The organism is Amphritea atlantica (assembly GCA_024397875.1).
Lineage (GTDB): Bacteria > Pseudomonadota > Gammaproteobacteria > Pseudomonadales > Balneatricaceae > Amphritea > Amphritea atlantica_B.
The window spans coordinates 227296-284966 of sequence record CP073345.1 but is presented as its reverse complement, the minus strand read 5'-3'; the positions used below and the strand labels follow the sequence as shown (position 1 = coordinate 284966).

Below are 57671 nucleotides of genomic sequence, written 5' to 3'. Positions count from 1 at the left end.
GAGCCCCAGGCCTCTTCAATCGCTTTAAACAGATCAGCCATCTGCTGCTCCTGAGTCACATCAAGCGGCATGATAATTGACGCTTCCAGCTCTTCGGCCAAAGGACGGACAAAGCGTTCAGCCTTATCATTCAGATAGGTGATTGCCAACTCGGCACCCTGTTCATGCAGTTTTTTTGCAACGCCGTAAGCGATGCTCTTGTCGTTGGCAATTCCGACTATAAGAACTTTTTTTCCGGCCATCAATAAGTTTGACATATTGGCTCACCCTGAATAATTAAATCAATAAGTTAAGTTACGCGAAACTGATTTCAGTATTATGAAAGGTTGCTGTTGTAGGCATCAGTGGATATCGCTTTAAGGTTTTGTGCTTTGCACAATTGCTGGATCCATTATATCGACTAAAGTCGAAACTTGCTGGCGCAAAGACAGTTAAAGTGGGTGAGCGGTTGTGGCGGATGTGTGACAAACAGGTGTGGCAAGCCTGAACCGGGGGATCTTTCGGGCAGGCGGAGATAGCGGACGGATGTTTTGTACCCTGGTTAGACCAGCGACGCTGGTGGGTATTGCTGACGACCGCGCTTAATCGCCCCGGGCTGTGCCCTCTCTGCGGGGGTCAACAGCGCTTTCCCAGGAGCCATCGGTCTGGCGGAAAAAACCATGCAGTCCGCTGTTCAGGTCTCTGATCTTAATTTCGTGCCCCAGTGCTTGCAGTGGTTCAGCAAATTGCTCAGCAGAGGTTCCGGCCTCCAGTTCCGTCACACCGTTGCGGTTAACCACATGGGGGGAATTAAACGCCTGTTGCAGGGAGGTATCTGAACTTAGCTTAAGGTATAGGTTTTTCGCCACATAGCTGATAATTCTACTGCCTCCGGGAGAGCCCAGTGCCGCAATTAAGTGGTTGTCCTGATCAAACACCATCATCGGCGACATCGAGCTGCGCGGACGCTTACCGGGTTGAACCCGGTTGGCAACCGGTTTGCCATCGGCCTCTGCAACAAAGGAGAAGTCGGTCAACTGGTTGTTCAGCAGGAATCCCCCGGCCATCAGCGTGGAGCCGAAAGCCATCTCAATACTGCTGGTCATGGAGACGGCGTTGCCCCAGCGATCGACGATGACAAAGTGACTGGTGCTGGGTAGTTCCGGCGAGCGGTCATCCGCCCGGCTGATTTTGGCCGGTAGTTCTCCGGGGTGGGCTTTGTCCATATCCTTCAGGGGCGAGATCAGCTTACTGCGCTGTTGCAGGTATTCATCATCCAGTAATTCATCCACCGGTACCTGAATAAAATCACTGTCGGCCAGGTAGCGGGCCCGGTCGGCATACGCCAGCCGGCTGGCCTGACTCAGCAGGTGGTAGAAATCAACAGTGTCCGCAGTCAGCGGCTGTTGCTCCGCAAGCTCCATTAAGCGCAGTATCTGCAGGGTTGTGACTCCGCCGGAGGTGGGCGGCGGGAAACCACACACCCGATACTGCCTGAAAGGACGACAGATCGCCTGGCGTTCCACTGCACGGTAATCTTTCAGGTCGCTTTGCTCAAGCTTACCCGGGTTGTCTGATGCCTGTTTTACCGCGGCGACAATCTCTTCTGATAGCGGACCTTCATAAAGTGCGGATGCACCCCGTTCAGCGATCTGACGCAGGGAGCCGGCCAGCCGTGGATTGGTCAGCTGATAACCCACTGGCAACGGCTCGCCCGCGGGCGTAAAGAAATACTCCCGGGCCTGTGGATAACGTCCCAGGCCGGGATTCATCTTGCTTGCCAGCAGCTGATGCAACCGGGGAGACACAGTAAACCCGGATTCTGATTGCTCAATGGCATCACTGAATAATGAAGCCCAGGGCTGCTTTCCATATTTTTTCTGGCTGAGTTCCAGCATTGCCAGTACGCCGGGAGTACCGACTGAACGGCCTCCCACCATTGCGTCCCACCAGTCCATTGGAGACCCTTCCCCGGTCATAAACAGGTTTTCATCTGCGCTGGCCGGGGCGGTTTCCCGACCATCAAATGCGCTGAGCTGCTGCTTGCTGTTATCCCAGTAGAGCATAAATGCGCCGCCGCCGATCCCCGAGGATTGAGGCTCAACCAGTGTCAGCATCGCCTGCACGGCAACCGCGGCATCTGCTGCGCTTCCTCCCTGCTGCAGCACTTTATAGCCTGCCTGAGTGGCGAGAGGGTGGGCGGTTACAACCAGTTGATGGCGGGCCGATATCTGTTTTTGAGTGAGTATTCCGGTGGCTGACTCTGGCGCTAAATCTTCGTTGACGGCAAAGGCAATCGTTGGCAACAGGGCGATGATAGTCAGAATGACAGAGAGAAAACGTGTCCGCATATGAATTCCCGGGGTGTAATCATGTATTACAGGATAGAGCTGTAGCCATAATTAAAGCAGAAATCATAAGTAAAACGAGCCTTTTTTACTAATTTGCATCATGTAAGTTCGTCGGCGCTCTTATATCAAGAGAGTTTTTATGGTTTTATCGATATAAGAAAATAATGGCTAAGAAGGGTTGGCTATAAGCGGTGTCTGCTAACGGATACGCTGAAGGCTGGCAGAGAGTATCCGTTCTGTGTACAAATCAGTTAAAGGAGTCGGTGTTCGGGCCGATAACTTGCCAACGGACGGTGAATTGGAGAAAAGACCTTGTCTATAGCAGTGAAATCAATCTTCAGTGCGGAGAAAGATGCCAGAACGATCAGAATCGTATTACTGAATGATCATGAAGGTAAGGCTTTGGTTCTGTTACCCGCCAGTATGCTATTAAATCTGGTTAGCATCTGGAAGCATTCCGGACGGCATCTGCAACCGGTCAGAGGCCGGGATGCGATTAAGTTTTTTAGTCAGACGGCGTTGAAAGCGGTAGCGGGTCAGGAAAAGCTGTTTCAGCTGCCGGTTTTTATTGATCAGTCGCTGACAGATTGCGAGCGTTTTAATGTGGTTGAGTCCTATACCGGACTGGCATTTGAAGCTCAGAAAGAGTGGTTTAAGGACAATCTTTCACAGTGTGTTCTGGGTATGACCCCGCAGATGATTGACAAATCTCAGTCCGGGGGGGCAGATGAACAGGTGATTACCCGGGCCGTAGAACGCTTTACCACCCTGCGTATTCAGCAACGACTGGAGGATACGCTCGGATTGCCGCCGTTTCCGCCATCAATGAAACGTCTGGTTGAATTGCGTTCAGATCCATCTGCAGGTATCGATGATCTGATTCCTGTAGTGCGCGGGGATGCCAGCCTGGCGGCTCAGGTGATGAGCTGGGCGGCATCGCCCTATTATGCGGCACCTGGTGAGATCCATTCAGTTGAAGATGCAGTGATTCGCGTGCTGGGCTTTGATCTGGTGGTGAATCTGGCGCTGGGGGTGGCAATGGGTAAGACGCTGAATGTCCCCGATGATACGCCACGTGATGGTGTGCCTTACTGGCAGCAGGCTGTATACACTGCGGCTGCGGCGGAGTTGGTATGTAAGAAGATGCCAGCGGAGATCAGGCCGAAGCCGGGACTGGTCTATCTGGCCGGGTTGCTGCAAAATTTTGGTTATCTGATTTTAGCCTATCTGTTTCCGCCACATTTCTCACTGCTGTCACGTTATATTGAGGCAAACCCTCATATGGCGCTGGAGTTTATTGAAAAGCACGTGGTGAATGTAACCCGGGAGCAGATTGGTAGCTGGCTGCTGGAAAGCTGGGGGCTGCCTGAGGTGGTTATTGACGCGGTTCGCTATCATAATGACCTCAGCTATGATGGGCAGGCCAGTGATGAAGCTAAGCTGATCTATTGCGTGAACCGGGCGTTGCGCAGTCATGGACTGGCGGATGGCCCGATTGAGGCGGTTGCTGACAGTATTCTCAGTGAGCTGAGACTGACTCAGGCAGATATTGATGGCGCAGTTACGACTATTTCAGAGAGTCGTGGTGAGCTGGATTCGTTAGTGCATACTATCATGCACGCGCATTGATAGCAGGGCGTGCAAGGACGACAGCTATTAAAGGCTCTTGTTTCAGGAGCCTTTTGGTCAGCTTGCTGATTCGCTCTCCAGTTGTTCCAGTTCTTCCAGCTTTTCCATCCACTCAGTCTCAATCGCTTCTGCTTTCTGTTGCAGCTCACCCTGTTGTAGCAGCAGACCTTTAAGCTGTGTCCTGTTGTTTTCTTCATACAGACTGACATCCGTCAGCAGGGTTTCCAGCTGTTGCAGTTCCGCCGTAATTTTGTCCAATCCGGCTTCCAGCGTCTCAATCGCTTTGCGTAGTGGTCGCAGGGCGCTGCGGCGTTCAGCTTCAAGGCGTTTCTGCTCTTTTTTCTCGGCGGCACTGAGGGAGCGGTTTTCTCTGGGCTCTTCGATAACCTGATTCTGATTACGGCGTTGCGCTGCCAGCCATTGCTGGTAGTCATCCATATCGCCGTCAAAGGGGGTCACCTGACCGTTCGCGACTAAGAGAAACTGATCCACTGTATTACGCAGCAGATGTCGGTCATGGGAGACCAGAATCAGAGCACCATCGAAGTTTTGCAGCGCCAGTGTCAGCGCGTGCCTGACCTCGAGATCCAGATGGTTGGTGGGCTCATCGAGCAGTAGCAGGTTGGGGCGTTGCCAGGCGATCAGCGCCAGCGCTACCCGGGCTTTTTCACCGCCGGAGAAGCGTTTGACCGGTTCCAGTGCCCGATCACCATTGAAGTCGAAACTACCCAGGTAGTTGCGAATCTCCTGATCACTGGCCTTTGGCGAGATTCGCTGTATATGCAGGGCCGGAGAGGCTTCCAGGTCCAGCGCCTCGAGCTGATGCTGGGCAAAATAGCCGATCTTCAGGTGCTCACCCGCTTTATAAAGTCCGTTTATCAGCGGCAGATCCCGGGTCAGGGTTTTAATCAGAGTCGATTTACCCGCGCCATTGGGGCCCAGCAGGCCGATACGGTCACCGGGTGACAGAGTCAGGTTTACATTTTCCAGAACCGCTTGTGTGTAACCCAGCTGGCACTTGTCCAGACTCATCAGCGGGAAGGATATCTTGTCCGAAGACTGAAATGTGAAGCTGAATGGACTGTCCACATGGGCCGGCGCAATCAGCTCCATCCGTTCCAGCTCCTTAACCCGGCTTTGTGCCTGTTTGGCTTTGGTCGCCTTGGCTTTAAAGCGGCGAACAAAACTCTCTATCTCGGCAATCCTGACCTGCTGTTTCTCAAACTGCGATTGCTGCTGAGCGAGGCGTTCTGCACGACGTTTTTCAAAATCGCTGTAGCCCCCTTTATACAGTTCGGTTTTCTGCTGGTGCATATGCACAATATGAGTGCTGACTGCATCGAGAAAATCCCGGTCATGGGATATCAGTAGCAGGGTGCCCTGATAGTTGCGTAACCACTGTTCCAGCCAGATCGTTGCGTCCAGGTCGAGGTGGTTGGTCGGCTCATCCAGCAGCAGAATATCGGAATGACTCATCAGCGCCTGGGCCAGGTTAAGCCGGATACGCCAGCCCCCTGAGAAAGTGTTTACCGGGCGCTCCGCATCGCTGGTTGAGAAGCTCAGTCCGTTGAGTAACTGATGTCCGCGTGCCTCAGCGCTATAACCATTAATCGCGTCAAGCTGGGCATGTAGTTCACCGATCCGGTGATGATTGCCGGAGTGTTCTGCGTCGGTCAGCGCCTGTTGAATTGATCGCAGGCGCAGGTCGCCATCGAGCACATAATCAATGGCGCGCTGATCACTGTCAGCGACCTCCTGGGCCATATGGGCAATGGTCAGATTGCCGGGCAGTTGCAGGTCGCCCTCATCGGGTTGCAACTGACCAAGAATCAATTTAAAGAGTGACGACTTACCCACGCCGTTGGCACCGACAATGCCGACTTTCTGATTGGCGTGAATAGTTAGCTGCGCTCTGTCTAGCAGGCGCAGGTGTCCACGTTGTAAGCTAAGCTGGTTTAACTGAATCATGGCGGCGGATTTTATCACAGATGTCAGAAAATAATGTGTTTTGGAACTATGCAGTGGCGATCTATTCTACCCCTGCAACGGCCGAGCTTTGTCTGCGGTTGCAAAACCGCTATCAATTGAGTGTGAATTCTCTGTTGTTTGCGTTATGGCTGGCAGAACAGGGGCGGGTATTGCCGGCAACTCTGGATGACTCTCATGTCAGGGAATGGCGGGAAAATGTGCTTGAACCTTTGCGCTTGTTGCGATATCAACTGCGTCAGTCAAAGCAGTCACGGACAGAAGATGATTGTTATCAACAGTTGAAAAAAGCAGAACTGGCCGCAGAGAGAGTAGAGTCTGGGTTACTCTATGAGCTGAGAGAGCAGTGTCCGGATGTCAGCGGGGCTGGCGGTGAGGCTGAGGGGCTGAGTGACCTCAACATACAGGGTTATCTTAACCTCTGCGCGGCTGCCGGGTGTGAACCCGGTATGGCAGGGGATCTGCAGGCTCTTTTAAGGCAATTAGTTGATAAAGCAATCGGGTGCAGTGGTAATTAGCTGAACTTTTCAGTTTAATGGTTTACTAACAGCAGATAACTGACCTCTTGGGATTAAAGGAAATACAATGAAGAAGACGCTGGTGGCCGTGGCCGTAGCAAGTATTGTTTTGGTGGGATGTGGCCCTGACAAAGATGATAAAGCCGTAGCAGAGGTGGAAAAACCGTATACCCTGGAGACGGATGAGCAGAAGCTGGGTTACAGTCTCGGCCTGATGCTGGGTGAGCGACTGAAGGCGGATGTTGAAGAGCTCGACGTTGATGCCTTGCGGCGCGCAGTAGAAACCGTTTATTCGGGTGGTGAGCCGCTGCTGAAACCGGAAGAGGTTGAAGCAACCATGATGGCCTTCCAGACTAAAAAGATGGAAGAGAAGCAAGCTGAGTTCACTAAGCTTGCCGATGAAAATTTAAAGAAAGGTGAAGCGTTCCTCGTTGAAAATGGCAAAAAAGAGGGTGTTGTTACCACCGAATCAGGACTTCAGTATGAGGAACTGACCGCCGGTGAGGGTGCCAGTCCTAAGCCTGAAGATACCGTTAAAGTACATTATCGTGGCTCGCTGATTAGCGGTACCGATTTCGATAGCTCTTACAGCCGTGGAGAGCCGGTTTCTTTCCCTCTGAACGGTGTGATTCCGGGCTGGACTGAGGGACTTCAGTTGATGAAGGTGGGCGGTAAAGCTCGCCTTGTTCTTCCAGCTGCACTGGCATATGGACCTGGTGGAATGGGCGACGCGATCGGACCAAATGAAACGCTGGTGTTTGAGGTTGAGCTGCTGGATATTAACCCATCTGAGTAAAGCACTGTATGTGAGCATCGCATTTTAAACCACCCAATGGGTGGTTTTTTTTGGTGCGCGATAACAGGACTGAGCGAAAATGTTAGTGATTATGAGTGTTATTGACAGTTCTTTTGTAATTTTATTACAACATTATTTAAAAGCTGGTTGAAATAGTGAGTCAATTCGCTGCTTTCTGTACAGCCGTGAATCAGTTGCTACACTAAATAGAATGAAAGTTAACTATATGGATTAAAAGAATAAAGAAGTGGAATGTTCTTTGCACAATTTAAAGTGTAGGACAGTGCTGTAGAACAAAGCCTGCTTTTGTTATTCATAAATTTGTTACAAAGAGGAAGCATCCAATGAAGAGAACCCTGATTTCTGCTGCCGTCCTGATGGTTGCAATGACAGGTACAGCAATGGCTGGTACTTTGGAAACCGTGAAGGAACGTGGCGCACTTCAGTGTGGTGTAACGAGTGGTGTGCCCGGTTTCTCAGTGCCTGATGATAAAGGTAACTGGAAAGGCCTGGACGTCGATGTGTGCCGGTCTGTGGCTGCCGCAGTGCTGGGCGATGCGACAAAAGTTAAATTTATTCCACTGAATGCGAAAGAACGTTTTACGGCGCTGGTGTCTGGGGAAGTTGATGTACTGTCCCGTGTGACCACCTGGACACAAACCCGTGATACACAGCTGGGTATCAACTTTGCCGGTGTTAACTACTACGATGGTCAGGGCTTTCTGGTGAAGAAAGAACTGGGCCTGACGAGTGTTAAGGATCTGGATGGTGCGACCGTCTGTGTTCAGTCCGGTACGACTACGGAGCTGAATATGGCGGATTACTTCCGGACCCACGGGATCTCCTATACTCCGGTTGTATTCGACACCAATGATCAGGCGGCTCAGGCATTTGATTCCGGCCGTTGTGACTCATTTACAACCGACCTGTCGCAGGCGGCAGGCCTGCGTACCCGGATGCAGGATCCATCTGCAGTGGGCGCACTGCCAGAGGTTATCTCCAAAGAGCCACTGGGACCCGTTGTCCGTCAGGGCGATGATACCTGGTTTAATATCGTCAAATGGTCTTTCAATGCGATGCTCAACGCCGAGGAGCTGGGGCTGACGTCGGCTAACGTCGATAAGATGAAGGCGGAAAGTACCGATCCTAACGTTAAGCGTCTGCTGGGTCTGGACGGGCCTAAAGGTAAAGGCCTGGATCTGGCGGATGACTGGGCTTACCAGATCGTTAAGCAGGTGGGTAACTATGGTGAATCTTACGAGCGTAACGTCGGTAAAGACTCGCCACTGGGGCTGGATCGCGGCTTGAACGCTTTGTGGAGCGAGGGTGGTCTGCAGTACGCTCCACCTATGCGTTAAAATACTGATCAACGGCTGGCCGCAAGGCTGGCCGTTTTTATTTCTGCCCCGGGGCTTTTGCTTTCGGGGCAGAAGCTTCTGTGTACTGACTTCTGGAGTTAACAATGTCCTCAGACATGTCGAATTCAGGTCACAAGCCTGATGGTGGTTCAGCTCCCCAAAACGCGCCACCGCTGAACAAACCGAAATTTTGGAACGATCCGAAAAAACGGTCGTTACTGTTCCAGGTGCTGCTGCTGGCCGCACTGGGCTTCGTTTTCTACACCATTATACAGAATACCCTGACCAACCTTGAACAACGGGGCATGACTACCGGTTTCGACTTCCTATCGAGGGAAGCGGGCTTTGGTATTGCCATGAGCCTGATCGATTACACCGAGGCGTCCAGCTATGGCATGACATTTCTTGTCGGCCTGCTGAATACTATCCTGATTGCGGTGATGGGTATTTTCGCCGCCACCATTCTGGGCTTTATTCTGGGTGTGGCGCGGTTATCCGATAACTGGCTGATCGCTAAATTTTCTGCACTGTATATCGAAGTGTTTCGTAATATCCCGCTGCTGCTACAGATCTTTTTCTGGTATTACGCGGTGCTGCGTACCCTGCCAACCCCGCGGCAGAGTCTCGAGTTTTTCGGTTCTTTTCTTAACAACCGGGGTCTTATTATGCCTGCCCCGGTGCCTGAAGACGGCTTCGGGCTGGTGACTATTGGTTTCTTTGCTGCGATCGTTGCCAGTTGGTTGATTGCGCGCTGGTCCCGCAAACGCCAGGAGCTGACCGGACAACAATTTCCGGTCATCCTCACCAGCATCGGCTTGATTATCGGCGTCCCGCTGCTGCTGTTCCTGTTTAGTGGTCTGCCGCTGGGACTGGATCATCCCGAGTTGAAAGGATTTAACTTCAAAGGTGGTATTACCGTTATACCAGAACTGATCGCGCTCTGGCTGGCGCTGAGTATCTATACCGCGTCGTTTATTGCCGAAACCGTGCGTGCCGGTATTCTGGCGGTGTCCCATGGACAGACGGAAGCGGCCACCGCGCTGGGTATGTCAAAAGCCAAAACGCTACGGCTGATTGTTGTCCCCCAGGCGATGCGGGTCGTCATACCGCCACTGACCAGTCAGTATCTTAACCTGACCAAGAACTCCTCGCTGGCGACGGCTATCGGTTATCCGGATCTGGTGAACGTCTTTGCCGGCACCACACTTAATCAGACGGGACAGGCGATCGAGGTCATCGCGATGACCATGGCGGTCTACCTGACGCTGAGTCTGCTCACCTCATTCTTTATGAACTGGTATAACGCCAGAATTCAGTTAACGGAACGCTAGGAGGGGATGCTATGAAATATGAAATTCAACCCACGCTGCCCCCACCATCCAGTATGATCGGGGTCGTTGGCTGGCTGCGTAAAAACCTGTTTGACGGGCCGTATAACTCGGTGGCCACGATTGTGGTCGGCTATTTTCTGATTAGCTTTCTGGTGCCGACGATTCAATGGATCTTTATTGATTCAGATTGGATAGGCACCAGTCGTGACGCCTGCACCAGCGGTGGCGCCTGCTGGGTGTTTATCGCCAACCGGCTGGACCAGTTTCTCTATGGTTTCTATCCGGAGGCGGAACACTGGCGGCCGCAGTTAGCCTTTATCATCCTGATTGGCTCCATTATCTGGCTGGTATTACCACAGACACCGAAGAAGGGTCTGGTCGCCACACTATTGCTGGTGGTCTACCCCATCATTGCTTACTTCCTGCTGTATGGTGACCTGTTTGGCCTGCCTCAGGTCGAGACCCACCTGTGGGGGGGCTTAACGCTGACACTGGTGTTGGCGGTAGTCGGTATTGTGGCGTCGCTGCCATTGGGTATTGTGCTGGCGCTGGGGCGGCAGTCCGATATGCCCATTGTAAAATCGGTCTGTGTGACCTTTATCGAGATCTGGCGGGGCGTACCGCTGATTACGGTGCTGTTCATGGCGTCAGTCATGTTACCGCTGTTCTTTCCCGAAGGGATGAGCTTCGACAAGCTGCTCAGAGCGTTGATCGGTATTACCCTGTTCCAGTCGGCCTATATGGCTGAGGTCATCCGGGGCGGGTTACAGGCGATTCCTAAGGGACAATATGAAGCGGCCGATGCGCTGGGGCTGGGGTACTGGCAGAAGATGATTCTGATCATTATGCCGCAGGCACTGAAGCTGATGATTCCGGGTATCGTAAACACCTTTATCGCCCTGTTTAAGGATACCAGCCTGGTGCTGATTATCGGTTTGTTTGATGTCCTGGCGATTGGTCAGGCCGCCAACCAGGATCCTGACTGGATCGGCTATTCCACTGAGAGTTATTTGTTTATTGCCCTGTTGTTCTGGGTGTTCTGTTTCAGTATGTCGCGCTATTCGCAGCATCTGGAGAAGAAACTACATACCGGCCACGGCAACCGATAACAGAGAGATTTTGATATGAGTCATACACACGCTACTGATAGATTGATGGTGGAGCTGCGCGACCTGAATAAATGGTATGGCGAGTTTCATGTGCTGAAGAATATTAATCTGGAGGTCAAGCAGGGCGAAAAGATCGTTATCTGTGGCCCCTCCGGTTCCGGTAAATCAACCATGATCCGGTGTATTAACCGGCTTGAGGAACACCAGAAGGGGGATATCATCGTTAATGATATCCCCCTGAATGAAGATATTAAGAATATCGAAGCGATCCGTAAGGAAGTGGGCATGGTGTTCCAGCACTTCAACCTGTTCCCGCACCTGACGGTATTGGAAAACTGTGTGCTGGCGCCGATCTGGGTAAAAAAATTGCCCCGCAAAGAAGCCGAAGCGCAGGCGATGGAGCTGCTGGAGCGGGTTAAAATCCCGGATCAGGCACTGAAGTATCCGGGTCAGCTATCCGGTGGACAACAGCAACGGGTGGCGATTGCCCGCTCGCTGTGTATGAACCCGGATGTGATGCTGTTCGATGAGCCGACCTCCGCACTCGACCCCGAGATGATCAAAGAAGTGCTCGATGTTATGATCGAGCTGGCTCATGAAGGGATGACCATGCTCTGCGTAACCCACGAGATGGGTTTTGCCAAGACCGTGGCCGACCGGGTTATTTTTATGGATGGCGGACAGATAGTTGAAGAAAACGAACCCCATGAGTTCTTTAACAACCCGCAGCATGAACGGACCCAGCTGTTCCTGAGTCAGATTCTTCAGCATTAAGGGCCGTCGCCAGACGCGGCTTCACCGCTTGCCAGACGTCGCTTCGCGACTTGCTAGTGGTTAGCAAAAGCATAAAACCGCCTGTTTGGGCGGTTTTTTTAGCTCCGTTTCCTGAACGGTTAACAGCGGCCTTTTTTCGCCTGGCCTGGCGGGCAGTGATATCCTCTGTGTTCGATGGTATGAGTTTCGATCACCCGCGTGTATTCCCTTTCCCTTGACCGTTGGTGGCCGGAACGATTATCTCGATTATCGGTGTTGATCGCCGTACCAACGGCTCCGCCGATAGCGCCGCCAACAACCGCGCCATCCCGACCACTGAGTTCATTGCCAATGGCAGCGCCGACAGCGCCACCCAGTCCGCCTCCAATGGCTGCATCTAGTGTGGAGTTGGCGCTTACTTCGGCTGAACATATTGCAATAGCTAAAAGAAGATACTTAATATTCATGGTATTTATACTCTGGCTATGAGTGCTAAACGGTAGGGTATTAAACGATGAACTCAGGTCTGGCATTAAGAGGTGACTTAAAGCCGATCTGATAGATTGTAGTAAACGATGTAAAGAAAGCTGGCCGCAGCTAGTCTCAGAAGAGATTTTGCCGGGCCAGCGATGCTTTCAGAATGTTCTGAAAAGCTTAAGCGCGGGGCTTAATTAGCCGTGAGAAATTTCACCGTATTCTGCTTCATCCAGCTGACCATCTTTATTGATGTCAGCGACCAAGAAAACCTGCTCCAGCCCTTCAATGCTTTTAGCTTCTTCCAGACTGATAAAACCGTCGGCGTTGACATCGATGGCCTGAAAGTCGGTTTTTTCTGCAGCAAACGTTGTGGCTGAAACGGCAGTAAGGGTAATTGCGCACAGGGTTTTGATATTCATAGTTAAAGCTCCTGGATTATTCCATTAAGGTTACTAATTGATCCGTCACAAAAGAATTGTTCGGAATAATCCCTATAAAGCACCCTTCGTGCCAATCGTTATTTATTCATTTAAATCAAGTGGTTACATTTATTCTTGTGAAGGCTGTTTGGGATTACTGTCTCCATAGAAGGTCGTAAAAAACATGTTCTCATATAAGTTGTTGATTTGTATTGTGTTTATCTGTCTTCAGGTGGAGACCGGGGACGCGCGCAACTCGCTTCGTGAAAGCGGTTAGATCGTTGCAGCGCAACTTGTTAGTCGCTAGATGGTAATGTCACTTTCTCTGCTGAGAAAGGGCAAAAAATAAAGTGCCATTTAAATTTTATGATGACTGCTTGGTGTCAGAAGCGGATATGCTCACAGCTCAATATAGAACGCTATATGTGAACTTGTTCGAGTGATGCTCTATTCCGACTTGAGGCTGGGTCAGTCTCAGCTAAGCTGAGAGTACAGCGGATATATGCATGAACCACTTCCTCTGGCTGTAGCAATAGCAATGATAAAGCTTAAAACCACTCTGGTTCAGTGAGGATCTTGAAATGACACTCGCAGCGGCAAGCGTGCCTTTTTCGAAGCAAGAAGAGGGGGTTCTTTACCTCACTGAGGGAGGAACAGAGACAGAGGTAATGTATAGGTACGGGCATGAATTGCGGGAATTTGCCATGTTTGAGCTCATGCATAACCCGGCTGCTGTTAACGACCTTCGAGATATGTATCGTCGTTATCTTGATGTAGCGGCTAAGCATGGATTTGCGGCTTTAATGGCTGGTTTTGACTACCGTTTAAGTCCGGATTGGGGAAAGAAGCTAGGCTACAGTGATGAGGCGTTGCGCGAGATGCAACACCTCTGCATTGATTTCCTTCGTGAGGTATCTAGACCTTATATTGGCCAACTTCCTCGTATCGTAATATGTGGCTGTGTAGGGCCTAGAGGTGATGCGTACTCGCTAAACAAAGAGGTTACAGCTGAAAGTGCCGAGCAATATCATTCTTGGCAGATGGAGGTTTTGGCGGAGTGCGATGTTGACTTGGTATGGGCTGCAACGATCAATAATATCCCTGAGGCCGTTGGCCTGGCGAAAGCCGCAGCGAGAGCGAAGCTTCCCATCAACATCTGCTGGACTCTGACGAGTGATCATCGACTGAGATCAGGCCCAACGGTTAAGGACGCGGTAGAGACAACCGATAAAGTAGCAGGAATCGCGCGGCCTGATTCATATGGAATTAACTGCTCCCACCCTGTTGAATTCGAGCCTGCGCTGGGTGATGGTGCTTGGGTTAATCGTCTTCGCATGTTTCGACCAAATGCTGCCAAAATGGATAAGGTGGCGTTGTGCAAAATTGGTCATATCGAAGAGGGGGACCCAGATGAATTGGGTGAAATGATGGGAGCATTAGCTCGACGCTTTTCGGGCGTCGATATGTGGGGTGGGTGCTGCGGAACCTGGGATAAGCATTTCGATAAAATTGCGTCCGCTGTGAGAATGGCACGATCAAGTTAATGACTGCTGTGGCTGAATATTCTGCACAGTTGTTTTCAAATGCCGTATTCGTCTACGGTGCTTTAAAACTCTTTTTCTAGCAAGCGAAGCGTCTAGCAAATCGCGTTTTTTGCGACGTTCTAGCCACTTATTTCAACTCATTAATGATGCCGTTCGAACCGATCGCATAATAGATCCCGTTACCGAAACCTACCGAGTATACAGCAGTGCTGGTAGGGCCGTATGGGTCGCGTTTGTGGAGTGCCCAGCTACGCAATATTTCGCCGCTGTTGGTGTCCCACAACTGCACCGAACCGGAGGCGGTACCGGTCAATAGCTGACTGTTATCCGGTGAGAAGCGGGCCGAGAGGAAACTGAGGCGTTTGCCAAACAGATCCCGGTTGTCAGACAGCGTGTGTAGTACAGAGCCATCCTGAGTGTTCCAGATCACCGCGCGGTCAAGGGAACCTGAGCTGAATGCCAGCTGCTTATTGGGTGAGAGCGCCACAGTATCGACGATATTGCCAAATTTCAGGCTGTGGATAACTTTGTTGCTCTGGACATCCCAGAGTTGTGCGTTATAAGCATCATCTCCGGTCAGGGCTAATAAGGCGTCTTCGCTCAGGTCAACCGATTTTACCCGGGCCTCATGGCGAAAAGTCTGGATCACACCGCCCTGTTTGATATCGAAATAGACGGCACTATGATCGGCCAGTCCCAGCAGGGCATAACCACCATTGGGGGACAGATCCATTGCAAGGATCTCGGCAGGAGAGCTCCAGAAGCCTTCCGGCTTGCCGTTACTCAGGTTCCACAGCACCAGATCCTGCTGATTGGCGGTGGCGGCATAGAGCTCATCAGGGGAGAAGGCACAGGCGGCAATCAGGCTGTATTCCCCGGTTTTATGATTCCAGTTATACAGTCGTTCATGCTGGCTTACGTTCCACAGGCTGCCGCCATGGTTAAATGAACCGATGACAGCATACTTCGCCTGTGGTGACAGCATTCCGCAATAGGCTCCCTGAAGCGCGTATTCAACGTACTTAACGGGTTTGTCGCTGTCGCTGCAGCCAGTCAGTATGGCGGCGGCCAGAAGTGCGCAGCCAGCAGTGCTAAGCCTGTTCTGCATATCGTGTCTCTAGCCTCCGAACGTGTGCCGCCCTCAATCTTTGTCAGGCCTGGGCTGCAGCAAATATCTGTTCCCGGTGAGCGGTATGCAGAACCTCGATCATGCTATCTTCGAGAGAAAAACGCTCTTCAAGTACTTCTCCAAGGGATGATAACTGGCAGGTCAGTTGATACATCTCCTGCAGTGTAATGCCCTCAAAGTCGGAGTAGATATCATTAAAGTCGAGTGCAGTATCGGTGCTGGTCTGAATTTTGGGAAACAGCTCCTGTGCCTTTTCCAGGCTGCCATCATTGAACTCGCTGCCCTCTTTTAACAGCTGTTCGTAGACTTCAAAATGTCCAGAGGAGATATAGTCCATCATCAACTGGCAGAACTCCTGAATTTTATCATTCAGTGTTTCATGAACATTTTGTTGCGGCAGCGACACGAAAAAGCTGATCAGTTTCTGGCGCTCTTCGAGCCAGTTATCAATAATCTCGCTGACACCTCCCCAGCGTTCCTGGGCATTACGGCATTTTTCTAGCATAGCAGGCCTCCTTATATATGTTCAGCACTTGCTGTCTGCGTGCTCCAATACTAATCCTATCGTTATGACAGTGGCAATAGCTCAGTGGCTTTTCGCATCGCGTTACTCAAACTTAGTAGCTGGACGCTGATATTTTCTGATAAAGATGGTACAACAGTGCTGAGAGACGATTTTGTGTGGCGTAGTGTGGGATTAACGGCAGCAATAAGATACGCCGGGTATCAGACTCTGATAATATGCCCTCTGTTGCTAACATTATGATTTTATTAGATACACTGATTTCATTTCAGGAAGTGTTTCTGACACCGGATAGGGAACCATAAGCATGTTGAAACGTTTTTTGCTGGTACTGTTTTTGGGGGTGATGATACAGCCTGTTTGGGCTGCCGATGAGCCTGCTCCCGAGGACTATGTTAACTACATTGAGCTGAGACCGTTTGTTGCCAACTTTGTTAGTCCGGATACGCTGCGTTTTCTGAAGTGTGAAATCACCATTCAGGTCACAAGCCCTGCGGCTCATCATGCGGTTAACTATCATAAAGCTGAGATACGGCATGAAATTCTGATGCTGTTAAGTTCGAAGGAGGAAGGTCAGCTGAAAACCGTCGATGTGCAGCATATTCTTGCACAGGAAGCGCTACAGAAAGTCCAGCAGGTGTTGTTGTTTGAGGAGGGAGAACCCTATGTCGCAGATCTGTTCTTCACCAGTTTTGTGTTGCAATAGGCTTCAGTGACCGCATTCAGATAAAAAAGCCCCGCATCACTGCGGGGCTTTTTTTTAAGTATTAGCGACAGCGAGAGATGACTACGCGAGATAGTTAGTCAGATAGGTGTCAAAGTCTAAGCTGTCGCTCCGCTCGATCTGTTGCTGCTCCTCAAGTGAGCTGATAGTCAGCTTTTCCAGATAGTGCTGTTGTTCCGTTGTCAGCCCCGTGTTCAGGATGGTATCCCGGTGTTTTCGGCTTTGCTGCAGAATGAATGCTTCATATCCCAGCCCTGAGGTTTTCATCGCTTCCAGAATCAGGGCGGAAGGTGTCTGATGCGGGTTGTCCAGCTTTGTCTGCTGTGCTGATACCGCATCTGAATATCGACTGTCACCTGCGACCTGATCGAGCAGGGTCGCTGTTTTGTGAATATCGCTCAGGATCAGATGGCCCCACTCGGGCACGCTGATCTGCTGATCGCCCCGGGTGAGTGTCAGGCCAGGCTCCCGGCCACGGTTGACCACCAGGCTGTTGTTTCTGTTGATCAGCTCACATTCCGGACTGCTCACATCATCCGGATCTGATAACAGGCAGGTCACCAGAAATGCATCCATGAAATCAGCCTGCTGCTGATCGATTCCCAGAGGGAGTAGCGGATTGATATCGGTATTGCGTACTTCGATATATTCCACCCCGCGTTCGCTCAATGCATGAACCGGCTTTTCTCCTGACAGAGTGACGCGTTTGGGGCGGATGTCGCTGTAATATTCGTTCTCGATCTGCAGTATATTACTGTTTAACTGCTTATATCCCTGATCGGTCTTCACGCCCAGTTTTTCATAAGCCGGATAGGGGGTATTAATTGCCTGAGTCAGTGTCCTGATATAGGAATCAAGATGGTTAAAACAGATATTCAGGCCGGACTGGGCTTTGTTTGAGTAGCCCAGATCGCTCATCCGCAGCGAGGTTGCATAGGGGCGGAATAGGGTGTTTTCATCCCACTGTTCCAGGTCGTGTTCGCGACCGCGCATAAAACTGGATGGCAGCGCAGGCGAGGCGCCAAAGAGGTAGAGCAGTAACCAGGAGGCGCGCCTAAAGTTGCGGATCAGTTTAAAATAACCGGAAGAGCGGAACTGCTGCAGGCTGTCCTGGCTTCCCTGGATCTCACGCAGAACCGGCCACAGGGTTTCTGGCAGGGAAAAATTGTAATGGATTCCGGCGATCGCCTGCATCATCTTGCCGTAACGGTGTTCCAGGCCAATCCGGTAGATAGATTTCAGCCGACCCACGTTGGAACTGCCAAAGCGTGCTATCTGGATCGCATCTTCAGAATCGATCTGGCACGGCATGCTGGCGGCCCACAGCTCTTCGTTACCGAGATGCTGGTAGGTGAAACAGTGCAGCTGCTGCAGAAACTGCAGCGCGTCAGCGGATTCTTTGAATGCCGGTGTTATGAACTCAAGCAGTGCTTCTGAATAGTCGGTTGTAATGTGGCTATGGGTCAGCGCCGAGCCGAGCGCGGCAGGGTGCCCCGTCTGGCTGATGGCTCCCATAGAATCAGTGCGTAGCCCTTCCTTCTCGATACCATGAAGGATGCCGTCAAACGCCAGAATCTGGCCTTTTTCGGTGATTAATTTCAGATTCTGTTCGAGTGCCTCAGACACATCAGCATACCTTTACCGGAGAAAAAGAGCGCTATTATAGCGCAGCATGCGCTAAACATAACCCTGTAAAGAATCGGTCATTTCCACTGTGTAATTCTGGCTGTAAAAAGGCCCGCTAACAAATGTTATCGGGCCAGGAGAATACCGCTGTATAAGGTGCTACTGAACCTGCAGTACCTGCATTGAGTTGGTGCTGCCGCTACCAATCACTGCACCGCGGGTGAGGAGTACCAGATCACCATCATCAAGCAGTTGCTTTGATTTCAGGTGATCAAGTATCCGGCTGTTCAGATCATTGATATCGATCTCCGTGGCGTCGAAGAGCATTGGTTCAACGCCTCGGAACAGTGTCATGCGGCTCATCGCTTTTTCATTGCGGGTCAGGGCGTAGATCGGTACGCCTGAGCGGATACGCGACATCCACCGGGGAGTAGAGCCTGACTCAGTCAGGCAGATAATGGCCTTTACACCGACCAGATGATTGGCGGTATACATCGCCGAACGGGCGATGGTTTCATCAAAATGTTCGCATTGCTGGGTGATGCTGGTGGGTGCCGGACGTGACAGCTGGTGCTTTTCCGCACCCTGACAGATCTTGGTCATCGCCTGTACCACTTCAACCGGATAGTCGCCCGCTGCCGTTTCGGCGGAGAGCATCACGGCATCAGTACCATCGAGTATCGCGTTGGCAACATCGAAAACCTCTGCCCGTGTCGGCATCGGGTTCTGGATCATGGTTTCCATCATCTGGGTTGCGGTGATGACCACCCGGTTAAGCTCTCGTGCACGCTTGATCAGGTGTTTCTGAACACCGATCAGTTCTGCATCACCAATCTCTACTCCCAGATCTCCCCGGGCAACCATGACGCCATCACAGGCCAGAATGATATCGTCCAGGGCCTCAGTGGAGCTGACCGTTTCCGCCCGCTCTACCTTGGCAATAATTTCTGCGCTACTGCCGGCCGCATCGAGCAGCTGACGAGCCTCATGCAGATCGGCAGAGCTGCGGGGAAAAGATACGGCGACGTAGTCCATGTCGATATCGGCTGCAACCAGGATGTCCTGCTTATCCTTTTCGGTCAGCGCTGCGGCTGAGAGGCCACCGCCCTGACGGTTGATCCCTTTATTGTTGGACAGCGGTCCGCCGATAATCACTTCGCAGTTAATCCGGGTGCCCTGAACATCGATCACTTTAAACTGTACCCGGCCATCGTCCAGCAGCAGAATGTCCCCGGGACGGCTGTCTTCCGGCAGTGCTTTATAGTCGATTCCAACCTGAGTCTGGTCTCCGGCATAGGTGTCCAGCGAGGAGTCCAGTGCGAAATGATCACCCACGGTCAGTTTGATTTTCTGATCATCTTTGAAACGAGCGATACGGATCTTAGGACCCTGCAGGTCGCCCAGAACCGCTACCGGAATGGCCAGCTGGCTGGATATTTCACGCACTTCCCGGGCCCGGCGACGATGATCGTCCGCACTGCCGTGGGAGAAGTTGAGACGAACAACATTAACGCCGGAGCGGATCATCTGGTCAAGAACGCCAGGTTTATCAGTTGAAGGGCCCAGAGTGGCGACAATTTTGGTGCGTTTTAACATGATTACGATATCCGGTAGACGGTGGACTATTACCTGTTAGACTTTAAATGTGGCTTTATTGCAAGATAAGGTGCAGCCAATAGTATTTCAAGCATCTGGCTTACTTTGTGTGCGTTAGTCCGCGTTTAATAAGTATCTTGTAATTATATTACAAGAATGCGTTTTATAAACGACTATTTTACGCGATTTTACTTGCATATGTTAGTTGTTATTGGTTTTTTGTAATTTTGTTACAGGGTTTATGGTGATAAGAACACGCTTGCGTCTGTTACTGATGCTGCTATTAGCAGCGTTATTTATTCTGGTGATCTATCAGACTGTTTCGATCAGTCGTTCACGGGCGGTGGATGATCTGCAGCAAAGTGCTTCAGCCGATCTGAATCGCTATATTCTCAGTCTGCAGCAAGAGCTGGATCGCTATAAAGATCTGCCAAAACTTCTTTCCACTCACTCCGAACTGGTGAATCTTTTGCTTCTGCCCGGCAGTGAAGGGATTCATGGCGCCAATCTCTACCTTGAAAAGGTCAACGATACCATCGGTGCTTCAGATACATACCTGATGGATACCCAGGGCAATACTCTCGCGGCCAGCAACTGGTCCGAGTCACAGACGTTCGTCGGCCGTAATTTTTCATTCCGGCCCTATTTCCGGGACGCTATGGAGGGACGCAGCGGCCGCTATTTTGCACTGGGCACTACCTCTAAGAAGCGGGGATATTTTTTCTCATATCCGGTTGAATACCGGGGGAGTATTCTCGGGGTTATCGTTGTGAAAATTGATCTCAACGATATTGAGACCGACTGGAATGATCCGCTCACCGATATCCTGGTTACCGATGAGGATGGTGTCGTCTTTATCAGTACCCGGGCCGAGTGGAAGTTTCGCACCCTTAAGCCGTTGCCTCAGGCAGATCTGCAAAGAATTATCGCCAGCCTGCGTTATGGCGACCACCAACTGACATCCCTGTCGATCGTTGAGCGTAAACAGTTCCGGGAAAGTGAAATTGTTACCCTGATCGAAGGGGAAAAGATCGATAACGGTGCGCTGGATGGTATCGAGACCCGACAGTATCTGCAGCAGACCCGGGCGGTACCTGAGGCAGGATTCAATGTGTCGATTCTGGCGGACCTGAAGCCGGTTGACAGGCAGGTGCTGAATAACGCACTGCTGGCCGGGTTTATCTACAGCGCGCTGGTTTTTCTTATTTTACTGCTGCTGGCGCGGCGGCGAATCTCCCGCGAGCGGGCCCGCTTTAAGCTGCAGCAAACCCAGGCGCTGGAGCGCAGTGAAGCCCGGATCAGGGCGATTATAGATAATACGCATGCCGGTCTGATCACGCTGGATGCGCATGGCATCATCGAATCGTTTAATCCAACGGCGGAAAAGCTGTTTGGCTATCGCTCCGATATCATCGTAGGGGAGTATTTCAGCAAGCTGATCGGCCATCAGGACCGGGCGGTCTGCTGGCAGCATATTTCCCATGAAGGGGGGGAGAATCAGCCGAACGAACTGATGGTGGAGGTCTCCAGTGTGCGGGCCGATGGGTCGCAGTTTCCGGTCGAACTCATCATTGGGCGGATGTCTGACAGCAGCGTCAGCCGGTTTGTTGTCACTATTCATGATATCACTGAGCGGAAAGAGAATGAGGAGCAGCTCCGTGAAGCCCGTGACCAGCTGGAGCTGCGTGTGTCTGAGCGGACTCAGGATCTGACCCGGGCGAATGAGCGGTTGTTGCAAGAGGTCGAGGAGCATAAGCATACTCAGAATGAGCTGATTCAGGCGGCTAAGCTGGCCGTGATCGGGCAGATGTCAGCGGGTATTAATCATGAGCTTAACCAGCCACTGACCGCTATTCGCAGTTATGCTGACAATGCCCTCGCTTTTTTGAAGCTGGGGAAAGCGGAGAAGGTGGGCAGTAACCTGCATGAGATCAGCGGGCTGACTGTAAGGATGGCGAAAATTATTGCGCCGCTGAAAGAGTTTTCCCGTAAAACCAGCGGTCAGTCAACCTTAGTGAGCCTGAAAGCGGTGCGTGATGGCGCAATGTCTATTATGTATGGGCGGCTTGATCGGGCAAATGTGAAAATAGAGTGGCCCGATAAGCTGGATCAGATTTTCGTTCTCGGTGATATGCTCAGACTGGAACAGGTGGTGGTTAACCTGATCAGCAATGCGTTACAGGCGATGGAGGGCGGGACTGAAAAATGGATAGAGATTAGCATTGAGCGTCTGGATGGCCGGCTGAATATCAGTTTCAGGGACCATGGTCCGGGTATCCCTCAATCTGAACTGGGTAAGGTGTTTGAGCCCTTTTATACCACTAAGAAAGCGGGGCAGGGGCTGGGGCTGGGATTATCAATCTCTCATCGGATTATCGAGACGATGGGTGGACATCTGAGTGTCGGTAATCACCCCCTGGGTGGCGCGGTATTTACGATTAACCTGCCGGTTGCAGATGCGCCTGCGCCCGCTGTCGGGTTAGAATGACGACTCCTTTTTCAGAGAGAATAGCCACTGATGAATCTTGAAGCCTCGGCTGAACAGCTCCAACCGCACCAGATTCTGCTGGTCGATGATGAAAAGCATATCCGCCTGGCGGCGGCACAGACTCTGGAGCTGGCAGGCTATGAGGTGGTCTGCGCAGAAAGTGCTGAAAAAGCGCTGACACTGCTTGATCAGGATTGGCCCGGAGTAGTTGTCAGTGATATCAATATGCCGGGTATCGATGGGCTTGAGCTGATGCAGCGGATTATGACGATCGATAATGATCTGCCGGTTATTCTGATCACCGGACACGGGGATATATCCATGGCCGTGAGTGCCATGCGTGATGGCGCTTATGATTTTATCGAGAAACCCTTCTCCTCTGATCTGCTCAATGATGTTGTTCGCCGAGCTGCAGAAAAACGTCGCCTGACGCTGGAGAACCGGGCGCTGCGTAAAGCGCTTGAAGCACAGGGCGGGATCGGTCCGAGGATTATCGGTAACTCACCCCGTATCCAGCAGTTGAGAGCGATGATTCAGCAAATTGCTGATACCCCGGCCGATATTCTGATTCAGGCTGAAACCGGCTCGGGCAAGGACCTGGTGGCGCGATATATCCATGAACACAGCAATCGCAGGGATAAAAACTTCGTGGCCATCAACTGTGGTGCCGTGCCGGAACATCTGATCGAGAGTGAGCTGTTTGGTCACGAGAAGGGGGCTTTTACCGATGCCAAGAGTCGCCGGATCGGCAAGTTTGAACATGCTGATGGCGGCACTCTGTTTCTTGATGAAATTGAAAGTATGCCGCTCTCCCTGCAGGTCAAGTTACTGCGGGTTCTGGAAGAACGGAAAATTGAGCGACTGGGTTCTAACGAACTGATACCACTGGATATACGGGTGGTTGCTGCCACCAAGGTGGACCTCAAGGATCTGAGTGAGCGGGGGGACTACCGCGAAGATCTGTATTATCGCCTCAATGTTGTCAGTCTGGAGATTCCTCCCCTCAGAGAGCGGCGGGAAGATATTCCGATGCTGTTTCAGCACTTTGCGCTGATCGCTTCGGCGCAGTATCAGAAGGAGGTGCCGCAGTTGAGTGCGGAGAATATCAGGGCACTGGTGGCGCACCACTGGCCCGGTAACGTCAGAGAGCTGCGCAATGTCGCCGAACGTTATGTACTGCTGGGGCCTGCTTATCACTTCGAAGTCGGGGGGGCGGGAGAACCGGTATCCTCGACACATATGACCCTGCCTGACCAGGTCGAGCAGTTTGAAAAGCTGGTGCTGGAGGAGGAGTTGTCCCGCAACAGTGGCTCGCTGAAACTGACACAGGAGAAGCTGGGTCTGCCCCGTAAGACGCTGTATGATAAAATGAAGAAATACGGTTTGGATAAGAAAGATTTCAAGTAGGCGTTTTTCGCCGCCAGCGGGTAAACAAACGGCGACCTGATGGTCGCCGTTTAGCGGGGTTAAAAAGGTTGGGTCAGATCAGAGTTTGAACTGACGGGCGCGTTTTTCCAGTTCATCAGCCAGGCTGTTGATCTGTCCTGAGATGGCGGATAAACGAACCACCCGGTCTTTGGCGTGGTCACTGCCTTCATTGATCTCATTGACCGCGCCTTCGATCTCCAGTGTCGCTGCGCCGCTCTGTTTCACCGACTCGGAGATGCTGTGATTGGTTTCCGTAATCGCTTCCATCTCTTTCTGGATGTTAAAGAGCACCGCGGAGGTTTCCTGTATCTCCTTCACGTTTGATTCGGTTGCAGCGCTTGCCTGCCCCATAACCTGGGCCGCCCCTTTTGCGTTTTGCTGCAGTGAGCCAATAATACCGTTGATCTCAACGGTCGCATTCTGAGTGCGTTGAGAGAGCGTACGTACTTCATCGGCAACCACCGCAAAACCACGTCCCTGCTCACCGGCACGGGCGGCCTCAATGGCGGCGTTAAGTGCCAGCAGGTTGGTTTGTTCGGCAATATCCTGAATCACGCTGAGTACCGCATCAATGTTATAGCTTTGCTGTTCCAGCTGAACAATCACGTCAGTGGCGTGTTTAATCTGCTGCTGCAGCGCTTCAATCTTTTTCACGGTGCCGGTGGTGATATCCACACCGTTACGGGTTTCCTGCAGCGCTTTATCAGATGCTTTAATGGTGACATCGGCGGTGGCAGAAACGTTCTGGGTGGCGCCATCCATCGCGATCATCGCATTGGTAACGGCTTCTGCCCGACTGATCTGTTTCGCCGTGCCAATGTTAGCCATTTCAGTCACATCTTTGATCTGCTGGCTACACTGCCCCAGCATTGCGATGGATTGCACGACGTGCGATATGCTGTCGTGGAAGGTTCTCAGCATGCTGTTGAATGAAGCAGACATCTGTCCGATCTCGTCATTGGACTCAATCTTAAGTTGCTGAGTCAGATCGGCATTCTGCTCAATATCGCGGATGGTCTGATTCATTTTATTGATCGGTTTCAGCACGATGCGGTGAATCATCCAGCCCACAATAAATAGCGCCGCAATAAACATACCCAGTTCAACCAGCGCTATATTACGGATGTTGGTAAAGATATGTTGATCAATTTTTTCGAAGGAGTAGGTTACCCGCACTGCACCGAGAATTGCCCCCTCTTCGACAATGTGGCAGGTCAGGCAGTTGGTGCCTTTATAATTAGAGCTGGCAAGCATTGGACGCACAACGGTCATACGGTGACCCTTCTCATCATCCAGTTCGACGGCAATCGTTTCACCGTTCATCGCCCGTCTATCCAGATCATCCTGAATATTGGAATCCGGAGTCCCTTCGCCATACATGGCTGCAACCGGTTCACCACGAATAATCCGGGCTTCGGTCAGCTCCGGATTGGCGAGGATCTTTGATTGCAGTGTCTGCCGGTTTGCCATTGCGCCGCTCAGCATCATGATGTTGATGCTGTCGAAGTAGGCTTCGGCAGTATTCTGGGTGTTTTTCAGTGCAATATCAGAAGACAGGTTAGTTTCACTTCGATAGATGACTGAAACCGATGTGATAAGAACAATTAAAAAAACAAATGCCAGACTTAGGTTAACTTTCGTTTGGATCGCCATGTTTTGTTATCCGGATGATTTTCGGCTCTAGATTTGTCCTTAATATACCCTAACTGTAACAGCTGGTGCGACTGCCTATGTCAGCATTTTGAGTATAAATCTGTGGCAGTCGGGGCTGGGGCCTTGATTTTTGATCTGAAATGGATTTGATGCTGATTGGATGGGAATTCACCCATGTTCGACCATGGTTTTGGGTGGTTTCCCACCCGTTTAAGAAATCAGCCTGTCTAAACACAATTAAGGTTAAGAATTTTAACTATTTGTTTTTTAATAAAATAAAAAAACTTTCTCATGAAAAAATGCAATTGGCCTGCACTTTGCAGCTGTAGTGTTGAGTGAATAACTGAGCGTGGGTTCTGCTGTTAGACCCGAAAAAGCGCCTGAATAATTACAAAACTGGAGAAGCAATATGCGTTTATTTTCTGCTGCCGTTACGGCAATGGCTCTGACTCTTGGTGCAACCTCTGCAATGGCTGCCCCGATTGAAATCAAATTCTCACACGTGGTGGCGGAAAACACCCCGAAAGGCCAGATGGCAAACAAGTTTGCTGAACTGGTAGCTGAGCGCCTGGCGGGCAAGGTTGAAGTTAAGGTGTTTCCTAGCTCACAGCTTTTTGGTGATAACAAAGTGCTGGAAGCGATGCTGCTGGGAGATGTGCAGATGGCTGCGCCATCGCTGTCAAAGTTCCAGAAATATACTAAAACACTGCAGCTGTTTGATTTGCCATTCCTGTTCAAGGATATGGCCGCAGTTGAGCGCTTCCAGGGGAGTGCTGATGGTCAGAAAATGCTGACCTCTCTGGAGTCTAAAGGGCTGGTGGGACTGGGTTATCTGCACAATGGTATGAAACAGTTGTCTGCCAGCGATCCGTTGAAAGTGCCTGCTGATGCGAGTGGTAAAAAATTCCGTATTATGACTTCTGATGTGCTTCAGGCGCAGTTTGAAGCGGTGGATGCGGTGCCTTTGAAGAAGCCATTCTCAGAGGTGTTTACTCTGCTGCAAACTAAAGCAATTGATGGTCAGGAAAATACCTGGTCCAACATCTTTTCTAAGAAGTTCTACGAAGTGCAGCCATACATCACAGAGTCTAACCACGGGGTTCTTGACTATATGGTGGTCACCTCCGCTGAGTTCTGGAATGACCTGGACGCTGATCTGCGCTCTGAAGTAAAAGCCGCGCTTGATGAAGCGATCGCATACGGTAATAACATCGCTGCTGAAAAAGCCAAAAGTGATAAGCAGGCGATCATCGATTCTAAGCGTTCAGAAGTAATCGAAATCTCTGCTGAAGACCGTGCTTTATGGGTTGCCGCAATGAAACCTGTTTGGGATCAGTTCTCTGATGAGATCGGTGCCGATCTGGTCAAGGCGGCTGCAGCCTCTAACCAGTAATCTGCTCACTGGCGTTCCTGTACGGGAACACCGGTACTCTGCTGCGGCGGGAGGTATAGGCCCCGCTGCAGCCCCCTCAATCCTCTAAACGACTTGTGAGGCTACACAGGAGAGTCACGTCGGCTCGGCGGGTCTTGCTGGTTTGCTGCAAGGCTGTCCTGTGATGCAGGCACAGTAATAAGATTTACAGAGTAGTCCTGTTCGCTGAACGTTACTCTGTTGTTCCAAGGGGGCCGTTATGGTTCGTAATCTGATCACACAACTGGAAGAGGCATTCCTCTCCCTGCTGCTGGTAGCGATGACGCTGCTGGTATTTGCCGAGGTGGTAATGCGCTTCGGATTTAACTCCGGTATCCACTGGGCTCAGGAACTGACCCTATTGCTGGCTGCCTGGTTCGTCCTTTATGGGGCGTCATACGGTGTCAAAGTGGGCGCTCACATCGGTGTTGATGTATTTGTAAAACTGCTACCAACCAAAGCGCACCGTTTTTTCACGCTTCTGGCGATCGTCCTGTGTCTGATCTATTGCGGGCTGTTTCTGTACGGTTCCTGGATCTATCTGAGCAAGATGAAGATGATCGGGATTGAGCTGGAAGATATGCCGGTGCCGAAGTGGCTGGCAATGAGTATCCTGGTGATCGGTTTTGCCATGCTGATTATGCGTTTTCTTCAGCTTGGCTGGAAAGTGATAACCAAAGAGGCCGATGGCTTTCACTTCAGCGATGAAGCTGAAGAGAGTATGGAACTTGCCAAAGAGCTTCAGGAGCTTGAGTCAAAGGACAAGACTGGCAATGCGGATACCGATGCAAACAATAAGGAGGGGCGGTCATGACCACAGCTGCACTATTTATTATCCTGTTTGCCTGTATGTTTATGGGCATGCCGATCGCTATCGCGCTGGGCCTGTCCAGTGTGGCAACGATTCTGATGTTCTCCAACGACTCGCTGGCGTCAATCTCTCTGAAGCTGTTTGAAGCAACCTCAGAACATTACACGCTTCTGGCGATTCCGTTTTTTATTCTGTCCTCGGCATTCCTCTCTACCGGTGGGGTGGCGAAGCGACTGATTAATTTTGCCGTCGACAGTGTCGGCCATATTCGCGGTGGCCTGGCGATGGCATCGGTGATGGCCTGTATGCTGTTTGCTGCAGTGTCCGGTTCCTCTCCGGCTACGGTGGCTGCGATTGGCACCATCGTGATCGCGGGTATGGTGCGTTCAGGTTATCCGGAATCTTTTGCCGCAGGTGTTATCGCCAATGCCGGTACCCTGGGGATTCTGATTCCGCCATCAATCGTCATGCTGGTGTATGCCGCAGCGACCGAAGTATCTGCTTCGCGGATGTTTATGGCCGGCTTTATCCCCGGTCTGATGATGGGTGGTATTCTGATGATTGCCATCTATATCGCCGCCCGGATTATGAAGCTTCCGGCGGAGCCGTTCCCGGGTGTGGCCAAGCTGGGTAAATCGTTAATGATCGCCCTGGGTGGTCTGATGCTGATCATCATCGTTCTCGGCTCTATTTATGGCGGTATTGCCAGTCCGACTGAAGCGGCGGCAGTGGCGGCTGTGTATGCTTATATGGTGTCGGTGCTGGGGTATCGGGATATTGGTCCGATGAAAGGGATCGCATGGCGCAATGAGGGCGAGGCGATAGCTTCAGCCACAGCGCGCAACCTGTTGCAGATGCTTTGGGCGATACCAAAATCGATTCGTCATCCGGAGGTGCGTAAGGTTATTCTGGACGCCTCTAAAGTGTCCCTGATGCTGCTGTTTATCATCGCTAACGCAATGCTGTTTGCGCACGTACTGACGACTGAACGTATCCCTCATCAGATAGCTGAAACCATCATTCACTGGGGCCTGCCTGCCTGGGGTTTCCTGATCGTGGTGAATATTCTCCTGCTGATTGCCGGTAACTTTATGGAGCCTTCGGCGATTCTGCTGATTATGGCGCCGATTCTGTTCCCGATTGCGACGCAGCTGGGTATTGATCCGATTCACCTGGGTATCATCATGGTCGTGAACATGGAGATCGGGATGCTGACACCGCCGGTAGGGCTCAATCTCTTTGTGACCGCAGGTATCACCGGGAAGAATATGATCTGGGTTATCAAGGCATGTCTGCCATGGCTCAGCCTGCTGTTGCTGTTCCTGATGCTGATCACGTATGTGCCGCAGATCTCGCTGTTCCTGCCGGAATATATTGATCAGCTAAATGGGTATTAGTCTGTCACCGGCGATTAATCCACCCAATCTGGATTGATAGCTGTTCTGGGCCGCACATTGTCTTAAATGTGCGGCCTTTTTTTATGTCGTCAGAAAATCTCAAATCCATTATAATTGCCGCCCAGTTTATCAATCAGCGATGGATTAATGGTGTTGGGTTATATTGCGGTTGTTTGGGGGGTTATCGGCATTACCTTTATCTTTGGTAATGCCATTGTACGTATCGGTACTATAGGGCTGGATACGTTTACTTATTCGCTGAACTGGTATCACTGGGCGGCACTGGTTTCCAGTGTGCTATTTATGGGTTTTGCTGAGGGTTATAGAGGCTTTCAGCGGGGGTATTCACCCAGGGTGGCGGCCCGGTTGCTCTATTTGCGGGACAATGTAACGCCACTGCGCCTGATTCTGGCACCGCTTTTTTGCATGGGCTTTTTTCATATAAGACGGCAGCGGATGATCGTTACCTACTGCTTGTTGCTGGGTATCATCGTGCTGGTACAGCTGGTGCATATGTTACAGCAGCCCTGGCGGGGTATTATTGATTTCGGCGTTGTGGTGGGGCTGAGCTGGGGTACGATATCGATTTTACTGTTTGTGCTGCAGGCGTTTTTTACCGATAAGTTCAGCCATTCGCCAGAAGTGCCGTAATTCAATTGGCAGGCTAGCCGCTATAAAAAACGCACCCTAAGGTGCGTTTTTTTGTGGCTTTCTGACTAGCCCAGAAACAGTTTATAGGCCGGGTTATCGGTTTCTTCCCAGTAGTTGTAACCGATATCTTCGAGAAACTCAGTCACTTGGTGACGCTCATCTTCCGGCACCTGCAGCCCTACCAGCACCCGGCCGTAGGCCGCACCATGGTTGCGATAGTGGAACATAGAGATATTCCAGCGGCCACCCAGCTTTTTCAGGAAGTTCATCAATGCGCCGGGACGTTCAGGAAATTCGAAGCGGTAGAGAATCTCATTGGTCACTGAATCGGGAGCATGACCACCCACCATATAGCGCACATGAAGCTTCGCCATCTCGTTATCTGACAGATCAATAACTTTATAGGCTTCGGATTTCAGCTCAGAAAGCAGTTCTGTACGGGCATCGGTGCCAGCCTGTAACTGCACACCAACGAAGATTTGAGCATCGTCATCATCGGCATAGCGGTAGTTAAACTCGGTGATGTTGCGTTTTCCAAGGGCGTTACAAAACTCTTTAAAACTACCCGGTCTTTCGGGAATTTTAACGGCGATAATCGCTTCGCGGTTTTCACCCAGTTCTGAGCGTTCAGCAATATGGCGCAGACGATCAAAGTTAACATTGGCGCCACTGTCGATAGCGATGAGCGTCTTATCTTTTGCTGATTCCCGGGCGACATATTTCTTCAGACCCGCAACGGCAAGGGCTCCGGCCGGTTCGGTAATTGAACGGGTATCTTCGAAGATGTCCTTGATGGCAGCACAGATTTCATCGGTGTTGACGGTAATCACTTCATCAACAAACTGCTGACAGAGTTCGAACGTGTTTTCACCGATCTGGGCTACAGCGACGCCGTCGGCAAAGATACCGACCTGAGGCAGAATAACCCGTTCGCCGGCTTCCAGTGCCGCCTTGAGGCAGGCGGAATCTTCCGATTCAACCCCGATGACTTTTGTCTCAGGCCGCAGGTATTTGATATACACGGCGATGCCGGAGATCAGGCCTCCACCACCGACCGGAACGAATACCGCGTCGATCGGGCCGCTTTCCTGACGCAGCAGCTCCATCGCAATGGTGCCCTGACCGGCGATAACATCGATATCATCGTAGGGGTGGACGTAGGTTAAGCCCTGTTCTTCAACCAGTTTGAATGAGTGTTTTGACGCTTCATCAAATGTTTCGCCGTGTAAAACAACCTTACCGCCCCGCGCACGGACACTGTTGACCTTAATATCCGGCGTGGTTTTGGGCATCACAATGGTGGCTTTAACGCCCAGGATTTTGGCCGACATCGCCAGTCCCTGCGCATGGTTGCCTGCAGATGCCGCAATAACGCCTCGCTTACGTTCCTCTTCGGTCAGCTGCGCCATCTTGTTATAGGCGCCGCGGAGCTTGAAAGAGAATACCGGCTGCAGGTCTTCCCGTTTCAGCAATACCCGGTTGCCCAGTCGGCTGCTGAGGTTGGTTGCTTCGTCGAGTGGGGTTTCGATGGCGGCGTCATAGACGCGGGCATCGAGAATTTTCTTTATATATCGGTGAGCCATCGGGTGCTTTCAATGTGTTGCTGCGATCCGGCGTAGGAGGCAGTGTGAATAAAGCGTTAAATGGTAATCGCTGAGATGGTTTTCGTCTATAAGATATCGATCAATCAGCGTATAATCTCGCCAGTTAACGACATTTATACGGGGTTTCCCATAATATGACACAGGATGAGATGAAACTGGCAGTCGCACAGGCTGCAGTTACCTATATCCAGCCGAAGCTGAGCCGCGATTCTATTGTTGGTGTAGGCACCGGTTCCACGGCAAATTTTTTTATTGATGAGCTGGCAAAGATTAAGCATCTGTTTGAAGCGGCGGTCGCCAGTTCAGAGGCAACTGCCGAACGTCTCAGAGGGCATGGTATCGAAGTGTATGATATGAACTCTGTTGATCAGATGGAGGTCTATGTCGATGGTGCGGATGAGTTTGATAGCCGACTGAATCTGATCAAAGGCGGTGGTGGCGCACTGACCCGTGAAAAGATCGTCGCAGACGTTGCCAAAGAATTTGTCTGTATTGTTGATGAAACGAAGAAAGTTGATCTGCTGGGTGAATTTCCACTCCCGGTCGAGGTGATACCGATGGCCCGCTCACAGGTTGCCCGCAGGCTGGTGCAGCTGGACTGTATGCCGGTTTACCGGGAAGGGTTTGTCACGGATAACGGTAATATCATTCTCGATCTGCACGGTTTAGAGATTGAACAACCGGAAGCGCTGGAAACCGACATCAATAACATTGTCGGCGTCGTGACTAACGGGCTGTTTGCCCGGCGGGGAGCCAACGTGGTGCTGATGGCAACTCCTGATGGGGTGCAAACCCTTACCCGGTAACCCTTACCCGGTATCAATCAGCCAATAAAAAAGGCCTTCATTATGAAGGCCTTTTTTATGTTTAACCGTAACGGCTTCAACGGTACTACAAGCTTGTTATTACATCGCTTGTACTACATGGCTCCAGCCAATAATGGCAGGCATGCAGATCCATGCCAAAGCGCCAGCGTTGATCAGGAGCCAGATCGGACCTGAGCTGTCACGGAAGTTTTCGTCATGGTTTGCCATGATTATTCACCCGTAGTCATTGATAGAACTGTTGTGAACCGTACTGCGACGTGCCTTAGGGCATCTTTTATGAACGGTTCGGGGGGCGATTCTACCAGTAACACGCTTTTCCGGGTAGCTATAATTGGTCTTAATCCGTATGACACACGTATGCGTTTAATCAAGGAGCATGCATCTTAGTCGATATCAGAGTTCGTCAGATCAGATCTTTTTCCCGACCCTGAGACAACCTGCTAATATCTAAAGAATCGCATCAGAAGAGCAGCGGATTGGTATATGAGTGTGAAAAGGATTGTGCGTGGCAGTGTTATTACCCTACTGGTCGTTTTGTTAGGGTTACACACAGCGGTCCAGTTGGGGCGGGATTATGCTGTTCAGTGGTTGCTTGATCAGGGGGCGAGCCGGGCAGGAATCCATTCATTATCAATCAACTGGTTTACCGGCCGGATAACCCTGCAGGGCGTGTCGGTGGTTACCCCGGATCAGCCTGAATTGCGCCTCGACAAACTTCAGCTGGATCTGGACTATGGGGCACTGGCGGAACAGCATATTCTGATCAGTGACCTGACACTGGAGGGGGTTGCCCTGTATGTGCATGAACAGGCTGATTCCGAACCCCGGCAGTTTTATCTTGGCCCGGTTGCATTGTCGGGTGGTACTGCTGAGCCGCCTGAAGAGGCTCCCGCCGAACCTTCCGCATGGCAGTTTGGTCTGGCGCACTTCCGTATTACCGATTTTAGCTGGCAGTCGCAACTGAAGGAGGGGAATCATCAGTTGCGGATCGATCAGGGCGAGCTGAATACTTTTTACACCTGGCAGAAGGAAGCGATTACTAACCTTGCTCTGCAGGGCGCAATTAATGGTGCCGGGTTTAGTCTGAGTACTCAGGGGCAACCGTTACCGGACACCAAGCGTTCGGAGTTGCACCTTAAACTTGATAAGTTACCGCTCCACTCGTTTACGGCCCCATTTGTGCCGGAGTTGCAGGCGACAGTATCGACTGACCTGATGTTGACCATTGTTGCCGGCGATGAGATCAGTATCACCCAGAGTGGCTCTGTTCAGCTCGATGATTTCAACTGGCAACAGACTGGCTTCGGTCTGAGTCAGCGTCTGCTGACCTGGGATGGCAAAACTGAGTTCAAAATGAGTGCCGGTAAGCCTGAGTCCGTGACGGTTGAGGGTGAGCTGAATATGGCGGCACTGGGACTCACGGCGGATGCACTGAAAGTGGCTCTGAATACGGGGCACTGGCATGGGCGTACTGATCTGGCATTCGCTGATGCCGGCATTCATAGCGTCGATGTGGCCGGTCAGTTGAGTCTGTCGGCACTGGATCTTGTCAGTGAGGAAACGCTGGTGCAGCTGAACGAGGGTAGTTGGCAGGGGAATACCGGGCTGAATTTTAATGCGACTGGCGTTGACCGGGTTGATGTCAAAGGCAGACTGAAAACCAGTGAGTTAGTGTATCAGATGGCTGAGCGGCTTCAGGCCCGGGTTGATACTGCTGACTGGCAGGGCGGCCTGGCGCTGGCTCTGCAGAATCAACCGGTTGCCATCAGTGGCGAGAACGGACAGCTGGCGTTGGGCGGAGTCGTGGTGAAGGCGCTGCAGGAGGATCAGACTTTGGTAACGCTGTCTCAGGCGCAGCTGAGTAATATCGACCTGGCGCTGCCGGAAAAACTAAGTCTGGGCGGGCTCAACGCGACGGCATTGGAGCTGTCACCGCAGGGTGATGCCACCCTGGCTAAGCTGAATCTGAATATCGGTGATGTGGCTTTTGCTCTGGGCAAAGCGGTCGTTATCAACAGAGTAGAACTGCAGAATCTTCAACTCAGGGAGCAGCTCACGGCCGATAAGCAGCCTGTTAGTGTATCGCGGCTGCAGAAGGGCATTAACAGTATGGCTCCTCCGGAGGGCAGCGGAGAGACTGCGAATAATAGTTCTGCGGCGGATGGTGAGCCGCCACTGCGGGTGCAGGTGAAGGAGCTGGTGGTCACCGGTGACAGCAAAATCATGTTTACAGATAACTCAACCTCTCCCCCGTTTAATTCAGAGATCCTGATTGATAAAGCGTTGTTGCAGGGGCTGGATAGCGGCAGCCAGGATCTGGCTGTATTTGATCTGGGACTGAAACTCAATGGCTTTACCACGCTTGAGCTGAGCGGTGATACCGATCTCGCCGGTGGGGGTGACAACGCCAGCTGGAAAGGCAATTTGAAGCAGCTGGAGCTGCCCCGTCTGAGCCCCTATAGTATCGAATATACCGGCTATTACCTGCAAAATGGTCAGCTACAACTGAGCAGCTCGGGTAAGTTAAAGGGTGGCAAGATCAATGGTAAAAATGAGATTAAGATCCACCGTTTAGAGGTGGAACCGGCAGATCAGGAGCAGATGGCAAAATTCAGCAAGCAGCTGTCGATGCCGTTAGGTACGGCGATTTCTGTCTTGCAGGACAGTGATGACAATATCGATCTGGATGTGCCCATCAGTGGTTCACTGGAAGACCCGGATTTTGGTTTGCAGAGTGTTGTTACCTTGCTCGCCGGTAAAGGACTTAAACAGGCGGCGTTCAGTATACTGCTGAAATCTCTACAGCCTTACGGCACGCTGATCAGCCTGGCGGCGAGTGCGGCGAAGGATGGTAGTTTTATCTCCCTGGATCCGGTTGTCTTTGCTCCTGGCAATGCTGATCTGGATGACTATGCATTGGGGTATCTGAATAAAATTGAATCAATGATGGCTGAACGTAAAGGCATGCGTCTGAACATCTGCGGCCAGGCAGTGCAGCAGGATCAGGTACTTATCCGGACCGGCTTGGAGGCCGACAATAAAAAACGCGACAAACCTTTTACTCAGGAGGAGCTGGCTGCACTGGAGAAGCAACAGCTGGAGGCTCTGGCGCAACAGCGCTCAGACCGGATTAAGCAGCAACTGACCGTAAAAATACCGGGAGAACGGTTGTTCAGTTGTTTCCCGGTGCCGGCGCTGAATGATCCAGAGGCGATTCCTGCCGCGACCCTTGGCCTTTAACAGAGCCGCTGCTTTGTCAGTTGCGCTGCAGTTGGCGGTAACCGCTGCGGCGGTGGCTGGCCAGCGCCGAAAGGGTAAACAGCAACATCCCTGTCAGTGGCAGAATAAGCCAGATCCCGGGGTGGAGTATCAGCGGCAGATCCAATAACCGATAGCTGATCAGGCCGGTAACAACATCTGTCAGCAGCGCGGCCATGGCGCCGCTGGCAAGCCCTAGCAAGGCGAATTCAAGGATGTCCAGCTGTCGGGTTTGTCCCTCAGTGCTGCCCAGCACCTGTAACAGGGCATTTTCGTGCCGCCGTTGCTCCAGTTCCTGTGAGACCAGAAGCTGCACTAATACGAAGCCTGCGCACAGGGTTAACCCGAGGATCAGGGTCGACGCCTGAATCAGCCGGTCTATCAACTGACTGGCCTGATCAATCCACTGGCTGACATCGATCAGGGTTAACGACGGAAACTGCTTCAGCAGTTCACGGCTTAAGCCGGTTTGTTGATCGGATAAACGGAAGCTGGTGATATAGGTCTGTGGATAGTTTTGCAGCACTCCGGGGCTGAAAATCATATAGAAGTTTGGCCGGAATGAGCGCCACTCTACTTTGCGGGTGTTGTGGATAGTGGCGCTGAATTGCTGCCCGCCGACTTCAAAGCTGAGCGTATCGCCCAGCTTTAAACCAAGATTTTCTGCCAGTTGCTGCTCAACTGAGATCAGATTTTCCTGAACATCGTCAGGCCACCAGTAACCGGCAGTCAGCTCATTGTGTTGCGGGGCGCTGGCCGACCAACTGAGATTCAGCTCCCTCTTCAGAGCGTTGTTTTCCAGCTGTGCCTGATCCAGCACCCGCTCCGGTGGCTGACCATTAATCAGGGTAATCCGGCCACGTATCATGGGATAAAGGTTGGTTTCTATGCCGGAGTCTTTGAGAAACTGACTCAGTGGTTGCAGTTCCCAGGGCTGGATATTAATCACAAACTGATTCGGCGTATTAACCGGCAGCTGCGTTCGCCAGCGGTTAACCAGCTCGGTCTGGCTGATCAGAAGACTGCTTAGTAGCGTCAGCAACAGGCACATAATTCCCAGTTGCACCCGGTGCCACTGGCGTTGCTGGCGGATGCGATAAGTGAGCAGGCGCCCCAGCCGAAAGCGCCGTGCTAACAGTCGGCCTGCCGGAGGCAGTAGCAGGCTGGCACAGAGGCCCGCAAGCATAATAGTGGCGACGCTCAGCAGGATGGCGGCAATGGCATTGCTGACTGAGCCGAGATAGAGGGCGATTATGCCCCCCGACAGAATCAGGATAATCAGTCGGGCTGGCCAGCTCAGTGCCTGATGGCTGAGCTGGTCACGCCGCAGTAATCCCATCACCGGAATCCGGCTAATCTGCAGCAGCGGCGAGTAACCTATGACCAACAGTAACGCCAGACTCATCAACGGACCGGTTGCGGTTAAGCGGTAATTGGGGGCCGGAAGTCCGGCGGGTAGCAGTGTTTGCAGCAACGAGCCGGTTAGTTGTAGCAACAGCAGAGCGGCGATAACCCCGACCAGCGCAGCAAACAGCCAGCCGAGCAGCAGTTTTAACAGATACAGCTGGAGTATCTGTCGCGGTCTCAAGCCCAGACTCTGTAGCAGGGCGCTGCGACGATACTGAACGCTGCTATAGCGTCTGAGACTCAGACTGATGAGCAGTCCGCACAGGAGTATGCCGAACAGGGAGGTCATGCGCAGAAAGCCTGATGCGTTTTGCATCGCGCCGGATGCCAGCGGCTGGTCTTCATAGACCGACCAGAGGCGCTGCTGAGGCGTCAGGTTGGATCGCAGCTGGGCGTGGAAATTTTTGATCTGCTGCTCTGAGCCGCTGAACAGGGTCCGGTAACCTATACGGCTACCCGGCTGAATGACCCGGGTGGCGGCCAGATCTTTCCGGTTAATCATAAGCTGCGGACTGAAACTGCGAAATCCGGTGCCCCGGTCTGGCGAGCTGATAACCGCCGCCGTGATTTTGAACTGTGAGTAACCCAGCGTGATGGTTTCGCCGACGCTGATTCCCAGCCGTTGTAGCAACTGTTGTTCAGCCCAGGCCATTCCCGGTGCGGGGATCTGATCAGGCTGGGGTGGATCGGTAACGACCTCTCCGCGCAGCGGGTAAGGGGCTTCCACTGCCCTGACAGAGCTCAGTAGTAATTGTGTATCGGTACTGACCATGGTGGAGAACTGGATGATGTTGCTGTATTGCAAGCCTGCCTTCTCCGCTGCGGCAAGGCGCTCAGCCGGGGCCGGCTGGCTGTCGCTGAGACTGAGATCTGCCCCCAGCATGGAGGCACTTTGTCGGTTCAGGCCTTTCTCCAGCTGATTACCCAGCAGAGAGAGGAAGCCCGCCAAGGTAGTGGCCAGTAACAGGGCAAGCAGCAGCGCCCGCCACTCGAAGGTCCGCAGGTCGGAGCGGCTCTGTTTCAGGGCCAGGCGGATAAGTTGCGATGATTTCATCTTAGTGCTCCTGCAAGCTTCCGTTATGCAGGTAGAGTCGTCGCTGACAGCGCTGCGCCAGAGATGCATCATGGGTTATCAGAATCAGTGTGGTGTTAAGTTGCTGATTCAGCTCAAACAGCTGGTCAATGATCTCTGTGCCAGTCTGTTCATCCAGATTGCCGGTGGGTTCATCGGCAAACAGCAGACTGGGTTCCGTTGCAAAAGCCCGGGCGATTGCCACCCGTTGCTGCTCTCCGCCGGAAAGCCGTGCCGGTGTATGGTGATGGCGCTGTTTCAGGCCAACACGGTCAAGCCAGTATCCGGCTTGTTGCTCAGGATGTGGATGGCCCTGGATTTCCAGAGCTAATTGCACATTGTCCAGTGCGGTTAGCTCCGGCAGCAACTGAAAAGACTGAAAAACAAAACTGATATGATTGGCCCGAAGTTCTGCCCGGGATTGTTCATCTAATCCGGAAAGGGGACGCCCAAGCAGTTCAACGGAGCCTTTACTTGGTTCATCTAATCCTGCCAGAATACTTAACAGCGTAGATTTTCCGGCACCGGATGGGCCGATAATGGCAATGCTCTCGCCCGCCTCTGCGTGGATGCTAATATTATTAAAGATATCCAGTCCACCGTTTTGATCCGGGAACGTTTTCGCCAGCGCGGTGGCAATCAAAACAGAACTAGGTTCGGGAGTCGTCATGTCATCTCTATTTGGAATGTGTCTGTTACTATTGTCTAGCTTAGCATGGAGCAGTTCAGTGTTGGTCATGGGTGACAGCCTTTCTGCGGCTTACGGAATTCCTAAGGATCGGGGCTGGGTCGCACTGCTCGAACAACGTCTGGATGAGAACAATCTGAAATACCAGGTGGTTAATGCCAGTATCAGTGGCGAGACGACCCATGGTGGTATTACGCGTTTACCCGCGGTTCTGGATCAGTACAAACCTGATATTGTGGTGCTGGAACTGGGTGCCAATGATGGCTTACGGGGGGCTCCGCTGCCGGTCATCGAGAAGAATCTGAACAGGCTGATCAGTCAGGCCCGGGCTGCTGGGGCGCAGGTGTTGCTTCTGGAGATGCGTCTTCCTCCCAACTACGGTCAACGTTATAGCGATGGCTTCAGCGCGATATTTACCCGGGTGGCTGAACAGCAGGACGTGCCGATGGTGCCGTTCTTTCTTGCTTCAGTGGTGTTGCAGCCGGAACTGATGCAGGCGGATGGTTTGCACCCTAATGTACAGGCGCAGCCGGCTCTTCTTGATCAGGTGTGGCCGTTTCTGGATCGTTTGCTGCAGCCCCTGAGCCAAGGGGGATAATTGCGATTATCCGGGTGCCTCTGTCGTGATTTTTACTGATCTGAAAGAAACCACCCAACGCTCTGACCCGCTCGCGCATACCGATCAGGCCAAAACCTTTTTTGAAGGCGTCGCTTTCGATATCAAAACCGCAGCCATCGTCGCTGATCATTACCTCCAGGCGGTCGCCACTGATCTCTCTGCGCTGACCCTTTGAGGTTCTGTGAATATCGAGCCAGACGTTTCGGGCCTGAGCATACTTGATGATATTGCTAAATGCTTCCTGCGCCAGGCGGAACAGGGTGATGTTGTAATCTTCGGACATCTCGTTGAGTGCGCCGCGATAATCGTGATGCAGTGAGATGCCGTGCTCGGTAAAGCGGTTGGAGACGATGCACTCCTGAAGCGCATCTACCAGACCCAGATCGTCCAGTGCAGACGGGCGTAATGCCCGCATCATCCCGTAGGTTACATCATAGATGTTCTGGGCGATCGCATCGATTGATTCAGCGGTCTGATTGACCAGGCTATTCTCTTCTGGATGAATTCGCTTGAGAATTTTGGCATCGGTTCGGATCGCTGTCAGTGATTGTCCCAGTTCATCATGCAGTTCCCGTGACAGGTTGCGCCGTTCCCGTTCCTGCACGGCGAGTACCTGATGGGTCAGTCGACGGTTTTCTATCAACTGTTCCCGGAGTTCCCGGGTTCGGGTATGAATACGAACCTCGAGTTGCTGGCGAGCATTTTTCAGAGTTTCATAGATTGATGAGTGCTCCACGGCCGCTTTGACTTTCTGTCGCAGGTACGCGGTGAGCATAAAATAAACAGCCAGCGACGCTGCCAACAGAATAAGCAGCATCCCCAGGTTGATATTTTTGGGGCTGAATTGATGCACAATCTTTATTTGGAATGCCTGACCAAAACGGTTTATGGTGCGATGCTCTTCAAGCGTTGGAAGCCAGAAGGGAAGCTTTGTTATTGACGCTGACAGGTGCTGATCAAGAATTTCACCATTCTCATCCATCAGGCTGATACTGGTATGTTCGGAAAGGAAACTGGTGTTTGGCAGCATCCCCTCGGTATTAATGACCAGTGATGCGATATAAAGATTATCGGGCGACGGCGCGGTATTGCGTTCGAAGAACGCCAGAAACAGGGCATAACCGATTTTGTTATTATCCAGCAAAAAAGGAGGAGATGTCACCGGCTGGTGGTATTTGCGGCCAAAACGGATGGTCTCAGTAAAAACAGGGTCTGCCAGCAGGTCTTTGTTTAGCAGGTAGCGGGTATCCGGATTTAGAGGCTCAATAAAGGTGATCGGGAAACGGTCATTGAAATCATTTTTGGTCGGGTCTATGTGGAAGTTTTCCGCTCGGCCAAAATTACTACCCTCTGATTTTTGCTGATGTTGAATTTGTAGCCTTTCTATGTGCGGATAACGCTTGCGCATCTCGTTGGCAAAGCTGCGTATCGACTTCTGATCGTTCGGTGTTGATGAGACCAGTACGGTAAAACTCTGCAGCAGTACTTCATTAATATAGGCTTTTTCGTAGATCGATGAGTAGACGAAATGGGCATCGTTACTGATGTTTTTTTTCAGTCTGCTGTAATCGGCATACAGGCTTATCCCTGCCATAATCAGGGTAAGTATTAGCCAGCCCGCGGTGATGAAGGGGAAATAGCTTCTTTGCATTGGCGTTTTGGTGATCCGTGATCAGGTTATGAAATCCATATCATCCGCTAAGTGTAAACTATTTATTCCCGGAGCAACAAAAAAAGCGCCGTAGCGCTTTTTTTCTTTTTTTGAAAAGCAGGTGTCAGATACGAGTGAGCCAGCCGTGTTTATCTTCTGCTTTACCCCACTGAATATCGTTCAGCGCCTGACGTAGTTTCAGGGTTGTTGCGCCGATGCCGCCATTACCGACAGGGTACTCTTTACCGTTATGAATCAGCGTACCGACCGGAGTCAACACAGCTGCGGTACCTGAAAGCGCCGCTTCACAACCCGGCTTGGAAGCTCTTTCCAGCAGCTCGTCTACCGTGAGCTGACGCTCCTGAACATCCATTCCCAGATCCCGTGCGATGGTCAGGATTGAGTCGCGGGTAACGCCGTGAAGAAAGCTTTCATCCAGTGCCTTGGTAATGACTTCATTGCCATCGATCAGCAGGAAGTTAGCCGCACCGGTTTCCTGAACATCACCACCGGGGCAAAACAGCACCTGGTCAGCATTCAGTTCTTGTTTGGCTTTCATGATCGGGCGGAGCGCGCTGGCGTAGTTGCCGCCACTCTTGATCATCCCCATATGGACAGCACAGCGGGCACCGTTCTCTTCCAGCAACAGGCGCAGAGTCGTATCGCCACCGGCAAAATAATCACCGACCGGCGACAGCAGAACATACTGGCATGAGGTCACAGAAGGTGTCGCCGCTTTTCCGATTGCGGGCTCTGTTCCAAAATGAGTCGGACGAATATACATAGAGCCAGGAGGCTCGGGCACTTCATCTTTAAAACGGCGGACAATATCAATAATCATCTTGCCGGTTGTGGCTTTATCTATCTCTGGCAGAGCCAGCAGCTCGCTGCTTTGGGAGAAGCGTTCAATATTACGATCCATCCTGAAGATATTGATAGACCCATCCTGATGACGGAACGCCTTGAGGCCTTCAAAACAGGTACTGGAATAGTGTAATACATGTGCTCCCGGGTGCAGCTGTATACTCTCGCTGCTGACGACCTCTGGTTTGCTCCAGCTATTGCCATCAAACCAGGAGATTGCCATTTCCGGCATAAACACAGTTCCAAAAGCTGCCATTGGTTACCTCGAAAAGATAAAAAGTTGATTGATCTGTTGCACGCAGTGTGGTTCAGAGAAATTTTCAGGCCAATGATTGTAATCAGCAATGGTTAAAAAGGGAATCGGCTACCGTACAATTAACGCGGAGAAAATTAAGAAAACCGGGAGAAACGCAAAATTATATATGTGTAGCTTCAGTACCGCCCGAGCCAGACCCCCCTATGGATGAAGTGTTAATGATAAATGGTATACTGCGACCTTATTGAATTGCCTTATTTTTGACAGACAGGAATCCCCTTGAAAGTTCTGATCGTGAAAACCTCATCCATGGGGGATGTTATCCACACCCTGCCGGCGCTTACCGACGCAGTGAACGCAATCCCTGATATTCGCTTTGACTGGGTTGTCGAGGAAGGGTTCGCTGAGATTCCTGGCTGGCACTTCGCGGTTGATAAAGTAATACCCGTAGCGATTCGTCGCTGGAGAAAAAATCTCTGGAAAACCTTCACCAGCGGAGAGTGGAAACGCTATCGCATGGCCCTGTCTGAGACTGACTATGATCTGGTGATTGATGCTCAGGGGCTTTTGAAAAGCGCCATGCTGGTGACGCGTTATAGTCGGGGTATTCATTGTGGCTATGATAAGCATTCAGCGCGAGAGTCGCTTGCTGCGCGCTTTTATCAGCGCCGGTTCAGTGTCGATAAACAGCAGCATGCGGTCGAAAGAACCCGTCAGCTGTTTGCTCAGGCATTGGGCTATCAGGTTGCCGGGCGGGGGGATTTTGCAATTCGCAGTCACTTCATTCCTGATCAGAACACGATATCTGACTACCTGGTGTTTCTCCACAGTACCACCCGCTTCGATAAACACTGGCCGGAAATCTATTGGCAGGAGCTTATTGATAAAGCAACGGCCGCTGGATGGAAGATTAAACTGCCCTGGGGTAATCCTGACGAGAAGGCCCGTGCAGAAAGGCTTGCCCGGGAGAATCGTAACGTTGACGTGTTATCGAAATTGAATCTGGCTCAGGTAACCACGGTGCTGGCGGGAGCTGCCGCCTGTGTATCGGTGGATACCGGCTTATCCCATATGGCCGCTGCGCTGGATCGTCCCAATGTGATTCTGTTTGGTCCGACAGATCCGGGGCTTGTCGGCGGTTATGGTAAAGATCAGATCTGTCTGGAAGCGAAAGCACAGGCTAAGAGCGGGCGTGATGTAGAGCCCGCGGTATTTGCCGATTTGACGCCTGAGATTGTGTGGCAAACGCTGACAGCTCAGTGTTTACAGGCCGGGGAGTAACAAGTGCATAGCTCAGTTTATTTTGTCTCGACTCTGCTGCATCTTTTCACTGCAACTGCAATTGCGGGAGAGCGTAAAGATGAGAATGCGATCCTGGTGTTTATCGACCAGCCCGAAGGCAGGGTTCCCCAGGTGTTTAACCTTGTACAGCAATGGGAACTGTCCCCTTTTGTGGAACAACACCTGTTTTATGGCCGCCTGAAAGGTGGAATAAGTAAGCTGAAAAAGAGGCGGTTGTTGTTTCATGGCATTAAACAGCTGATTGAGCGACTGCAACCGGATCATATCTTTGTCGGGAATGATCGCCGTATAGAGTTTCAGTATGCCATGCATATTGCGTCTTTGTCGGGCAAGGAGACTGTAGGTCACTACATGGATGAAGGCACATTCACCTACGTCGGACGAGAGGCATCCAGCGGCATTGGTGATGTAATTGTGGATAACCTGCTGAAAAAACTGTTTTACGGCGTATGGTGGAAAAATCCTCTGACGGTTGGCGAGTCAGCCTGGATTAAAGAGATTCATGTTGCGTTTCCTCAACTGATTGACCCGCGCCTGAAAAGCAAAGTCGTACACTGCCTTTCAGCGCAGAGTTTTCAATCGGATGCGCTGAAACAGTTGTCTCAGATGATGCTTCAGGAAAATGGAGTGACTGAGGTTCAGATCGGATCACTGGATGTATTGATAACCCTTCCCCATGAATCATTGTTTGAGAAAAACAGCGGTTATAAAGAAACAATACTGACGTTGATTGCTGAGCTGAAGGGCGCGGTCGCGGTCAAGTATCATCCGCGGAATAGCGGCGAAGATGCCCTCGGGTTGCAGCAATATGGAGTTCAGCTTCTGCCCTCATCTGTCAGCTATGAGGCCATTTTGCCCTTGCTGAAAAGTGAGGCGATGGTGATCGGTGATGTATCCTCAACGCTGTTACTGACCCGATGGCTGAGGCCGGAGATTCAGGCGATCTCTTATCGTAACGGAACTGAAAATAAAAAGTTTGAGCAACTGTTTAGTGATCTTGGAATACAGATGCGTTAATACGCTCAGGCGTACTAAGGAAAAGCGATGAAGCTGGCTATGAATTATCTCATCAAGAATGAGGCCGATATCATTCTTGATAATATTAAAGTGCATGCTCAACTGGGTGCCGACTGTTTTGTTATTATCGACAATGGCTCCACTGATAATACCCGTGAATTGCTGGACTCAGTCAAAGATCAATATGAGATGATCATTATTGACCGGCCGCTATTGGACTATCAGCAAAGTAACTGGAAAACAGAGATGGCCAAAACAGCAGCACGGCAGTTAGGCGCTGACTGGAGTATTGCCAATGATGCTGATGAGTTCTGGATTCCGAAAGATGGCAACCTGAAAACAGAGATGAAATCCTCGGGATCAATTCTTGAGTGTCCCCGCTACAATATGCTGTATGACCGAAGTGCTTTTGATCAGGAAGTACCTTACTATCTGCAAACAAGCAAAGTGCAATATCCTATAAACTATCCCAAGGGTATACAGTGTAATCAGCCTCATCTTTCCATTATGCTGGGACAGATTCATGGAAAGGTTGCGGTTCGTTCCCGTGGACTTTTACGGGTGAAGGGCGGCAATCACCGGGCATGGCATGCCTGGGGGTGGTTGAATAAGCACATCTCTGAAAATATCAGTGTGTATCACTACCCGATTCGCTCGAAAGAAAAATTTATCCAGAACATTGAAAATCGCAAAGCATTGCTGGATGCCGGCGTGACAAAGATGGGCGATCACTACCGTCGCTGGGTCAGCATGTATCAGGAAGGGGCGATAGAAGAGGAGCTGAACCGTTTAACCGTTACTGAGCAGAATAGACATGCTCTGTTTGATCTCGGTGTGTTAGCCGAAGACCGGTCGGCTAAGGATGTAATCAGTAAATTGCTACAAGAGAGATCGCTATGATTATTATCGGTTATTACACAACCGATCCGGTTTATCAGGAGTGCTTTAAACTGCTAATTAAGTCTTTAGAGCGGGTTGGTCACCGTTATGACTTTAAGGCAATACCTCCGTCCGACTGGAAAAGCGTTACCGACCTGAAGCCCCGTATCGTTCTTGAAAAACTACAACAATACCGGGAGCCGGTTCTCTATCTGGATGTCGATGCGTTTGTTCATGAAAATCTGGAGCAGTATTTTTCAGATAAAGATTGCGATATTGCGGTCAACTACCTGCAAAAGAAAACCGGAGAGGAAGAGCTGTTATCAGGCACCATTTATTTTGCTTACAACGAAAAGGTGATCTCTCTGGTGCAGGCATGGATGCAAACCGGAGAGGAAAATCCCGGCCTGAATGATCAGCAGTCGCTACAGCTTGCGGTTCATCAGTTTGAGGGGGAACTGACAGTATACCGCCTTTCAGCGGCGTTTACCTATATCTTTGACCGTGTCTATGATGAGGTGAAACGGCCCATCATTGAGCACCTTCAGGCCAGTCGGGAGATCTATTGCCGAAGGAAGATGAGGAGTATTAAAAATAAGCTTAAGCGACTGTTAAACCTGAAAGTTGAGAGTGAGGAAATGCTTAATCGGAGAATAAAGCGAGTCACTGAATTGAATAAAATTGTTAAAGTATAAAGGGATACTAAATGGATTTTAAAGGGAAGGTGTCTTCAGGTTTTTGTTTTTTTGTATCTTCCCTTGAGAGAGCACTGTATATATTGTTGTTGTTAGGTTTAAGCTTGTTTTTGGTTTTTTATGGGGATGCTAAAAAGTTATTTAACGTTATTTCAGTTTTGATGGTTGTTTGTGTTTTATTCAGGCCTGTATGTTTTTCAGGGAAAGAACGGTTTTTTTGGGTTTTAGTGCTTCTTATGATTCCCATTAGTAGCTTTGTTACTTATCTTGTTCATGATCAGGAAAGAGATTTTGATTTATTTTTAGATGCGCTTAGAGTCTCTGGTATATCAATAATTTTAAGTTTTTTTCTCAAAGGTTTTTCTAAGTTCAAAGTTGAGCATGTGCTGGCTTGCGTTTTCTTATGTTCTCTGTTGGGTGGTGTTGTTAGTCTTTATGAGTGGTGGGGAAGTGACTTTAATTCACGTATTTCAATTGGAACTCGAATGTTGAACTTCTTTGCTGCGGCCATGCTTGCGTCCACTTTAGTCTCTCTTTATTACGGATTTTGCTTTTTTAGAGGCCGTTGGCAGTGGTTTTCTCTTATCTCTTTTTGTTTTGGATCGATTGGCGTCTTTTCAACAGGGACTAGAAGTTGCATAGCTATTTTGATTTTTTCATTGTTAATAGCTGTTTTGTACTCTTTGGTTAAAAAGAAGTGGAATGTTGCTTTTTTTGGGGTTGTAATTTTTTTGTGTTTTAGTGTGGGTGTGAGTGATGTATTAATAAAAAGATATCATAAAACACTTTCTAGTGTTTCAGTCTATCTGGATGAGAGTTCTTCGGTTGAAGATAAATCTACTTCGTTAGGTTTCAGGTTTGAGATGTGGAAGTATTCATTGAAGCTAATAAAAGAGAACCCTTATTCTGGATATGGTAGTAAATTATTTTCTCAGCTTGAAGCTGATAGTGGTATAACCAGAGAAAGTACCGTTGAAATAGGAAATTACAACTCTGCTCATAATAGCCTTCTGCAGTATTGGGTATCTAAAGGAGTATTGGGAGTATTAGCTTATTTTCTGATGATATTATATCCGCTGCTGTTAGCATTGTTTAAGCGATTTAAGGGTAGGGAGGCTGTTATTATTATATCTTTAACCTATCTTTTGACCGGGCTAACGGAAAACAATCTGGGGCACGCATATTCTTTAGCATTTTACTTCCTCTTTTTGACCGCTTTATTAACTTCTTACTATTCTAAATGTGAAGAAAAGGGGCTTGAGGATGACCTCGACTATCAAAGTATTTGATGGGAGTTTATAAAAGTGATTGTCTTAGATGAAAATAAAATATGCTTTGTTAGTGTACCTAAGAATGGAACTCATACTGTCTATAATCATTTAGAAAGACGGAGTGGAAGAAGGGTTGGTAAATATCATGAGTTTAGGTGGTGGAAAATACCCAGATATTTATTTGCGCTGAAACGATATAAAACTGTCATGGTTTGGCGTGATCCGGTGGACAGAGCTGTCTCATTATATAAAGATATTGTCTTAAGAGAGCATCAAGAAAAACGTAAAGTTGTTAGTAGAGAGTCACAGGAAATTCACCACAAGATTGCTGAAATGTGTGATAGCTTTTCAGAATTTGTTGATTATTTATGTGAAGATGATGAGTCTGTTAGTAATTATCTTTTTAAGTCTCAGGAATGGTGGGTGAAAAAAACCAGTCCTGATCTTATAATCAAAATAGAAAATCTTAACTCATACCTATATGAGCTAACGGGGGAATATCCTTCTATTGAACACCAGAGTATCGACTTGGATACGAGTTCAATAGTTATAACTGATAAAGATAGGTTTGGTATTCTAAATAAGTGGGCTAAGAATGACTTTTTTAAGTCTTTATAGAGGGCTTTTATGATAATTTCTGTTATATGTGCATATAATCCTAATAATACTGGCATGTATACGGTTGATAAGGCTGTAATAGATTTTTTTTAAGATTACTCTGATGTCGATTTGGTGTTTTATATAGTTGGAGATGTTAATAGATTCAGAGATGGTGAAGGTGATGTTGCCTATAATTCAATAGCGGATAGCTATGAAGATATTATATCTTCTGATGTTATTTTGTTCTGGGGTGACTTTATTTATTCTTATGATTTTTGGATAAGCGCTTTAATACCCAGAATGATTTCACATGGAATAGCGAAGGACTTTGAAAGCGCGATTGAGTTCTTATATAAATATATTATGCTAGAGGGAGCGGATGATTCAGTTTACAGTAAAGTAATCATTTATGGGACTACTATTGTTGCTGATGACTCAGTCTCATTGTGCTGCGGGCGATACTTCAGGTCGATGTGTAAGCTTATTGAAAAGGCCAGGCTTGTATGCTTTAGAGATGCGCTATCATATGCAAGGTTTACATTTTTAGGTAGCCCGGCTCTAAAATTAGCTCCTGACTGTGCGATGCTTAACTCAAATAAGTACCCGCTCGGGGTAGGTGGAAATGATAGAGTAGGTGTTTATATCGGGCGATCAGAAAAAATTGAGCAGCTGAAGTTTGTTTTTCTTGCACGGTCGATAAAAAAGAAGATAAAGAAAAACGTTGAATGGATTCAATGGTTTCCAAGAAAAACGCGTGATAAACGTCTATCCTTTTTAATAAGTGGTTCCGTTAGTGGTGAAAGACTAAAATCTTCAGAAGTGGTCAAGAGTCTATATCAGTATGATTTTATAATAACTGATGTTTATCACTTGGCAGTAAATGCCTGGGCACGGGGAATTCCAGTTATCTTAATCGGTTATGGCGCAAGACATGAGAAAATGACCCTGGGAAGCAAGAAAAAAGAAATACTTTTCTCAAGTTTTTTTCTTCAGGATTATTATGTTTTTTGGGAAAGTATTTCGATTTTTGGGAATTCTGACCTGGTAGAAACGGTTGACTTAAAGTTAAAAAGCCACTCTGCTAATAAGCAGGTGTCATGCTTGATCAGGCAGGCGGCAAAAGATGCAGCAGATTGTCTGGGAAAAAGCATATTTGGTTAATGGGACGGTTTGATATGTGTAGCCGCGATTAACTTTAATATCTGATCGTATGAGCCTCTAAATGGGTAGTGGCCTGCTATTAATCGTAATGGGAAGTTGTGTTATAAAGCCCTAAAGGGCAATTATAGCATGCAGCCCGTCATTATTGAGAAAGGCCGTTGATAAAAAGTGCAGCTTATTATTTTTTATTTTTGTATACGCTGATTTTTTTATTAATGTTGTTTTTATGGATTGTGATGATTTCTGCCTTATTAAGGAACTCCATTATATTATCACTTAAAATAAAGCGTTCATAAATTTTCTTTATATGCTCTTCTGTTATTTCTTTGTTTAGATAGTTTGTTTCATCTGAAAGGCCATAAAAGTTTAGCTGAGAAATGTGAGACCTGTTTTCAAATCTTTTTTTGAATTGTTTGTAGCTTCTAATTGGTAGGTGAACTATTTTTATTTTGTCTTCGGTTCGGCCATTAAATATTCTGCATACATGGCTAGCTCTGTGATTTCCTGTTTTAACTTTTTTTAGTCCGTACGGATTTATGATTGTTTTAGGTGAAGGGGAGTTTAAGAGCATTGACTCGATGGTTTTTTTTGATTTAGGTTCTGAATTAATACCATTGCAAATGATTATATTTGAATTTCTATAGTCGAAGTTTTCATGTTTGGCTTCTTTAGGAAGTAAGGTGTTATATCTTCTTACGGTGACCACGGAGTCTTTAGCGGATAGATAGCTTTTAAGAGACATCCCATTATCCGGCTCCCAGAACTCATCTGCATCATTGTTGATTACCAGGTCGGCCTTTAATTTTCTCTTGCAATAGATTGCCATCTCAGTAACCCATTGTGATTGCTGAAATCTTGTGTCTGGCTGATCGATGATATGCAGATCAAGTTCATGACTAAGCTTTTGCAGTATATCTCTTGTACCATCTGTTGAGCCGTTATCCATAACAACAAAGCAGTCAACGCCAACACTGCTGTGATAACGGATATTATCTTCAATGATATCGGCTTCATTTTTAGCAAGTATTGACATGCCTAATCTTAATTCACCTTTATGTACTAGGCGGTGAATCCAGTAATCAAATAGCTTTCTAATCACGTTCGCTTAACCTTTTTGTAGATATTCGTCTCACCTGGAGGTGCGGTCTTAAAGCGCTTATGAACCCACATATATTGGGATGGCGCTTTACGGATACCCTGCTCGATCGCTTTATTAATCAGAGCAGCATCCTGCTCCTCAGAGCCTGAAGGAAATCCTTCAACATCGCTACACTCAAGAATGTAACCTGAGTTATCCGGCTTGCGCCAGCAGTCCAGTTTAATCAGAGGAGCGTTGTTCAACTGATGCATTTTTGTTGTGGCTAATGTGGTCGCAGCAGGGTGTCCAAAAAAAGAGACAAATGCTGTACCTTTTCGCCCCAGATCCTGATCCGGAGCATACCAGATACAGTGATTATTACGCATAGCGCGTAGCATTTGCCGGGTTTTTCCCCGCTCGACCGGATGGCTGAAACGACTACGTCCTCTGGTAAAGAACCATTCAAGCATCGGGTTGTCATGTTTTCTATAGAGTGTACTGCAGGGTTTTCCACACAGTGAAAACAGCAGTCCGGCTAGGTCCAGGCAGGAGAAGTGCCAGCCCATCAGGATGATGCCATTACCTTTTTCCAGTTGCTGGTCAAGCAGGTCGAAATTACGAAACTCTGTTATCTTGCGAAAGACGTTTTCATCTTTCCAATAAGCCCAGCCTGTTTCGATGAGTCCAATTGCATTGTTCTCAAAAACCTCTTTTACCCGCTGCTGTTGTTCATTTGGTGTGAGCTCAGGAAAGCAGAGCCGAATATTGACCTCGGTGACATGTCTGCGAGAGTCCATCAGGCGATAGAGAACTCGTCCCAGTTGCTTGCCTGCCCAAAAACCCCAGCGTAGTGGAAGAGCGCAAACGAGACGAAGAACTCCGATGCCGATCCATATCGGCCAGTAACGGGGGTTGATAAAGCTCGGCGGTGTTTGTTTTTTGGAGCTCAAATTTAATCCAACGTTAAAAGTTATATTAGTTAGTGAAAGCTTATTAAGGCTATATGTATATATGGTAACTAACTGATTTTTTTAGCTAGCTTTTTAGTGCCTATATAATGCTGTAGTTGTAGTATTTTGTTTTTTACTCGCCTTGAGTTTGTGCGCTTATAGGGTGGGAGTACAATCTTTTCTTTTCTAATTGTATTTGTACTGTTTGAAATGTGTTCAGACAGTTGAGAAAAAAGATTGTACTTATGTAGTACTAGTTCTCTTGCTTCAATTATAGAAGAGATTCTCTTCTCCCATTCCCTGTTTTTTACTGCATTATTGATTATTTCTAAAGCTTCTTTGGGTTTGTTTATATCTATTCTAATGAATGACTCTTCAGGAAAGTAATCTGTTATGTTAGGGCAGCCATAATAGATTGGCAGGCAATATGCTAAGAAGCTATCAGCCAGTTTTTCTGTCCAGTAATCTTCATGAACTGTGTTTTCTATTGTTAATGAGTATCGGTAATCTATCATTCCGTCCCATTTATTCTCTATGAAATTTATACCAGAACCAAATAGGTCTAACTCTAGGTCTGATGACCGGATAAAATCCATAAATTTAAGGCGGTTTCCATGTCCTGGAAAGATCCTTTTGTTACTAGATATCCACGTAATATTTTTGTTTTTTTCAGGAATGTCCGTTTCTATAAGTTCATCATATGTCTTGTCAATGTACCAGGATAGCATAGGATATGATTTGATATATTTAGAGGTTTTTTGGGGAATGTAGTGTGTAAAAACTTTGCTGTAATGCGCTTGATCGTCGATCATCCAATCATGTATATGATATACGAAAGGTTCTTGAATGACTTGCCATATATTATCAGGAGGGCAGGTGACATATCTGTTGCTCCTACCTACTCTGTTAAATACAATTGCAAAATCACACTCTCCGTCTTCCTCACAGATAAAAGTATGCTCCCCCATATATCCTGAGTTAGTCGGTTGTGTTCGGGAGTAACCGGGTAATAATTTCAATATATCAGGCTCTTCCCAACAGCGAAATATTCGGACTATGGACATAGTGAACTCTATTTAAAAGGCAAGGTGCGAAGTTTCCACCTGTTATTATTGTAATGAATGTTTTTGTAGTTAATGTCTTGGAAATGTTTTTCTAAGTGACTTGTTGGTATTAGCTTGGTAAAGTTGAAATTGTTAATAACAGGTATTTTTTTTATTATCTTTAATTTATTTATAAGTCTTGCAGTATTATTTATGCCCGCTGGGAGCTTTGTTTTCATTGTGTCTATAATTGATGCCATCTCTAGTTGGCATTCAGAGGCATGCTGATGAGCTCTGTTTGCGTCATGGATTCTATAGCCACTCAGAATAGCATCTACCGAATAGAGTTCGGCATGTTGAAAAAAACGGCTCCAAAGCTCTCCGTCGATCATATATCTTTGGTTTTCATCAATATAACCACCTGCCTTTTGCCACAGGCTTCTACGCCAGAATGTAGACTCTTGTTGAATCCAGCGAAAGTTTCCTGTCAGGTAATCATAAATATTTTTTGTATTTCTTTGTGCTGTCGTCAGTACCCCATCTTTATTCCAGTAGGCATTAAAACCTGTAATCCATTCAACCTCAGGAAACTGTTCGAAAATCTGGCAAATTGTCTGAAGCGACCTTGGCGTATATTTGTCATCTGAGTTTATCCAAGCCATTATTTCACAATCGGTGTTTGAGAAACCTTTGTTCAAAGCATGGGCGTGACCGCGGTCTGGTTCAGAAACATAATAATGAAGTTGATCAGAGTAAGACTCGATTATCTCTTTTGATCCGTCAGTGCTGCCGCCGTCGATCACGGCATATTGTATTTCCGGGTACTGCTGATCTAGTACAGATCGAATGGTCTCTTCAATGAAGGGGGCTTGGTTGAATGACGGTGTTACAATGGCTATGGAGATCGGTTTTTGCATTATAAATCACAAGTCAATGTTAGAATTGAGATAGTAGGATAACTTTCATCTGAATGACAACGTCTTGTCGTTCCTAAATGTGTAGCCATTAAATGCCTTTGTTACCCATAATCGGCTAAGATACTGTAAAATTTGTCAATTGTAATGTCTGTAGCTTTGCAACACTAGCGTATCGCCGGGTTGAATTGCTATGGCTGTAAAAATATGCGAGAGTTTTTTCATTCGTGAAAAATGGAAATAGTATGCAGGTCTATCTGCGCCTGTTGAAATATGTAAAGCAATACTGGTCAGCTTTTTTACTCAGTGTTGTCGGTTTTGTCATTTATGCCGGTTCACAGACGGCCTCCGCAAAATGGCTTGAGGCCTTTGTTGATTCAGTCGGTTCTGGTCAACTGGATAACCGGGGGATCCTTGCTTTATCGGTACTGGGGATCTTTTTTGTCAGGGGGCTCGGTACATTCCTGGGGAACTATGGGCTCTCTTATGTTGCACGTCATGTTGTTCATAATTTGCGATGCGATCTGTTCAGACATCTGATGCTGCTGCCAAGCAGCTATTATCATCAAAACTCCAGCGGAGAGTTGCTGGCCAAGCTGACCTATAACGTTGAGCAGGTCACCGGTGCTGCTACCAATGCACTGAAGGTTGCGATACGTGAGGGATTTACAGTTATCGGTCTGTTTGGTTACATGCTTTACCTTAACTGGAAGCTAACACTGCTGTTTCTGGTGGTCGGGCCTGTGGTCGGGGTTGTGGTGGGTATTGCGGCACGCCGGATGCGGGGTATCAGCCGGAATGTGCAGCAGAGTGTCGGTGATATTACTTCGTCCGCTTCTGAAGCGATAAAGGGGTATCAGGTGGTGCGTATCTTTGGCGCCACTGAGCTGGAGACGGATCGTTTTATCAAGGTTAGCCAGCAAAATCGTCGTCAGGTGATGAAGATGGTGGTGACGCAATCGGTAGCCACACCCTTTGTTCAGATGATGGTAGCGGGTGTAATTGCGCTGATGACTTTCCTGGCAATGGAGCCCGATCTGATCAAGGAGATGAGTACCGGACAGTTTATCGCCTTTATCTCTGCCGCAGCGCTGATGGCAAAACCGGTGCGATCGCTGACAGAGATCAGCAGCATGATTCAGTCGGGCCTGGCAGCATCGGAAAGTGTTTTTGAAGTGGTTGATACTGCACCGGAAAAAGATAATGGTACTTTTGCACCAGACCGTGTCGAGGGTGCGCTTGTCTTTCGTAATATGAGTTTCAGATATGAGGCTGATGCAAAGCTGGCGCTCGATAACATCAATCTTGATATTAAATCCGGTGAAACGGTTGCGTTAGTGGGTAAGTCCGGTAGTGGTAAATCGACTCTGGCCGGATTGTTACCTCGCTTCTATGATGTGACGGAGGGGGAGATCCTCCTCGATGACCACAATATCCAGGACTATAAGCTCGCTAATCTTCGTAGTCAGATAGCACTGGTGAATCAGCAGGTTATTCTGTTTAACGGCACGATTGCTGACAATATTGCTTATGGCGCAATGGCCGGTTGTAGCCGGGAGAAGATTGAAGCGGCGGCAGAGGCTGCTCATGTTGCCGAATTTGTCCGACACCTGCCTGAGGGCCTGGATACGATGGTGGGAGAGAATGGCGTGCTGTTGTCCGGTGGCCAGCGTCAGCGCATAGCGATCGCCCGTGCCATTCTCAAGGATGCGCCGATTTTGATTCTGGACGAGGCGACCTCTGCGCTGGATACTGAATCGGAGCGGCATATTCAGGATGCCCTGGAAAATGTCATGCAGGGACGAACGACACTGGTGATTGCCCACCGACTGTCGACTATAGAGAGTGCTGACCGGATTCTGGTGATGGATTCCGGCAGGATTATTGAGCAGGGCAACCATGCTGAATTACTGCAAAAAGGGGGAGTATATGCAAATCTGCATAGCCTGCAGTTTTCTGAAGCAGCCGTTGTCACTGAAACCGAACAAATGACTGGTCAGGAACCCGAGCAATGAAACTGGTAATGCCACGATTAGATAAGGCACAGGTGTTAGTTGTTGGTGATCTGATGCTGGATCGCTACTGGCATGGCCCCACTTCAAGAATCTCGCCGGAAGCACCGGTGCCGGTGGTTAAAGTGGATCAGCGTGAGGATCGTCCCGGAGGGGCTGCGAACGTGGCGCTGAATATTACGGCGCTGGGGGGCGGCGTCTCTCTGGTGGGCATTGTCGGACAGGATGAAGCGGGCCAGGCGTTGCAACAACAGCTCGAATCAGCCCGGGTTAACTGTCAGTTCTGTATCAGTAACACTGAGCCAACCATTACTAAACTCCGGGTACTCAGTCGTCATCAGCAACTGATTCGTCTGGATTTCGAAGAACGTTTCGGTGCCGGCCATCGTTTCGAATTGCAGCAGCAGGTTGAATCGCTGCTGGGTTCTGTCAGCGCGCTGGTGTTATCGGATTACGATAAGGGGACTCTGAGTGATCCGCAGCTGCTGATCGGCGCGGCCCGAAAGGCCGGGATTCCGGTATTGGTTGATCCAAAAGGGACTGATTTTGAGCGCTATCGGGGAGCAACCCTGCTGACCCCCAATATGGGTGAGTTTGAAGCGGTCGCAGGACGCTGTCACTCGGAGCGGGAACTGGTGGAAAAAGCTCAGTTACTGGTTGCTCAGCTGGGGCTGGATGCTCTGTTGGTGACCCGCAGTGAGCAGGGCATGACACTGATAAAACCCGGACAGAACGAGATTCACTTTCCTGCGCATGCCCGGGAGGTCTTTGATGTGACCGGTGCTGGCGATACCGTGATCTCGACGCTGGCGACAGCACTGGCGGCTGGGGAGTCACTTGAAATTGCCACCGGGCTGGCGAATATTGCGGCGGGTATTGTCGTGGGTAAACTGGGTACTGCAGCGATCAGTGGGCCGGAACTGCGCCGTGCGGTTAATCAGGCCCAGGGATCCGAGCGGGGTGTGGTCAGTGACGAACAGCTGCTGATTGCCCTGGAGGATGCCCGCGCGGCCGGGGAGAAGATCGTCTTTACCAATGGCTGCTTCGATATTCTTCATGCAGGACATGTGGGTTATCTGGAGCAGGCCCGAGCGCAGGGTGACCGGCTGGTGCTGGCGATCAATGATGATGATTCCGTTCGTCGGCTGAAGGGCGAGGGTCGTCCTATTAATCCCGTTGAGCGGCGTAAAGCGGTATTGGCCGGGCTGGAAGCGGTGGACTGGGTCGTCAGTTTTGCCGAGGACACCCCTGAGCGGCTGTTAGAGCAGATCCGTCCGGAGGTTCTGGTCAAAGGCGGCGATTATGGTCTCGATCAGGTGGTGGGTGGCGAATTTGTGAAAAGTTATGGCGGTGAGGTAAAAGTGCTGTCTTTTCTCGATAACTGTTCCACTACCGCGATAGTTGAGAAGATACAGGGCAGCTGAAACCTGTTATTAATTTTTTTGCGGGCCTTCGCTCAGGCTCTCTGTTGCGGCAACGACGTTGGCGTGCAGATGGTCTGGGTTGATGGTGCCAATGATAGCGCTGCTGACTCCGGGATGGCCGAGAACCAGATCGAAACTGGCACGCACCGGATCGGTATCGGCTCCCTGGGAGATATGTCCTGAAGCCAGGGCTTTTTTAATAAAGATCCCTTTATCTGCCGCCAGCGCATAATCAATGACCGGAAGTTCTTCCCGGTAATCCAGGTTGTAAGTCACCATCGCGATATCTGAACGCTTGAGTGTTTCTATCCCCCCCTCGATCGTCTTCGTCGACATTCCTCCAGCGCGAATCTTGCCTTCAGATTTTAACAGTTCCAGTTGTTCCAGAATGCCGTATCGCTGGATAACGTCCATATCATTACCATCGGAATGCACTAAGAGAATATCGATGACATCGGTTTGCAGTCGTTTCAGACTCCGCTCGACACTGAATCGAACATGCTCAGGTGTAAAGTTAAAATGGGATTCGCCTGTCTGAGGATTAAACTCCTCGCCCACTTTGCTGCAGATCAGCCAGTGATTTCGCTGGTTTTGCAGTAACGGTCCTAATCGCTCTTCACTATTACCGTAAGCGGGCGCGGTATCCAGCAGGTTGATTCCCAGATCCCGGCTGAGGTCGAGAAGTCTGCGTGCCTGTTGATCATCCGGGATAGTAAAGCCAGTGGGATATTTTACCCCTTTATCCCGTCCCAGTTTGACCGTACCAAGCCCGACCGGGCTTACCCTAAGGTCAGTACCGGCGATCTTTCTCAGTGTCAGCAAAACAGAGTCTCCCATAGCGGTTCCGCAATTTCGGGGCGGGGCAACTGATCGGTGATAACGGTATCGGCGCTGTTTTCAGGGACAATGTTCTGCTCATCCAGTATGGTCAGTATCTGATCGGCCAGATCGGGAGCCAGGGCCAGCTTGGTGGGCCAACTGATAATGCAGTTGCCGGCGGCTTGGGCAAATGCAGCGTCGGGCCGGGTGAGTGATGACTGTTTCGGTTCCGCCCGATTAATATGAAAGCAGGCCCAGCGGGCATTTTTCAGTTCAACCCAGGGCAGCAGCTCTGTAATCAGCTTTTGTGCTTTTTCGATCTGCTGCTGTTGAGACAAGCTGACACCGGTTTCCGCCAGATCGCCACCCAGATACCAGACCTGTTCGCCATTACTGGCGGGGTGAGTGGTGATCGTCACGACGGGTTTGCTGCCACTGCTGATGCAGTGGGCAAAGGTTGGCAGGTCCGAATCGTGGCGAACCATCACCATATGCAGGGGTCTGCGCTGCATCTGTGGCTGCTTAATATTCAGTTGTTGTAGTAGCGCCTCTGTGCCTTCACCGGCGGTCGTG

48 protein-coding genes (2 of these 48 only partly in view) are annotated in these 57671 nt (G+C 49.8%); 27 read left to right on the top strand and 21 right to left on the bottom strand.

The annotated features are described in order from the left end of the window. Both fabI and ggt read right to left on the bottom strand, forming a co-directional pair. On the bottom strand, positions 1 to 257 hold the beginning of the coding sequence (gene fabI, locus KDX31_20910) for an enoyl-ACP reductase FabI (GenBank protein UTW05578.1). The gene continues 514 nt to the left of window position 1, outside the view; the window shows 257 of its 771 coding nt (coding positions 1-257); the start codon lies at positions 255 to 257; its stop codon lies off the left edge, out of view. Positions 258 to 581: 324 nt separating this feature from the next. Next, positions 582 to 2330 (bottom strand): gamma-glutamyltransferase, encoded by a 1749-nt coding sequence (gene ggt, locus KDX31_20905; GenBank protein ID UTW05577.1) that lies wholly within the window; start codon positions 2328 to 2330, stop codon positions 582 to 584. 312 nt (positions 2331 to 2642) lie between these two features. Between ggt and KDX31_20900 the strand changes: the two genes are divergently transcribed. Beyond that, complete coding sequence (locus KDX31_20900; protein UTW05576.1) at positions 2643 to 3959, top strand: HDOD domain-containing protein; 1317 nt, start codon at positions 2643 to 2645, stop codon at positions 3957 to 3959. A gap of 57 nt (positions 3960 to 4016) precedes the next feature. Here the strand turns inward: KDX31_20900 and KDX31_20895 are convergent, their stop codons facing one another. Beyond that, complete coding sequence (locus KDX31_20895; GenBank protein UTW05575.1) at positions 4017 to 5927, bottom strand: ATP-binding cassette domain-containing protein; 1911 nt, start codon at positions 5925 to 5927, stop codon at positions 4017 to 4019. Positions 5928 to 5947: 20 nt separating this feature from the next. On the opposite strand from KDX31_20895, the gene KDX31_20890 reads away from it, so the two are divergent. From KDX31_20890 to KDX31_20865, 6 genes are all read left to right on the top strand, one after another. Continuing rightward, a complete protein-coding gene (locus tag KDX31_20890; protein ID UTW05574.1) occupies positions 5948 to 6463 on the top strand; it encodes a TIGR02444 family protein in 516 nt (171 codons plus the stop codon). Positions 6464 to 6530: 67 nt separating this feature from the next. Continuing rightward, positions 6531 to 7259, top strand: coding sequence for an FKBP-type peptidyl-prolyl cis-trans isomerase (locus tag KDX31_20885; protein ID UTW05573.1), 729 nt, complete (start codon positions 6531 to 6533; stop codon positions 7257 to 7259). Positions 7260 to 7603: 344 nt separating this feature from the next. Further along, positions 7604 to 8617 carry an amino acid ABC transporter substrate-binding protein gene (locus KDX31_20880; GenBank protein ID UTW05572.1) on the top strand — a complete coding sequence of 338 codons (1014 nt, stop codon included), beginning with the start codon at positions 7604 to 7606 and terminating at the stop codon, positions 8615 to 8617. A 116-nt stretch (positions 8618 to 8733) separates the two neighbouring features. After that, a complete protein-coding gene (locus tag KDX31_20875; GenBank protein ID UTW05741.1) occupies positions 8734 to 9948 on the top strand; it encodes an amino acid ABC transporter permease in 1215 nt (404 codons plus the stop codon). 11 nt (positions 9949 to 9959) lie between these two features. Next, on the top strand, positions 9960 to 11057 hold the full coding sequence (locus tag KDX31_20870; protein UTW05571.1) for an amino acid ABC transporter permease: 1098 nt from the start codon (positions 9960 to 9962) through the stop codon (positions 11055 to 11057). A gap of 45 nt (positions 11058 to 11102) precedes the next feature. Continuing rightward, positions 11103 to 11831, top strand: a complete 729-nt coding sequence (locus tag KDX31_20865) for an amino acid ABC transporter ATP-binding protein (protein UTW05740.1) — start codon at positions 11103 to 11105, stop codon at positions 11829 to 11831. 119 nt (positions 11832 to 11950) lie between these two features. On the opposite strand, the gene KDX31_20860 is transcribed toward KDX31_20865, so the two are convergent. Beyond that, positions 11951 to 12277 (bottom strand): hypothetical protein, encoded by a 327-nt coding sequence (locus tag KDX31_20860; protein UTW05570.1) that lies wholly within the window; start codon positions 12275 to 12277, stop codon positions 11951 to 11953. 204 nt (positions 12278 to 12481) lie between these two features. Then, positions 12482 to 12706 (bottom strand): hypothetical protein, encoded by a 225-nt coding sequence (locus tag KDX31_20855; GenBank protein UTW05739.1) that lies wholly within the window; start codon positions 12704 to 12706, stop codon positions 12482 to 12484. A 581-nt stretch (positions 12707 to 13287) separates the two neighbouring features. Between KDX31_20855 and KDX31_20850 the strand changes: the two genes are divergently transcribed. Then, the gene (locus KDX31_20850) at positions 13288 to 14250 is read left to right on the top strand and encodes a homocysteine S-methyltransferase family protein (protein ID UTW05569.1); all 963 of its coding nucleotides are present in this window, start codon (positions 13288 to 13290) and stop codon (positions 14248 to 14250) included. 127 nt (positions 14251 to 14377) lie between these two features. Here the strand turns inward: KDX31_20850 and KDX31_20845 are convergent, their stop codons facing one another. Together KDX31_20845 and rsd are read right to left on the bottom strand one after the other, a co-directional pair. Further along, complete coding sequence (locus tag KDX31_20845; GenBank protein UTW05568.1) at positions 14378 to 15358, bottom strand: hypothetical protein; 981 nt, start codon at positions 15356 to 15358, stop codon at positions 14378 to 14380. A 43-nt stretch (positions 15359 to 15401) separates the two neighbouring features. Next, a complete protein-coding gene (gene rsd, locus KDX31_20840) occupies positions 15402 to 15884 on the bottom strand; it encodes a sigma D regulator (GenBank protein UTW05567.1) in 483 nt (160 codons plus the stop codon). A gap of 325 nt (positions 15885 to 16209) precedes the next feature. Here rsd and KDX31_20835 point away from each other — a divergent pair, with 325 nt between their 5' ends. Beyond that, a complete protein-coding gene (locus KDX31_20835) occupies positions 16210 to 16608 on the top strand; it encodes a flagellar basal body-associated FliL family protein (protein ID UTW05566.1) in 399 nt (132 codons plus the stop codon). Between the two features lie 81 nt (positions 16609 to 16689). Here KDX31_20835 and KDX31_20830 read toward each other — a convergent pair whose 3' ends face one another. Beyond that, positions 16690 to 18252 carry a glutamate--cysteine ligase gene (locus tag KDX31_20830; GenBank protein ID UTW05565.1) on the bottom strand — a complete coding sequence of 521 codons (1563 nt, stop codon included), beginning with the start codon at positions 18250 to 18252 and terminating at the stop codon, positions 16690 to 16692. 159 nt (positions 18253 to 18411) lie between these two features. After that, positions 18412 to 19848, bottom strand: a complete 1437-nt coding sequence (pyk, locus tag KDX31_20825) for a pyruvate kinase (protein UTW05564.1) — start codon at positions 19846 to 19848, stop codon at positions 18412 to 18414. Between the two features lie 244 nt (positions 19849 to 20092). Here pyk and KDX31_20820 point away from each other — a divergent pair, with 244 nt between their 5' ends. Both KDX31_20820 and KDX31_20815 read left to right on the top strand, forming a co-directional pair. Continuing rightward, positions 20093 to 22336, top strand: a complete 2244-nt coding sequence (locus KDX31_20820; protein UTW05738.1) for a PAS domain S-box protein — start codon at positions 20093 to 20095, stop codon at positions 22334 to 22336. 30 nt (positions 22337 to 22366) lie between these two features. Next, positions 22367 to 23743, top strand: a complete 1377-nt coding sequence (locus tag KDX31_20815) for a sigma-54-dependent Fis family transcriptional regulator (protein UTW05563.1) — start codon at positions 22367 to 22369, stop codon at positions 23741 to 23743. A gap of 78 nt (positions 23744 to 23821) precedes the next feature. On the opposite strand, the gene KDX31_20810 is transcribed toward KDX31_20815, so the two are convergent. Next, positions 23822 to 25417, bottom strand: a complete 1596-nt coding sequence (locus tag KDX31_20810; protein UTW05562.1) for a HAMP domain-containing protein — start codon at positions 25415 to 25417, stop codon at positions 23822 to 23824. Positions 25418 to 25826: 409 nt separating this feature from the next. Between KDX31_20810 and KDX31_20805 the strand changes: the two genes are divergently transcribed. The 4 genes from KDX31_20805 (at position 25827) to KDX31_20790 (ending at position 29687) form a co-directional block, all read left to right on the top strand. Next, positions 25827 to 26810, top strand: coding sequence for a TRAP transporter substrate-binding protein (locus KDX31_20805; protein ID UTW05561.1), 984 nt, complete (start codon positions 25827 to 25829; stop codon positions 26808 to 26810). Positions 26811 to 27048: 238 nt separating this feature from the next. Continuing rightward, on the top strand, positions 27049 to 27642 hold the full coding sequence (locus KDX31_20800; protein UTW05560.1) for a TRAP transporter small permease: 594 nt from the start codon (positions 27049 to 27051) through the stop codon (positions 27640 to 27642). Next, positions 27639 to 29036, top strand: a complete 1398-nt coding sequence (locus tag KDX31_20795; GenBank protein ID UTW05559.1) for a TRAP transporter large permease subunit — start codon at positions 27639 to 27641, stop codon at positions 29034 to 29036. Before KDX31_20800 ends, KDX31_20795 begins: the two co-directional genes overlap by 4 nt. A 147-nt stretch (positions 29037 to 29183) precedes the next feature. Continuing rightward, positions 29184 to 29687 carry a hypothetical protein gene (locus tag KDX31_20790; GenBank protein UTW05558.1) on the top strand — a complete coding sequence of 168 codons (504 nt, stop codon included), beginning with the start codon at positions 29184 to 29186 and terminating at the stop codon, positions 29685 to 29687. Between the two features lie 65 nt (positions 29688 to 29752). On the opposite strand, the gene ilvA is transcribed toward KDX31_20790, so the two are convergent. Continuing rightward, positions 29753 to 31270 (bottom strand): threonine ammonia-lyase, biosynthetic, encoded by a 1518-nt coding sequence (ilvA, locus tag KDX31_20785; protein ID UTW05557.1) that lies wholly within the window; start codon positions 31268 to 31270, stop codon positions 29753 to 29755. Positions 31271 to 31425: 155 nt separating this feature from the next. Between ilvA and rpiA the strand changes: the two genes are divergently transcribed. After that, positions 31426 to 32097 (top strand): ribose-5-phosphate isomerase RpiA, encoded by a 672-nt coding sequence (gene rpiA, locus KDX31_20780; protein UTW05556.1) that lies wholly within the window; start codon positions 31426 to 31428, stop codon positions 32095 to 32097. 504 nt (positions 32098 to 32601) lie between these two features. Beyond that, positions 32602 to 35358: a DUF748 domain-containing protein gene (locus KDX31_20775; protein UTW05555.1), complete on the top strand. Its 2757-nt coding sequence runs from the start codon at positions 32602 to 32604 to the stop codon at positions 35356 to 35358. 16 nt (positions 35359 to 35374) lie between these two features. On the opposite strand, the gene KDX31_20770 is transcribed toward KDX31_20775, so the two are convergent. Together KDX31_20770 and KDX31_20765 are read right to left on the bottom strand one after the other, a co-directional pair. Further along, positions 35375 to 37837: a hypothetical protein gene (locus KDX31_20770; protein ID UTW05554.1), complete on the bottom strand. Its 2463-nt coding sequence runs from the start codon at positions 37835 to 37837 to the stop codon at positions 35375 to 35377. A 1-nt stretch (position 37838) separates the two neighbouring features. After that, on the bottom strand, positions 37839 to 38525 hold the full coding sequence (locus KDX31_20765; protein ID UTW05553.1) for an ATP-binding cassette domain-containing protein: 687 nt from the start codon (positions 38523 to 38525) through the stop codon (positions 37839 to 37841). On the opposite strand from KDX31_20765, the gene KDX31_20760 reads away from it, so the two are divergent. Continuing rightward, positions 38524 to 39141, top strand: coding sequence for an arylesterase (locus KDX31_20760; GenBank protein UTW05552.1), 618 nt, complete (start codon positions 38524 to 38526; stop codon positions 39139 to 39141). The genes KDX31_20765 and KDX31_20760 overlap by 2 nt on opposite strands. Here KDX31_20760 and KDX31_20755 read toward each other — a convergent pair. Then, complete coding sequence (locus KDX31_20755; protein UTW05551.1) at positions 39056 to 40813, bottom strand: CHASE domain-containing protein; 1758 nt, start codon at positions 40811 to 40813, stop codon at positions 39056 to 39058. The genes KDX31_20760 and KDX31_20755 overlap by 86 nt on opposite strands. Before the next feature lie 124 nt (positions 40814 to 40937). Beyond that, positions 40938 to 41933 (bottom strand): branched-chain amino acid aminotransferase, encoded by a 996-nt coding sequence (locus tag KDX31_20750; protein ID UTW05550.1) that lies wholly within the window; start codon positions 41931 to 41933, stop codon positions 40938 to 40940. Positions 41934 to 42212: 279 nt separating this feature from the next. On the opposite strand from KDX31_20750, the gene rfaC reads away from it, so the two are divergent. From rfaC to KDX31_20715, 7 genes are all read left to right on the top strand, one after another. After that, complete coding sequence (gene rfaC / locus KDX31_20745) at positions 42213 to 43214, top strand: lipopolysaccharide heptosyltransferase RfaC (protein UTW05549.1); 1002 nt, start codon at positions 42213 to 42215, stop codon at positions 43212 to 43214. 3 nt (positions 43215 to 43217) lie between these two features. Then, positions 43218 to 44252, top strand: coding sequence for a hypothetical protein (locus KDX31_20740; GenBank protein UTW05548.1), 1035 nt, complete (start codon positions 43218 to 43220; stop codon positions 44250 to 44252). A 39-nt stretch (positions 44253 to 44291) separates the two neighbouring features. After that, complete coding sequence (locus KDX31_20735; protein ID UTW05547.1) at positions 44292 to 45152, top strand: glycosyltransferase family 2 protein; 861 nt, start codon at positions 44292 to 44294, stop codon at positions 45150 to 45152. Next, complete coding sequence (locus tag KDX31_20730; protein ID UTW05546.1) at positions 45149 to 45826, top strand: hypothetical protein; 678 nt, start codon at positions 45149 to 45151, stop codon at positions 45824 to 45826. The genes KDX31_20735 and KDX31_20730 overlap by 4 nt, the downstream gene beginning before the upstream one ends. An 11-nt stretch (positions 45827 to 45837) precedes the next feature. Further along, the gene (locus KDX31_20725) at positions 45838 to 47115 is read left to right on the top strand and encodes an O-antigen ligase family protein (GenBank protein ID UTW05545.1); all 1278 of its coding nucleotides are present in this window, start codon (positions 45838 to 45840) and stop codon (positions 47113 to 47115) included. Positions 47116 to 47130: 15 nt separating this feature from the next. Continuing rightward, on the top strand, positions 47131 to 47715 hold the full coding sequence (locus tag KDX31_20720; protein ID UTW05544.1) for a sulfotransferase family 2 domain-containing protein: 585 nt from the start codon (positions 47131 to 47133) through the stop codon (positions 47713 to 47715). A gap of 114 nt (positions 47716 to 47829) precedes the next feature. Beyond that, positions 47830 to 48858: a polysaccharide pyruvyl transferase family protein gene (locus KDX31_20715; protein UTW05543.1), complete on the top strand. Its 1029-nt coding sequence runs from the start codon at positions 47830 to 47832 to the stop codon at positions 48856 to 48858. A 178-nt stretch (positions 48859 to 49036) separates the two neighbouring features. Here KDX31_20715 and KDX31_20710 read toward each other — a convergent pair whose 3' ends face one another. The 4 genes from KDX31_20710 to KDX31_20695 form a co-directional block, all read right to left on the bottom strand. Then, positions 49037 to 49957, bottom strand: a complete 921-nt coding sequence (locus tag KDX31_20710) for a glycosyltransferase family 2 protein (protein ID UTW05542.1) — start codon at positions 49955 to 49957, stop codon at positions 49037 to 49039. Beyond that, positions 49954 to 50886 (bottom strand): lipid A biosynthesis acyltransferase, encoded by a 933-nt coding sequence (locus tag KDX31_20705; protein UTW05541.1) that lies wholly within the window; start codon positions 50884 to 50886, stop codon positions 49954 to 49956. The genes KDX31_20710 and KDX31_20705 overlap by 4 nt, the downstream gene beginning before the upstream one ends. 68 nt (positions 50887 to 50954) lie before the next feature. Further along, positions 50955 to 51854, bottom strand: a complete 900-nt coding sequence (locus KDX31_20700) for a hypothetical protein (protein UTW05540.1) — start codon at positions 51852 to 51854, stop codon at positions 50955 to 50957. A gap of 104 nt (positions 51855 to 51958) precedes the next feature. Then, positions 51959 to 52846: a glycosyltransferase gene (locus KDX31_20695; GenBank protein UTW05539.1), complete on the bottom strand. Its 888-nt coding sequence runs from the start codon at positions 52844 to 52846 to the stop codon at positions 51959 to 51961. Between the two features lie 242 nt (positions 52847 to 53088). Between KDX31_20695 and msbA the strand changes: the two genes are divergently transcribed. Together msbA and hldE are read left to right on the top strand one after the other, a co-directional pair. Further along, positions 53089 to 54858 (top strand): lipid A export permease/ATP-binding protein MsbA, encoded by a 1770-nt coding sequence (gene msbA / locus KDX31_20690; GenBank protein ID UTW05538.1) that lies wholly within the window; start codon positions 53089 to 53091, stop codon positions 54856 to 54858. Next, the gene (gene hldE / locus KDX31_20685; GenBank protein ID UTW05537.1) at positions 54855 to 56279 is read left to right on the top strand and encodes a bifunctional D-glycero-beta-D-manno-heptose-7-phosphate kinase/D-glycero-beta-D-manno-heptose 1-phosphate adenylyltransferase HldE; all 1425 of its coding nucleotides are present in this window, start codon (positions 54855 to 54857) and stop codon (positions 56277 to 56279) included. The genes msbA and hldE overlap by 4 nt, the downstream gene beginning before the upstream one ends. 9 nt (positions 56280 to 56288) lie before the next feature. Here hldE and KDX31_20680 read toward each other — a convergent pair whose 3' ends face one another. Both KDX31_20680 and KDX31_20675 read right to left on the bottom strand, forming a co-directional pair. After that, positions 56289 to 57116 carry an aldo/keto reductase gene (locus KDX31_20680; protein UTW05536.1) on the bottom strand — a complete coding sequence of 276 codons (828 nt, stop codon included), beginning with the start codon at positions 57114 to 57116 and terminating at the stop codon, positions 56289 to 56291. Further along, positions 57095 to 57671, bottom strand: the end of a protein-coding gene (locus tag KDX31_20675; protein UTW05535.1) for an FAD-dependent oxidoreductase. The gene runs 608 nt beyond the window's last position; the window shows 577 of its 1185 coding nt (coding positions 609-1185); its start codon lies beyond the right edge, outside the window; it ends in the stop codon at positions 57095 to 57097. The genes KDX31_20680 and KDX31_20675 overlap by 22 nt, the downstream gene beginning before the upstream one ends.

Bases quoted from the DNA above. Each gene is read 5' to 3' on its own strand.
- ggt (UTW05577.1), bottom strand. From the start codon at position 2,330: ATGCGGACACGTTTTCTCTCTGTCATTCTGACTATCATCGCCCTGTTG.
- KDX31_20895 (UTW05575.1), bottom strand. From the start codon at position 5,927: ATGATTCAGTTAAACCAGCTTAGCTTACAACGTGGACACCTGCGCCTG.
- KDX31_20890 (UTW05574.1), top strand. From the start codon at position 5,948: ATGTCAGAAAATAATGTGTTTTGGAACTATGCAGTGGCGATCTATTCT.
- KDX31_20885 (UTW05573.1), top strand. From the start codon at position 6,531: ATGAAGAAGACGCTGGTGGCCGTGGCCGTAGCAAGTATTGTTTTGGTG.
- KDX31_20880 (UTW05572.1), top strand. From the start codon at position 7,604: ATGAAGAGAACCCTGATTTCTGCTGCCGTCCTGATGGTTGCAATGACA.
- KDX31_20875 (UTW05741.1), top strand. From the start codon at position 8,734: ATGTCGAATTCAGGTCACAAGCCTGATGGTGGTTCAGCTCCCCAAAAC.
- KDX31_20870 (UTW05571.1), top strand. From the start codon at position 9,960: ATGAAATATGAAATTCAACCCACGCTGCCCCCACCATCCAGTATGATC.
- KDX31_20865 (UTW05740.1), top strand. From the start codon at position 11,103: ATGGTGGAGCTGCGCGACCTGAATAAATGGTATGGCGAGTTTCATGTG.
- KDX31_20860 (UTW05570.1), bottom strand. From the start codon at position 12,277: ATGAATATTAAGTATCTTCTTTTAGCTATTGCAATATGTTCAGCCGAA.
- KDX31_20855 (UTW05739.1), bottom strand. From the start codon at position 12,706: ATGAATATCAAAACCCTGTGCGCAATTACCCTTACTGCCGTTTCAGCC.
- KDX31_20850 (UTW05569.1), top strand. From the start codon at position 13,288: ATGACACTCGCAGCGGCAAGCGTGCCTTTTTCGAAGCAAGAAGAGGGG.
- KDX31_20845 (UTW05568.1), bottom strand. From the start codon at position 15,358: ATGCAGAACAGGCTTAGCACTGCTGGCTGCGCACTTCTGGCCGCCGCC.
- rsd (UTW05567.1), bottom strand. From the start codon at position 15,884: ATGCTAGAAAAATGCCGTAATGCCCAGGAACGCTGGGGAGGTGTCAGC.
- KDX31_20835 (UTW05566.1), top strand. From the start codon at position 16,210: ATGTTGAAACGTTTTTTGCTGGTACTGTTTTTGGGGGTGATGATACAG.
- pyk (UTW05564.1), bottom strand. From the start codon at position 19,848: ATGTTAAAACGCACCAAAATTGTCGCCACTCTGGGCCCTTCAACTGAT.
- KDX31_20815 (UTW05563.1), top strand. From the start codon at position 22,367: ATGAATCTTGAAGCCTCGGCTGAACAGCTCCAACCGCACCAGATTCTG.
- KDX31_20810 (UTW05562.1), bottom strand. From the start codon at position 25,417: ATGGCGATCCAAACGAAAGTTAACCTAAGTCTGGCATTTGTTTTTTTA.
- KDX31_20805 (UTW05561.1), top strand. From the start codon at position 25,827: ATGCGTTTATTTTCTGCTGCCGTTACGGCAATGGCTCTGACTCTTGGT.
- KDX31_20800 (UTW05560.1), top strand. From the start codon at position 27,049: ATGGTTCGTAATCTGATCACACAACTGGAAGAGGCATTCCTCTCCCTG.
- KDX31_20795 (UTW05559.1), top strand. From the start codon at position 27,639: ATGACCACAGCTGCACTATTTATTATCCTGTTTGCCTGTATGTTTATG.
- KDX31_20790 (UTW05558.1), top strand. From the start codon at position 29,184: ATGGTGTTGGGTTATATTGCGGTTGTTTGGGGGGTTATCGGCATTACC.
- ilvA (UTW05557.1), bottom strand. From the start codon at position 31,270: ATGGCTCACCGATATATAAAGAAAATTCTCGATGCCCGCGTCTATGAC.
- rpiA (UTW05556.1), top strand. From the start codon at position 31,426: ATGACACAGGATGAGATGAAACTGGCAGTCGCACAGGCTGCAGTTACC.
- KDX31_20775 (UTW05555.1), top strand. From the start codon at position 32,602: ATGAGTGTGAAAAGGATTGTGCGTGGCAGTGTTATTACCCTACTGGTC.
- KDX31_20770 (UTW05554.1), bottom strand. From the start codon at position 37,837: ATGAAATCATCGCAACTTATCCGCCTGGCCCTGAAACAGAGCCGCTCC.
- KDX31_20760 (UTW05552.1), top strand. From the start codon at position 38,524: ATGTCATCTCTATTTGGAATGTGTCTGTTACTATTGTCTAGCTTAGCA.
- KDX31_20765 (UTW05553.1), bottom strand. From the start codon at position 38,525: ATGACGACTCCCGAACCTAGTTCTGTTTTGATTGCCACCGCGCTGGCG.
- KDX31_20755 (UTW05551.1), bottom strand. From the start codon at position 40,813: ATGCAAAGAAGCTATTTCCCCTTCATCACCGCGGGCTGGCTAATACTT.
- KDX31_20750 (UTW05550.1), bottom strand. From the start codon at position 41,933: ATGGCAGCTTTTGGAACTGTGTTTATGCCGGAAATGGCAATCTCCTGG.
- KDX31_20735 (UTW05547.1), top strand. From the start codon at position 44,292: ATGAATTATCTCATCAAGAATGAGGCCGATATCATTCTTGATAATATT.
- KDX31_20730 (UTW05546.1), top strand. From the start codon at position 45,149: ATGATTATTATCGGTTATTACACAACCGATCCGGTTTATCAGGAGTGC.
- KDX31_20725 (UTW05545.1), top strand. From the start codon at position 45,838: ATGGATTTTAAAGGGAAGGTGTCTTCAGGTTTTTGTTTTTTTGTATCT.
- KDX31_20700 (UTW05540.1), bottom strand. From the start codon at position 51,854: ATGGGGGAGCATACTTTTATCTGTGAGGAAGACGGAGAGTGTGATTTT.
- KDX31_20695 (UTW05539.1), bottom strand. From the start codon at position 52,846: ATGCAAAAACCGATCTCCATAGCCATTGTAACACCGTCATTCAACCAA.
- msbA (UTW05538.1), top strand. From the start codon at position 53,089: ATGCAGGTCTATCTGCGCCTGTTGAAATATGTAAAGCAATACTGGTCA.
- hldE (UTW05537.1), top strand. From the start codon at position 54,855: ATGAAACTGGTAATGCCACGATTAGATAAGGCACAGGTGTTAGTTGTT.
- KDX31_20680 (UTW05536.1), bottom strand. From the start codon at position 57,116: ATGGGAGACTCTGTTTTGCTGACACTGAGAAAGATCGCCGGTACTGAC.